The following is a 57,671-nucleotide window of genomic DNA, read 5'->3' on the forward strand; positions in this document are numbered from 1 at the left end:
TAAGCTATCCGGTGATAACGTGTCAACATGTCGATCGGTGCAGCTGAACCACGTACCCGCAGGATGAGCGCACCGGAACGTCGCGCGTTGGTCCTTGCCGCGGCAACGCGAGCTTTCGCAAAGGGTGGATACTCGGGGACCAGTACGGACGCCGTCGCCAAGGAAGCCGGTGTCTCGCAGCCCTACGTCGTGCGTATGTTCGGAACCAAGGCAGATTTGTTCCACGCAGTGTTCACGCGCGCGCTCGACGAAATCGTCCGCACCTTCAACGACAAATTGGATACGGTCACGATCGATCCGAGCAATCCGCAGTTCTGGGCCGAACTCGGATCCGCCTACGGCGAGCTGGTTCTCGACCGAGATCTACTGCTTGTCATGTTGCACGGCTTCGCCACCAGCACCGATGATGTCGCCGCCGTCTCCTCGGAACGCCATGTCCGGCATCTACACCTTGCTGCGCGAGCGCACCGGTTGCACACCCGAGCAAGCGCGTTTGTTCATCGCGAACGGGATGCTGATCAACAATCTGCTCGCAATGATGGCGCCCGAACACGCCGAAGAAGATCCAGCCCTCGGCGAGCTCTGGGGCAGCGTCTTCAGCGACTCGACTGCGATCACGCTCACCGGCGACGAATCCTCGAGCGAAACCGACACCGATTCCTGACCGGTCACTGGGAAAAACTACACACATGTGACTGAGGACACCCTACAGTCGATCCGACATGTCTCCGGGAAACCCAGACGAAAAGGACCGACGTTGGATCTCGCACAACGCCTCGACGCGCTCGAACAGATCGAGGAAATCAAGAAGCTCAAGCACGGCTACTGGCGAGCATGTGATGCCAAGGATCCAGTTGGGTTCCGCAACAGCTTCATCCGTTCCGGAGCGTCGATCGACTACGGCCGCCTCGGCGCCTTCGACGACGCGGGGCCGATGGCGGACATCTTCGAGAAGATCGCTCTTCGCAAGGTCGACGGCCGGTACGCGGTCCTCGACATGCATCACGGATTGCATCCCGACATCACACTGACCTCGGAGACGTCGGCGGTGGGGCGATGGGCTCTGCAGTTCCGCCAGATCGACACCGTCGGGCGCACCGAGAAGTTGATGACCGGCGAATACGACGACAAGTACGTGATCGAGGACGGTATGTGGAAAATGAGTCAATGCCATTTCACGGAGACGTGGTCGATCACCACTCCCCTTTCCCCGGACGCTGACATCGCCGAGGGTTCGTTGGGTGGGCCGCGATGACGACGAACGGAAAAGTTGCGCTCGTAACCGGTGCCAGCCGGAGCGTCGGCAAGGGCATTGCCCTCGCGCTGGGAAGCGACGGATGGACGGTGTACGTGACGGCCCGAGGAACCGTCGGCGACGACGGCCCACTCGATCGCACCGCAGCCGAGATCACCGAGCGCGGTGGTCACGGCATTGCCGTGCAGTGCGATCACGCCGACGATCAACAGATCGTCGACCTGTTTGCACGCATCGCCGAGGAACAGTCAGGCCGCCTCGATCTTCTGGTCAACAACGTCTGGGCAAACCCGGCGGGTTATGCAGGCTTCGCCGATCCGTTCTGGAAGAGGCCGATCGACGATTGGGATTCGCTGATCGGAATCGGACTGCGCGCCCACTACGTTGCTTCGGTGGAAGCGGCGAAGTTGATGGTTCCCCGGGGCAGTGGAGTGATCGGCAACATCTCGTCGTTCGGCACCCGCGGGTACCTGCACTCTGTGCTGTACGGGATGTCGAAGGCAGGTTTGGACAAGATGGCCGCGGACATGGCTGTCGAATTGAAGGGGACCGGCGTCACCGCACTTTCCTTCTGGCTCGGGTTGATCCGCAACGAGCGGATGGAGGCGAGTGGGATCGAGAGCTTCGAAGGCTTCTCACTGGCCGAGGCCGAAACCCCGGAATTCGTCGGCCAAGTCATCACTGCATTGGCCAACGATCCAGAAGTGAACGCGCGCAGCGGTCACACACTGATCACCGCCGAGACGGCCGTCGAGTACGGAATCACCGACGCCAACGGGAAACAACCGGCGTCACACCGCAGTGCCTTCGGTGGCGGCCCGCTTTTCTGATTCATCAGTAGCAGTGGTCGCGTCGCGTGCCGGCACAGCACGCGGCGCTGCCACTCGCGCCTTCAGGGCAAGCCAGGCACACCCGATGACGACGACACCGCCGGCCACGATCGAGGGTGACAACGTCTCACCGAGTATCAGCGCCGACCAGGCAATGCTGAGCACCGGTTGAACCAACTGTGTTTGGCTCACAGTGGAAATGGGACCGATCGCCAGACCCCGGTACCAAGGAAAGAACCCGAGAAACATACTCACGCATCCCAGGTAGGCAAACGAAAGCCACGAATTCACATCGGCAGAGACCGGAGCCTGGGCCATGGACGCCACCGTCAACGCAATCGTGACCGGCAGTCCGAGAATCAATGCCCAGGCAATCGTCTGCCACGACCCGATCTCGCGGGCCAGCAACGCACCTTCCGAATATGCCAGCGCTGCACACACCACCGCGGCGAACAGAAGAAGATCAGCGAGATGAAACGAGCCGAGTCCGCCGTTTGCAATCGCCACGAACCCTACGACCGATACCGCGCCGGCGGCGCTTGCCCACCAGAATCCCTTACTGGGACGCTCTTTTCCTCGGACGACGGCAAATACCGCGGTCGCAGCGGGGAGTAGCCCGATCACGACTGCCGCGTGACTCGCCGGCGATGTCTGCAACGCAAACGTGGTGAACAGTGAAAACCCCAGTACCGCACCAACAGTCACGAGTGCGATGCGAAACCACTGCCGAAGCGTCGGAAGCGTCGCGCGAGTAACCGACAGCATCACAATCGCAAGGGCCCCGGCAACGACAGCGCGGCCCGCACCGACGAACAGGGGGTCGAGATCCGCGACGGCGACCCTCGTGAGCGGAACGGTGAACGAGAACGCCAGCACACCGAGCAAGCCCCACCACAAACCGGATCGAGACGATGGCATCGGTAGCGGTTCCTGCGGCGCGACGATAGCGCTACTCTTCATACTCATGTTTTACGATAGCAGTAGCACGCCAACCAGCGAAACTGGTATTTCAGATGCGCACCCGTGTGCAGGAGATCGAAATTGCTCCGAGCAGTCCGACGAGCGCGAAAGCGTAGAAGCCCCACGGCACGGCGTAACCCGCACCCAGGAGGACTCCGCCCAGGATCGGGCCACAGATCGCACCGACCCGGCCGACACCTGCCGACCATCCGAGCGCGGTCGCGCGAATCTGAGGTGGGTGATTGGCGCTCGTGAAGGCGTAGACCAGTACCTGCGCACTGAATACGAAGCATCCGGCGAGGAAGACCATCACGTAGATTCCGAACGACACCTTCACACTCAGAAGCGCCAGGAACAGTGCAGCTCCGGCGAACCACACGATGGCTGCAGTCCGCGGGCCGATCTTGTTCGCGACGCCCCCGGCGATCAACAGCCCGACGACGGCGCCGGCATTGAGGATCAGAAGGAACGTCAACGACGCCCCGAGGTTGTAACCGGCCTCACGCATGATCGTCGGAAGCCACGTGTTCAATCCGTAGACGAGCAGCAAGCCCATGAAACTGGTGATCCAGATGGCGATGCTGTTGCGCAGGAACTTCGAAGAGAACAGTGCGCGAACGGGATTGGCGGCTTCGGCGCGCTCAACTTCGGACGTGGGCGCAATCTCGAGTTCGACTCCGTAACGGGCAGCGATTTCCTCGGCTTCGGCACGCTTTCCGTGAGCGAGAAGGTACGACGGGGATTCCGGCAGATACCGCAACATGAGTGGAATCAGGGCGACGGCAGGAAGTGCGCCGACAACGAACATCGCTCGCCAACCGAAAGGTTCGATCACGACGAGCGCCAGCGCTGCGGTGGCAACGGCGCCGACGTGGTAGCCGGTCATCAGCATGGTCGACGCAGATCCACCGCCTTGTTTCTTCGAGAATTCGTTGACCAGAGCCAATGCCGTCGGTAGGGCGCCACCCAGCCCCACACCGGCAAAGAAGCGCAGCAGCCCGAAGATGAACGGATTGGGCGCAATTGCGCACAACAGAGTCAGAATCGAGAATGCGGCAACGGCGTACAGCAGCGCGCGGCGTCGACCGATGACGTCAGTGAGAGTGCCGATGACGAGGGCGCCGATGGTCATGCCGATGAGCCCGAAGGTCGAGATCATCGTAATCGTGCCGGTACTCAAACCCCACGCGTCGTAGTCGAGAAGCGAAGGAATGACCGCGCCGAGTACGACCAGGTCGAATCCGTCCAGAAGCACAGCGATCCAACACAACGGTGCTACCCACATTGCGGCACGCGCCCCAGGCGAACCGGTGATTGAACTCGACTGCGTATGTGCGGTCATCGGATCCTCGACATTCACTGCTTGTGGGCGTTCGCGACCGGTTGGGATCCAGTAGATCGGATCGAAACGTGTTCGCATTGCGAACGCCTGTTCATAATGAGCACATCGATTGTGTACGGAGTCACAACGCCATGTCAAACGTCGCGGTAATCTCGAGGAATGGCACTCTCCGAAAATGAGCGTGAACAGTTCCTGGCCGAACCCCACATCGGGGCGCTGTCCGTGGCGGACGGCACCGAGCGCGGTCCGTTGACCGTCCCGATCTGGTACCTGTACTCACCCGGTGGCAAACCATGGATCCTCACGGGCAAGGATTCGCGAAAGGCACGACTCATCGAGTCGGCCGGGCATTTCTCGTTGATGGCCGAAAGGCTCGATCCGACAATCCGTTACGTCAGCGTCAGCGGATCCGTCGACAAGATCGTTCCGGGCACCGACGAGATGCTGGTCGAAGTCTCGCGGCGTTACCTGGCTCCGGACAAGGTCGACGGGTATCTCGAATTCGCGCGATCGCAGTTGGGCGAACAGGTAGCGATCTACATGAATCCGCAGCACTGGCTGTCTGCGGATCTCGGGGCGATCTGACAATTCTCAGAAAAGCGAAGGCTCGGCGCGCCGGAGTGGCGCGCCGAGCCTGACCTGCATGTGGAGGGCTCTATGTCAGCTCTCGGTGAAGAAACGCACCCGATTGAGTCGATGACCGCTCGCCTCGAAGCCGAACAATGCGATGGCCGGTTCCCCGCACACGATGACGCTCGCCGTCACGGTGCGACCGGCAACCAGCATCTTGCTCTTCGTCACGCCGGTGAGCAGAGCGTTGACATCAGCGTTGGACAACTGCGTCCCCGCCGGAAGCTCGACGGGTACCGGCGGCGTTCGGCCGACAGCGGCCGCATCGAGGAACCGCGACGCTGCCTTCTTGCCTTTGTCTCCGACGCCGAAGATGCCGCGCGAGAACCCGAGCGCCCCGCCGATCCCCTGGTTCGAGAGCAACTGCGGCGTCAACTTCGCGGCCGCCTTCACCCCCGCCACACCAGCAGTCGCGAGCTGGCTCAACATCGTCGCCAATTCCCAATGCGCGTAGAGGGTTCCGATCCGCAAGGAATCGGGCTCCCCCACCAAGTCGTAGCGCAAGTGCATCGGAACGTCGAGAACGACTCCGGTCGACATCTCGGTAGCGAGGCTCAGATCGCGCCACACCGTCCGGCCGCACACGATGTCGCGCTCGACATGGAAGGTGATCGAATTGGGGGCGATGAACGTGTCGTAGAAACTCTCGATCGCCGCCTGACCGTTGTGCGGACGTGAACCTACAGGGTCGTTGACCTGTCCGTCGCCGGCAAACAGGGCCACCCAGGTCGAGCGGTCATGCGCGCCGACGGCTTTCGGGGATCCCTCCACGACGGCCATCAACTGCTCGCGCGTCACCGGCGCGGTCATGCGCGCATCTCGTATGCACCGTCGTACGCCTTGACCTGCTGCCACACCCGGTCGAAGCGTTCACTGTCGACAACAGGCTTCCGCACCGCGGCCAGGGCCCACTTCTGCTGCTCGGGTGTCGACGACGGCTTTCCGTGCAGCGCGATCGCGTATCCCGAGAAGTCACGAATCTGGAAGTCGAAGATCTGATCGACAACGTCGGCGTCGAGCCCGCTGATCTCGGCCTGTTCGAGAATCAGATGACCGTAGACGACGAGAGAGAACAGGTGCCCGACGTTGAGCATGAAATCGAGATCCTTCTGCTGCTGCGCGTCCGGCGCTGCAGCAGTGAGCAATTCGGTGAGCGCGATCGCCTGCTCGTAAAAACGGGCGACGTTCGGAATCGAAGAGTGCTTCTCGTAGACGGGCTTCCACTCGTGGAACTGAATCTTCGCAGCGCCGCGGGTAGGCCCCTGGTTCCAGAAGAACTCGTCGTCGGCGGCGTCGTCGCGCGTGACGATCTCCGGGAACTGCGCCGAGTTGAACAGATAGTTCGGCAAGAACTTGAGAATCAGGCCGACGTTGACGTGGACGGTGCCCTCGAGCTTGGGCAGCGTGCCGATCATCTGCGCTGCCTCGCGGAAGTACGTTGACTTCTCGTATCCCTTGGCTGCGATCACATCGTGCAGCAACCCGACCACCTTCTCACCTTCGGAGGTGACCTTGGCCTTGGTCATGGGATTGAACAGCAGGTAGCGACGGTCCTCGAGGCTGGCGCTGCGGAAGTAGTCGACCGCCCGCGCACTGAACTGCTTCATCGCGATCAGACGTGAGTACGCGTCGACGAAGGCGGCGCGAACGTGGGCAAAATCCGTGACGGGATTGCCGTACAGAATTCGATTCTGCGCGTGAGTTATTGCCTCGAAGAACGCATGCTCGGTGATGCCGATGGAGCCGGTGCAGAGGTTGAACTTTCCGACGTTGACCGTGTTGAGCGCGGCCTCGAATGCGGCGACGCCGGTGTGCAGAATGTCTTCCTCGCGCACCGGGTAATCGTCGAGGCGGAAATTGCTGACATACATCTGCCCGCGCAGGACGTTGTCCACGAGCTGATAGTTCGGATGTGCACTGTCGGCGACAAAGAACACGTAGCCTTCGGGGCCCTCGACGTCGGTACGACGCCCGAACACAGACACCATTCCGGCTACGTTGCCGTTTCCGATGTAGTACTTCTCGCCGCTCGCGCGGAAGGCGACGTCGCCGTCGGTGGGAGTGAGGAGCATGTCGGTGGAGTACACGTCGGCGCCGTGGTCGCGCTCGGACAGCCCGAACGCCATGACACCACCGTCGGCAAGTTCCTGCGCTGCACGCTTCTTCGCAGCGTCGTTGTCACTCATCCAGATCGGTCCGAGTCCGAGGATCGTGACCTGCCAGGCGTACCAGTAAGCGAGTCCGTAAAAACCGAAGATCTCACTCAAGGCCGCGTTGCGGGCACCGTCCCAACGACGGTTCTCGTCACCGTCGGCGAATGCCGCCGGAGTCTGGAACGTCGCGAACAACTTCTCCTTGCCGACGAATTCGAGAAAGTCGGAGACCCACACGGCGTCGAGGTCGTCCTGAAGCAGTTGCTTCTTACCGCGGCTCTCGAACCATTCGATGGTGGCTCGCAGCAAACGGCGGGTCTCCGGATCGAACTGAGCGGGGTCGTAAGTATGGGGGTTGAAGAGCAATCCATCGGTGCCAGACACGTCATTACCTTTCGTCGATGACGCTAAACTACCAGCGGGTAACTTTCCGCGGTGCGATTCATGGAAGACCTGCGATTCTTCGCGAATGCCACAGGTCCATCGGATTCCACGTGCCCGCCCGAGCACGCGTGATCGGGTAGCACGCCAACCCGAGCAACAACGCAGACATGTGGCCGATGGCGGTGAAATTGGTGGCGAAAATCAGAGGTACACCATAGAAGAGCAGCAACCCCGCGAGATAGACGTATCGCCACGGATCGACGATGCGGTACACCAGAATCCCCATGATGCCGGCCAGACCGTAGCTCACACCCACGTCGAGAGTGTTGACCGCCGACTCCGCCACGTATCCGTGCCGAATACCTTCGTACAGAACACCTTCGCTGATGTACGTGGCTCCGACGTGGGCGATGACGACAACACACAGCCACCGCCACGTCCCGAGCCAACGCTCAGCCGTTGCATGAAAGATGGTGAAGAGAACCAGGTATCCCAACCAACCGCCACCTTCGAGCCAGAAGGCACTCGAGAACAGGACTCGCAGCGGGTCTTCGGCCAGGTGATGCAGATTGGTCGAGCGCTTGCCGAGAAAACGCTCCTCGACATTGTCGGGCAGATGCCGAAGGAAGAGCGTGGTGAACAGCAGGGCCAGCAACCAGACGTAGGTACCGGGAGCACTGCGCACCCATCGCCATGCCGCCTTTGCTGCCCCCAGCATCCTCACCGCTTCGAGTCTGCGCTCACTCGTTCACTACTGCAACGGCAAACCCGTCCCATCCCTTCGAACCCACGGTTTGAATGGCGGTGCCGTCGAGTTTCGGCTCGGCCGCGATCATCTCCAACACCGCTCGACTCGCTTTGACGCGCTCGTCGTCGATATCCGGGTTGGACACATGTCCCCCACGCACCACGTTGTCCACGATGATGACGGTTCCGGGATGCGAAAGGGCCAACGCCCACCGCACGTACTCGGTGTTGTTCTCCTTGTCGGCGTCGATGAAGACCAAGTCGAAAGGTCCCAACTCTTCCTTCGCGATCGACGGGAGGCTGTCGAGCGCGGCCCCGACGCGGATGTCGACACGGTCAGCCAGTTCGGCGCGATCGATATTTGCCCGAGCGACATCCGCATGGGTGGGATCGAATTCCAGCGTGATGACCTGGCCCGAGGGACCGACCGCGCTAGCGAGCCAGATCGTGCTGTATCCGCCGAGCGTTCCGATCTCGAGAACATTGCGCGCCAAGCACATTCGCGCCAGAAGGTTGAGGAGCTTGCCCTGGTTCGGCGCCACGTCGATGGGCGGGAGACCTGCCTCGGAATTGGCGGCGAGTGCCGCGTCGAGAACCGGATCTTCACCTACCAACGTGGAAACGAGATAGCCGTCGACTTCTGCCCAATCCGGTTCGCGTTCCATAGCCACGATTGTGGCAGAAAAGAAGGGCCGCCGCAGACACCTCGGAAGGTGACTGCGGCGGCCCGGACAGCTATTCGAATCAGCCGCGAACTGCGCTGATGATCTCCTCGATCGCCGAGTCGGCGTCGATCTCACGGCTCTCGCCAGTGAAGCGGTCGCGAATTTCGACCTTGCCGTCGGCCCAACCGCGTCCGACGACAACGATCAGCGGAACGCCGATCAGCTCGGAGTCCTTGAACTTCACGCCCGGCGATGCCTTGCGGTCGTCGAGGATTACTTCGAGTCCGGCACGGTCGAGTTGCGCGGCGAGGCCTTCGGCGCCTTCGCGCGCGGTCTCGTCCTTGTTCGCGATGACGAGGTAGACGTCGGCCGGTGAAACCTCGGCAGGCCAGCGCAGGCCCTTTTCGTCGTGATGCTGCTCGGCAATGACGGCCACCAGACGCGAGACGCCGACGCCGTACGACCCCATGGTCGGGCGGACGGGCTTGCCGTTCTCGGCGAGGACATCGACGGTGAAGACGTCGGTGTACTTACGGCCGAGCTGGAAGACGTGCCCGATCTCGATACCGCGAGCCGAGACCAGCGTGCCGGCTCCATCCGGAGAGGCGTCACCGTCACGAACCTCGGCGGCTTCGATGGTTCCGTCGGGGGTGAAGTCCCGACCGGCAACGAGGCCGACCACGTGCTTGCCGTCTTCGTCGGCGCCGGTGATCCAGCTGGTGCCGTCGACGACACGCGGGTCGACAAGGTAGCGAACGCCGTTGGCCTGCAGCGCCTTCGGGCCGATATAACCCTTGGCCAGGAACGGGTTGTTCTTGAAGTCGGTCTCGGTGATCATCACGAACTCGGCCGGCTCCAGCGAAGCCTCGAGGCGCTTTTCGTCGACCTCACGGTCGCCGGGGATGCCGATACCGAGCAGTTCCCACTCGCCGCCGGGCAGGCGGGTCTTGACCATGATGTTCTTGAGAGTGTCGGCGGCGGTGACGGTACGGCCGAGATCAGCGCGGTTCGCCCAGTCCACCAGGGTGTCGATGGTGGGTGTGTTCGCGGTGTCGTACACCTTGGCTTCGGGCAGCCCGTCGAACGGAATCGAATCGGGAACAACAGTCTTGACGGCCTCGACGTTGGCGGCGTAGCCGGATTCGAGGCAGCGGACGTAGGTGTCTTCGCCGATCTCGCTCTCGGCAAGGAACTCCTCGGACGCGCTGCCGCCCATCGCACCGGAGGTGGCCGAGACGATGACGTACTTGACGCCCAGACGCGTGAAGATCTTCTCGTAGGCGCCGCGATGCGCCTGGTACGACTCCGTCAGGCCTTCGTCGGTCAGGTCGAAGGAGTAGGAATCCTTCATGAGGAACTCGCGGCCACGCAGAATGCCGGCACGCGGACGCTCTTCGTCGCGGTACTTGGTCTGCACCTGGTACAGGGTGACCGGGAAGTCCTTGTAGGAGTTGTACTCACCCTTGACCGTCAGAGCAAAGAGCTCCTCGTGGGTCGGGCCGAGCATGTAGTCGTTGCCCTTGCGGTCCTTGAGGCGGAACAGGTTGGGGCCGTACTCGGTCCAGCGGTTCGACGCTTCGTAGGGATCGCGCGGGAGCAGCGCAGGCAGCAGGATTTCCTGTCCGCCAATTGCATTCATTTCTTCACGAACGACACGCTCTACCTCGCGCAGCACCCGCAATCCCAGCGGCAACCACGAGTAGACGCCTGGAGCGATACGACGCACGTAGCCGGCACGAACCAGCAGTTTGTGGCTGGCAACTTCGGCGTCCGAGGGATCGTCACGCAGGGTACGCAGGAACAGGTGGGACAGACGGGTAATCACGAGGTGTAAGGATAGTCGCCGCAGTCGGCCGAGCGGGCCTCGGTACGGTTACAGCGTGCTTGTACTGCTGCCTCCCTCAGAAACCAAGTCCGACGGCGGCAAGGATGCGCCCCTCGATCTGGCCGAACTGTCGATGCCCCAGTTGACCGAAACGCGCGAATTGCTGGTTCAGACGCTGGTCGATCTGGCCGCTGACGTCGAGGCGTCATGCGAAGCGCTCGGGCTCGGCCCGACGCAAGCAGACGAAGTGGAGCGCAATGCCAAGCTGTGGGTGTCCGCGACGCGGCCCGCACTGCAGCGCTACACCGGCGTGCTCTTCGACGCCCTCGACGCAAAGTCGTTCACCCGCGCCCAGAAGGCCAAGGCTCTCGATCGGATCGCGATCGGCTCCGCTCTGTTCGGTGCAGTCCGTGCGGGAGATCTGATCCCCGCCTACCGCCTTTCCGGCGGGTCCAAGCTGCCCGGGATGGGCACGCTCCGCTCACTGTGGAAGCCGGAGTTGCCGAAGGCCTTGGCGGCCGAAGCCGACGGCCTTGTCATCGATCTACGGTCCGGCACCTACCAAGACCTCGGACCGGTTCCAGACGCACTGATCGCAACGGTCCTCACCGAGAAGCCGGACGGCACCCGCACTGTCGTCAGTCACTTCAACAAGCACCACAAGGGTCTGCTCGCCCGTGCGCTGGTGGTCTCGCGTGCCGAACCGACCGACATCAAGGGTGTCGCGCGGGTGGCGTCGAAGGCCGGCCTGCGGGTGGAAATCGCGTCGGAGCGTGAACTGATCATCCTGACGGATTGATGGCTTCGTCTGTCAAGTGCCGCAGAAGGTTTGGAACGTCTCGCTGAAAGACCGCGGAGCCGCCTCGGTGTAGTCAGCCCACTCGTCGCGTCGGTCGAATGGATGCGTGACAACCTCCAGCAGCTTCTCGAATGGAGCGAGGTCGCCGTCGGTCGCGGCGCGCAGGGCAGCGTCGAGCCGATGATTACGCGGAATGTACAGCGGGTTGACGCGATCCATCGCGCTCGCGGTCTCCGCGGCCCCTTGTCCGTTTTCGGTCAGGGCTCCCTGCCACCGCTGCAACCAGGGCGCGATGTGCTCCCGTGGCACGAGTTGGTCGAGAGGCGCCGAATTTCCGCGCAATTCGTCTGCGAGTGCGCGGAAACTGCCTGTCCAATCAGCTCCGTGTTCCGCCAACAACGTCAGCAGATCGTCGACGAGCGCCCGATCGACAAACGGCTGGGCCAGACCGATCTTTGCCGCGAGACCGGCCGCATAGTGTCCCTCGTAGCGCTCGTCGAAGGTCTCGAGAACTGCCGACGCCGCGGAAATCGCATTGTCGGGTGCGGAATCGATCAGCGGCAACAGTGTTTCTGCCAAGCGCGCCAGATTCCACTTCAGTACAGCGGGCTGATTGCCGAACGCATAGCGGCCCCCGTGGTCGATCGAGCTGAACACTGCCGCCGGATCGAATGCGTCGAGGAAGGCGCACGGACCGTAATCGATGGTCTCTCCCGAAATTGTGGTGTTGTCGGTGTTCATGACCCCGTGCACGAAACCGATGAGCATCCACCTCGCCACCAGTGACGCCTGCGCCTCGACGACCGCCTCGAGGAACCTCAGATAGCGATTGTGTGTACCCGTTGACGGAAGTTCGGTCAGCTCCGGGTAGTGCCGGGCGATCGCGTAGTCGGTGAGCGGCTGCAAGACCTCGCCCTGCCGGGCCGCGAACTCGAAGGTCCCAACGCGTAGGTGACTCGACGCGATCCGTGCAAGCACGGCACCGGGTTCTGCGCCGTTGCGGCGAACGTCTCGGCCCGTCGCCACCACCGACAGCGCGCGCGTAGTGGGTACACCGAGGGCATTCATCGCCTCGCTGACGAGATATTCGCGCAGCATCGGCCCTATGACCGCATACCCGTCGCCGCCCCGAGAGAACGGTGTGCGCCCGGAGCCTTTCAGATGCAAGTCCACTCGCTGCCCGGCACTGCTGACGAGTTCGCCGAGTAACAACGCCCGACCGTCTCCGAGAATTGGTGCATACCCACCGAACTGATGACCCGCATACGCCATCGCCACCGGTGTGGCCCCGACCGGCACCGTCGACCCGGACAGGACGCCGATCCCGTCCACACTTCGCAGCGCTGCTACGTCCAATCTCAACGACGCAGCCAGCTGCTCGTTCACCACGAGCAACTGCGGGTCAGGGGCGGCAGCACCTTGCCACGGCACCGTCAGAGCGCCGAGTTCGTCGGCGAACGTGCTCTCGAGGCCGGCCACGATGGTGACCGTGTCTGCTGTGGATTCCTGGAATGCGGCCATCACACGAGAGTAGTCACCGTGCGACAACCTATCGATCAGCCCTGATCGATGTACGACTCGAGCTGATCGCGTTCGCTCTTGAGCTCGTCGATGCGGCTCTTCACCACGTCACCGATACTGACGATGCCGAGGAGGTTGCCGTCCTCGATCACCGGCAGATGCCGGATTCGACGCTCGGTCATGATCGCGGCAATGCTGTCCACTGCGTCTGCCGGAACGCACGTGTACATCAGAGCGGTCATGACCTCGGAAACCTGGATCCCGAGAAGGTCCGGGCCACGCTCGTGCAGGCGTCGAACGACATCGCGTTCGGAAATGATGCCGACCACCGCATCGTCGTCGACCACCACCATGGCTCCGATGTTGTGGCGGGCAAGATCGCACAGCAGCCCGTTGACCGTCGTGTGGGCGTCGATCGTGACGATGCTGTTGCCCTTGTTTCGCAATATGTCCGCGATCCGCATCACGGCACCCCGATCCGTCGAGACTCTCGGCACGTCCTGCAACGATCGTATCGGCTAGCGAAGCGGAAAAACAGGACTGATCAGGCGATTCCCTGAGCTGCCTTCTCCGCAGCCTGAGCCTGGGCTACCTGAGAAGGTGTGAACCTGATGCACAGCGCCGCGATACCGGCGAACACGGCGCAGACCGCGCAGCCCACAAGTGCGAAGGTGTACCCCTCTCCGAGTGCGATCAATTGCGCCGGATTCATGTCCGCTGCCTTGCCCGAAGTGCCGCCGAGCGAGAGCGTCTTGGACGTCGCCATTGCACCGATCACCGACAGCGCCAATGGTCCACCGAGCGTCTGGGCAACTTGGGAGATTGCGGTCAGCGGGCCGATCTCGGTCTCCGGGACACCGGCGATCGCGCACAGTGGCAAGGGCACCATCGCGAGGCCGATACCGAATCCGATCCCGATCACGGGCACGAACAAGTTGGCCAGGTAGGTGGAGTCGGAATCGAGAGTAGAGCCGTAGAGGAGTCCGACGATCATGATCACGACGCCGGTGAGGACCAGCCAGCGGGGTTGAACCTTCACGGCGAGCTTGGAAGCAACCGACGCGGCGGCGCCCAATCCGAACGCGAACGGAATGAACGCGATACCGGCACGCAACGGCGAATACTGCATGATGTCCTGCACGAACAGTGCGACGAAGGCCGTCATGCTGAACATCGCGCCACCGACGAAGAAGATGGCGAGGAACGTCGCGACACGGTTGCGATCGGCGAACAACGAGAAGGGCAAGAGCGGGTTGTCTGCAGTTCGCTCGACAAAGAGGAAGGCGGCGAGGGCGACCAATCCGGCCGCCAATGCACCGATGACGGCGATGCTCCCCCATCCCATTTCCGGGCCTTCGGTGAGAGCAAAAACAACACCGGTACAACCGAGGGTCGCGAGGATCGCGCCGGGGACATCCAAAGCCAGACGCGTCTGATTCGTCTCGCGAAGGGCGCGGAACGCCATGCCGACGAGCGCGATGCCGATCGGGACGTTGATGAGGAAGATCAGACGCCACGACACCTCGGTCAATGCGCCGCCGATGATCAGACCGGCGATCGATCCGACGCCCGTCATGGCGGCAAAAATTGCGATGGCCTGATTACGAGCCGGACCCGCGGCGAAAGTCGTGGCAACAAGGGCGAAGGCAGTGGGCGACGCCACGGCTGCGCCGACACCTTGAAGCGCCCGCGCTGCGATCAACATGCCCTCGTTCAGGGCGAGTCCACAGAGCAACGACGCCACCGTGAACAGCGAGACTCCCGCGATGAACATCTTCTTGCGTCCGAACGCGTCGCCGAGCCGACCACCGAGGAGCATGAGCCCACCAAACGCAAGCGCGTAGGAGGTCAACACCCAGTTGCGGCCGCTGTCGCTCAGCCCGAGGTCGGCCTGCAATGGCGCCAGAGCGAGGTTCGCGACAGTACCGTCGAGCACCACCATCATCTGCAAACCACTCAGGACGATGATGGCAAGCCCGATGACTCGAGTCGCTACCGGGGCATTCGCCGAAGCGGTTTCAGATGTTGGGGAGTCAGACACAAGACTTCACGTTACCCAGCGTCGACGGAAAAGCCCGCGACCGGCCCGATCACGATGATCGCCGGAGGCTTGATCTCCTCGTCCTTGACGCGCTGAGCAACGGTCGCCAGATCGGCCCGAAGTTCACGCTGAGTGCGCAGCGTGCCCTCTTGGATGACGGTGACCGGCGTGGTTGCCGGGCGTCCACCGTCGACGAGTGCCTTCGCGAACTGATCGATGCGCTCGACCGCCATGAGCAGCACGATCGTGCCGCGCAACTTGGCCAGCGCCGACCAGTCGACCAGCGAATCCGGATGATCCGGAGCCACGTGCCCACTGACGACGACGAACTCGTGGGTGACGCCGCGGTGGGTGACCGGGATGCCTGCGGCCGACGGGACCGAGATCGCGCTCGTGATTCCGGGCACTACGGTCACCGGAACGCCGGCAGCGGCACACGCTTCGAGTTCTTCGTATCCCCGTCCGAAGACGTACGGGTCCCCGCCCTTGAGGCGGACCACGAACTTGCCTGCCTTCGCGTTGTCGATCAGCGCGGCGTTGATGGCCTCCTGAGCCATGGCACGGCCGTACGGGATCTTCGCGGCGTCGATCACCTCTACGTCCGGACCCAGTTCGGCGAGCAACTCCGGCGGAGCCAATCGGTCGGCCACGACGACGTCGGCGCGGGCGAGCAAACGGCGTCCGCGCACGGTGATCAGATCGGGATCACCGGGGCCACCACCGACGAGAGCAACACCCGCAGCGGCAGGCTCGGCCGTATCGGCGAGCACGCCCGACTGAAGACCTTCGACGACGGCGGTGCGGACCGCTGCCGAACGACGGTGATCGCCGCCCGCCAGAATTCCGATGCTCATACCGTCGTACTCGGCGCTCGCGGGAGTGACGGCGGTGCCGTGCTTCGCGTTGTCGGCGCGCACGCAGAAGATGTGGCGACGCTCCGCTTCGGCGACGATCGCCGCATTGGTTTCCGGCTCGTCGGTCGAGGCGATGGCGTACCACGCACCTTCGAGGTCGCCGTCGGCGTACGGGCGCTCTTCGACCGTGATCTGACCGGCAGTGGCCATACCTTCGACGGCTGGAGTGAACGCGCGACTGATGACGTGAACGCGGGCACCAGAGGCGACCAGCAGTCCGAGTCGGCGCTGAGCCACAGTGCCGCCACCGAACACGACCACGCGTCGATCGGTCAGGTTGAGGCCGACCAGGTAGTTGGTCTCGTCTGCGGTGGACTCGCTCACTCGCACTCCGTTTCGTTGTCAGAATTGGTCAAGCTGGAGGGAACTTTACGGGCCGCGGCCACGGTCACTCCATCCCTGGCAGTCTTGGCCAGCACAAGTCGGCCGCCCCCGGACGCGAGGATCGCAGCCGCTTCCGCGACGCTTGCCGTTCCGACGGCGTTCTCGACGCGAGGCGATGGTGACGGAACTTGAACTCGCGCAAGTACGTCCGGGGCGAAACTCACAATCGGGACGTTCAGTTCATGGGCCGCTGTCAGAAGAGCCGAAGACTCAGCTTTTGCCGCCACAGTGGCGAGTACCACGATCTTCCCTTGCGCCGCGGGCACAGCCTTCACCGCAGCGACGATGTTCTTCGCGGTGACACTCGTCGTGAATCCCACGCCTATACAGAGGTCATCCCCGTGCGGCATCGACGAACTTCGCGATCGATTCGGGCTGCCCCACCGGATGAGTGTGGAGATACGACGCGTGGACGCCGCCGCGAACAAATCCTTCGCGGACACTGCCGCCGTCCCAGGGCCGCCACCCCCACGCACTTCCGCAACCGTCCGCGTCTGCCGAGACGAGAGACGTTCGGTGGAACTCGTGACCGGTGACGCGGGAGCCTGCTTCGAAGAGGCTGGAGTCGCTGATCGCCACTGCTTCGCGGTACCCGAGGGTCAGGCGTTTCCCGAACGTCGCATCCACTCCGACCACACCGGCCATGCTGTGACCGTCCAAGCTGCGAGCGAGGTAGAGCAGACCGGCACACTCGGCGTGGATCGGTGCGCCGCCGTCCGCCAGGTCACGAACCTGCTGCAGCAGAACGGTATTGGCCGCGAGGTCCACCGCATGCTCTTCCGGGAACCCGCCAGGAAGGACAAGAGCAGCAGTTCCCGCGGGAAGCTCGTCCCGCAACGGGTCGAACACCTGCACGTCCGCGCCGGCAGCAGTCAACAGCTCCCGGTGCTCGGCGTAGCCGAAGGTGAAGGCCGGGCCACCCGCCATGGCAACCACAGGCCGAGACTCTGCGTGTGCGCCGACCTCGGCAACCGGATCCCATGCAGCTGCACTCACGTTCGAGGCGGCCAATGCGCGAACAGCACCCAGATCGACGTGCGAGGCAATCAAATCGGACATCGCGTCCACTGCGGCCACAGCGGCGGCGCCGTGCTCGGCCGCCGGAATCAGGCCGAGGTGCCGGGAGGGAACTTCGAGTTCCGTCAACCGTGGCACAACTCCGAGCACTGCGACGCCGACCTTGTCGCACGCATGACGCAACACCTGCTCGTGACGAGCGCTCCCGACGCGATTGAGAATGACGCCGCCGATGCGCACACCTGCGTCGTAGGTCGCGAAGCCGTGGAGTACGGCGGCCAGACTCTGACTGTGCCCACGGGCGTCGATCACGAGCACTACCGGCGAACCGAGGATCGACGCGACCTGCGCCGTCGATCCCTCCGCCGACGGCTGCGAGTTTGCCTCGTCGATCTTCCCGTCGAACAGACCCATGACGCCTTCGACCACGGCGATGTCGCAACCAGCGGTTCCATGCCGGTAGAGCGGTCCGATGCGATCCGGGCCCACCAGAACAGTGTCGAGGTTGCGTCCGGGCCGCCCTGCCGCGAGTCCGTGATAACCCGGGTCGATGTAGTCCGGCCCCACCTTGAAGGGTGCAACGCTGCTACCGGACCGTCGCAGCGCGCCGATCAATCCCGTTGCCACCGTGGTCTTTCCGCTACCCGAGGCAGGAGCGGCGATCACCACGGCCGGAGTGGAAGGACTTACCATTCGATGCCCCGTTGGCCCTTTCGGCCGGCATCCATCGGGTGCTTGATCTTGGTCATCTCGGTCACGAGGTCGGCGGCGTCGATCAACGCCTGCGGGGCGTCGCGTCCCGTGATGACAACGTGCTGGTTGCCCGGACGATCGCGCAGTGTCTGCACGACCTCGTCGACGTCGACCCAGCCCCACTTGAGCGGATAGGTGAACTCGTCGAGGACATAGAATCGATGTTCCTCGCTCGCAAGCCTTCTCGCGATCTCCTGCCAACCCTCCGCAGCGGCAGCAGCATGATCTTCCTCGCTACCGGCCTTGCGTGTCCATGACCAACCTTCGCCCATCTTGTGCCACTGCACCGGCCCACCGACGCCGGTTTCGTCGTGCAGGTTTCCGAGCGCGCGGAACGCGGCTTCCTCTCCGACCTTCCACTTGGCACTCTTCACGAACTGGAACACGCCGATGTCGAACCCCTGATTCCAGGCACGCAGCGCCATGCCGAAAGCGGCGGTGGACTTACCCTTTCCCGGGCCGGTGTGCACGGCAAGTACCGGCGCGTTACGACGCTGACGCGTGGTCAGACCGTCGTCGGGAACTGTCTCGGGAACACCCTTGGGCATCGTGAACTCCTGAGCTGGGATCTAGGCTGCGGCGCGGACGACACCCGCGACCTGCTGCGCTGACAATTCGGCGAGGCGGACGTATCCGCCACGTAGTTCTCGCGCCAACTCGGCCGCCAGCCCCAGACGCACGAGGCCGGTCTCGCAGTCGACGACGATGGACGCGACGGACGCGTCGGCGAGAAGATGCGCGGCGACGCGGGCGCGGTGCAGCGCGTCCTTGCCGCCGGTAGCCCGGCCGTCGGTGAGTGTGACGACGAGGGCGCGACGCTGCGGGTCACGAAGTCGTTCACGCAGAACCACTTCGCGAGCACGCAGGAATCCCTCTGCGAGTGGGGATTTGCCGCCGGTACGCATCGACTGCAAGCGACGGACAGCGATGTCCACCGAAGATGTCGGCGGCAGTACGAGCTCCGCTTCACGACCACGGACGGTGATGACGGCGACCTTGTCGCGGCGCTGATAGGCGTCGCGGAGCAACGAGACAACCGCACCGGTGACCGCGGAGAGGCGGTCGCGTGCTGCCATCGACCCCGACGCGTCGACAACGAAGACGATCAGATTGCCTTCTCGCCCTTCACGTATCGCGCCGCGGAGGTCAGCCGGTGCCAGCCGCAACCGTCCAGCAGTGCGACCACGGGCAACTTGAGACTCGGCTGCGGCAAAGACCGTGCTCGTCAGATGCAATCCGTGCCCACGCTCCCGCGTGGAACGCACAACTCGTCCACGGGACGACATGGACCGCGAGCGTCGTCCCGGCGCACCTTCACCGACTCCCGGAACTTCGAGGAGCTTGGCCTTGAATTCGCCGGCCGGTGGAGCCGAGGGACGATCGGTGGCGCGCACTCCCCCACCAGGTCCGTCAGGGTCGTCCGGGCCGTCGTCGTCCGGGCCGTCGTCGTCCGGCCCTTCGTCTCCGGGACCGCCGTCATCGGAGCCGCCATCTTCCGGGCCACGGTCTTCGTGATTTTCGGGAGGTTCGGGCTCTCCGTCGCGCGCGTCGTCCTCTACCTGCGACTGAGCATCCTGATCGGCCTGCTCGAGCGCATCGTCCAACTGCTGCTGATCCAAGCCGGGCTCGTCGAACGGATCGCGGCGGCGGCGATGCGGCAGCGTCAGTTCCGCCGCTACTCGTACGTCCTCCGCAGTGACTTCACTGTCGCCACGCCAGGCAGCGTGGGCCGTCGCGGTGCGCGCCAGCACCAAGTCCGCGCGCATACCGTCGACGTCGAACGACGCACACAGCGAGGCGATACGACGCAGTTCGCGGTTGCTCAGCTCGACCGAGTCCAATTTCTCACGCGCCGTGAGGATTTCGGACGCCAACTCCTCATCGGCGGATACGTACCGAGCGACAAATGCATCGGGGTCACGCTCGTAGTCGAGTCGGCGACGCACCACTTCCATGCGAATGTCGACGTCGCGGGAAGCGGCGACGTCGACAGCCAGACCGAAACGGTCCAGAAGTTGCGGACGCAGTTCTCCCTCTTCGGGATTCATCGTGCCGACGAGTACGAACTTGGCCGGATGCGAATGGGAGATGCCGTCACGCTCGATGTGAACCCGACCCATCGCCGCGGCGTCGAGAAGCACGTCTACCAGGTGGTCGTGAAGCAGATTCACCTCGTCGACGTACAGAACACCCTGGTGAGCGGCGGCGAGCAGTCCAGGTTGGAATGCGCGCTCACCGTCACGCAGAACCTTCTCCAAGTCGATCGAACCGATCACCCGGTCTTCGGTGGCGCCCACGGGCAGTTCGACCAAGCGGGCCGGTCGTGTCGTTCCGGCGTCGTCGACCGCGGGCAGCAGCGCAGTCAGCGCGCGCACGACCGTCGACTTGGCAGTTCCCTTCTCACCGCGGACCAAGACCCCGCCGATCCCTGGATGCACCGCACACAGGATCAGCGCCAATCGCAATTGATCCTGGCCGACCACAGCACTGAACGGGAAGCCCGCCACTGGTCGATCTTCTTCACTTCGCACGTCGATATCCCTCCACCTCTCGGTTTCCTCGCCGAGAATTTGGCTGCACTCGAATGTCGCGGCAACCTGGCTGAGATCTCCCGGTTTATCGGTAGAGGAGAGATCTTTCACAGTGGCGGGACCGCGCCTGGATCGAACAGGACTTCCCCGCGAACATTCGGTATCGAAAAAACCCTAGTCGGCTCGCTTTCCCACGAGCCGACCAGGGTCAATTCTCCGACAAACTAGCTGACGGCCACGAAAGGCTCTCCCCCACCACGACGCATCGGGGTGTGCGGGATGCCGTCTTCGATGAACTCTTCGCCGTCAGCCTTGAATCCGTGCTTGGCGTACATCTCGACCAAGTAGGTCTGGGCGTTGATCCGACACGGCGCTTCGCCGACCTCGGCCAGTGCGGCCTGCAGGAGGCGGGTCGTGTGGCCCTGGCCGCGAGCCTGACGCGACGTGCACAGGCGTCCGATTCGGAAGCTCTTGTTTCCGTCGTCGTGCTCTTCGAGCAGCCGGAGCGTGCACACCACCTGGCCGTCCTGCTCGAGCCAGAAGTGGCGTGTTTCCGTCAGCAGGTCCCGCCCGTCCAACTCGGGATACGGGCAAGCCTGCTCGACGACAAAGACCTCCACTCGAAGCTTCAACAACTCGTAGAACGTCTTGTTGTCGAGATCGAGTGCCCATGAACGCTTCAAAGCTGCTGTTGCCGTCATGGGTTGGACTATCACACAGTCGCGGCGGTATCCGCGACCGGAGCCGATTCGGAAGCACCGGCGGAATCGAGCTCGAGAACCTTCGAGGACCAATCCCAGACCTGGTTGAACAGGCCTTCGTTGTCGGTGAGCTTGACGCCGATGGACGGAACCATCTCGCGGAGCTTGCCCTTCCAACCCTGGAACTCGGTCGGGAAGCAGCGCTCGAGTACGTCCAGCATCGCCGGGACGGCCGTGGACGCACCGGGCGAAGCACCGAGCAGGCCGGCGATGGAACCGTCCTCAGCGGCGACCACAGCGGTACCGAATTCGAGGACACCACCCTTGCCCTTGGCACGGCGGATCACCTGGACGCGCTGGCCCGCGGTGATGAGTTCCCAGTCCTGGGCCTGCGCCTTGGGCGCGAACTCACGCAGATCCCAGATGCGACCGGCTTCGTTCTTGGCAAGCTCGCTGACCAGGTACTTGACCAGGCCGAGCTCGCTGACACCGACACCGAGCATCGAGAGGATGTTGTTCGGCTTGACCGAGCCGGGCAGGTCGGTGACGCGACCCTGCTTGAGGAACTTCGGCGACCAACCAGCGTAGGGACCGAACAGCAGACCCGGCTTGTTGCCGATGACACGGGTGTCCAGGTGAGGCACCGACATGGGCGGGGCGCCGACGGCAGCCTTGCCGTAGACCTTGGCGCTGTGCTGGTCGATGAGTTCGGGGTTGGTGCATCGCAGGAAGGCACCGCTGACCGGGAAGCCTCCGAAGCCCTTGGCTTCCTTGATGCCCGACTTCTGCAGCAGGTGCAGGGCGCCGCCACCGGCACCGACGAACACGAAGCGCGAGCGAACGGTGCGCTTTTCACCGGTGCGACGGTTGGTGACCTTGACGGTCCAGGACTTGTCCGAGTTCTGGGTCAGGTTGGTGACCTCGTGGCCGAAGTACATCTTGCCGCCGGTCTTGCCGATGTAGCCGATGAGCTGCTTGGTGAGCGCTCCGAAATCGACGTCGGTGCCGTCCTGGCTCCAGTTCAGGGCGATGGGATCGGAGAAGTCGCGTCCCTTGGCCATGAGCGGCAAACGCTTGCTGAACTCGGCCGGATCGTCGATGTACTCCATACCGCGGAAGAGCGTGTGGCCGGCAAGTGCGTCGTAACGAGCACGGAGGTACTTGGCGTTGGCCTCACCGTGAACGAAGCTCACGTGCGCGATGGGGTTGATGAATTCCTTGGGCTGCGTCAGGACGCCCTGCTCTACCGCGTGTGCCCAGAACTGGCGTGACACCTGGAACTGTTCGTTGACGTTGACGGCCTTCTTGATGTCGACCGTGCCGTCCGAGTTCTCAGGTGTGTAATTGAGCTCACACAGGGCTGAGTGACCGGTTCCCGCGTTGTTCCAGGGGTCGCTGCTCTCGGCTGCGACGGCATCGAGCCGCTCGAAGGTCGAGATCGACCAATCGGGCTGCAGCTGGCGCAGCAATGCACCCAGCGTGGCGCTCATGATGCCTGCGCCCACGAGCACTACATCCGTCTTCGTCTCTACCGCGTTCTGATTCGACACTGGAGAATCGACTTCCTTGTCATTAGCCGTGCGCGCATCCGCCTGCTGTGTTACGCCGAATAGGTTACCCGTGCGTACACGCGCGGTTCACCACCCCCAATTGTGCTCTACAACGCGCACTCGAAACGACGATTAGATTGTGATTTGTGACTACTTGGGTTCCAGACGTCCTCGGTGACGGATATCAGCAGCTGACGATCCCGCTCGGAACGGATCCGGACGGCGAAGGCGAGGTGGACGCAACACTGGTCCGCTACCAACCGCAGAAGGAGGCGGTGAAGACACACCGTGCCGTTTTGTACGTGCACGGCTTCACCGATTACTTCTTCCAGAAGCACCTCGCCGAGCACTTTGCCGAGCAGGGTTACGCCTTCTTCGCACTCGACCTGCGTAAGTGCGGCCGCTCCCTCAAACCGGGGCACACAGCTCATTACGTCTCCGACCTTGCGCTCTACGACGCCGAACTGAACGAAGCGCTGCGCATCGTCCGCAGCGAGACCGAGGGCAGCGAGGTGCTGCTCATGGCGCACTCCACCGGCGGTCTGATCGTTCCGCTCTGGCTGAACCGTTTGCAGCGCAAGCCCGGTGGCAGCGACGGCGCCGGAATCTGCGGGCTGGTACTCAACAGCCCCTGGTTCGACCTTCAGGGTCCCTCAGTGGTGCGCAACGTCGGTACTACGGCGATCGATGCGCTCGGACGGGTATCGGCGAAGACGGTGATCCCGGGAACTGGATTACCGACTTACGGTTCCAGTCTTCATGTTTCGGCCAACGGCGTCTGGGATTACAACCTCGACTGGAAGCCACTGGCCGGCTGCCCCGTTACCTTCGGCTGGATGCGGGCCGTCCGAGCGGGTCACGCAAAACTTCACCGCGGCCTCGACATCGGAGTGCCCGCGCTGATTCTGCGCTCGAAGAAGTCACAGTTCGCGAAGGCGTACAACCCGAGCGTCGACCTCGCCGATTCCGTGCTCGACGTCAAGCAGATCGCACGTTGGGCCGGTTGCCTCGGCGATCGCACCACCATAGTCCCGATCGACGGCGCCCGTCACGACGTGTTCCTTTCGACCGAGAAGCCCTTGGCCACAGCCTTTTCCGAACTCGACCTGTGGTTGGAGTGGCTCGACGGCCACCTCACGCCGGCCGCAGAAAATTCGGCAAGCACAGCAAGCAACACACAGGAGATCGCGCAGTGACGCACTACGACCTTGCAATCATCGGCAGCGGATCCGGAAACTCGCTGCCAGACGAGCGGTTCGACGGCAAGAAGATCGCAATCCTCGAAGAGGGCACCTTCGGCGGAACGTGCCTCAATGTCGGGTGTATCCCGACCAAGATGTTCGTCTACGCCGCCGAGGTGGCACGCACCGTCACCACTGCCGAGAAGTACGGCGTCGACGCCACGCTCGACGGCGTTCGTTGGTCCGACATCGTCAAGCGCGTCTTCGGCCGCATCGATCCCATTTCTGCAGGTGGTGAGCGGTACCGCAGCGAAGACAGTCCCAACACCACCGTCTACCGCGGCCACGCCACGTTCACCGGCGACAAGACGATCGACACCGGAACCGGCGAGACGATCACCGCTGACCAGGTGGTCATCGCAGCCGGTTCGCGTCCGATCATCCCGGACGAGATCGCGTCGAGTGGTGTGAAGTACTACACCAACGAAGACATCATGCGACTGCCCGAACTTCCCGAGCACCTCGTGATCGTCGGCTCCGGATTCATCGCCACCGAGTTCGCACACGTGTTCTCCGCGTTGGGTTCTCGCGTGTCGATCATCGGTCGCAGCCAGCGACTGCTGCGGCACCTCGACGACGAGATCTCCGAGCGCTTCACCGAGTTGGCCGAACAGAAGTGGGACGTCCATCTGGGCTCCCCCCTCACGTCGGTACGCGGCGACGGCGACAACATCGCCGTCGAACTGGCAAACGGCACAGTCGTTTCCGGTGACGTTCTCCTCGTCGCGGTCGGTCGTCAGCCGAACGGTGACCTACTCGGTCTCGACAAGGCCGGCGTCGAACTCGACGACAAGGGCTCGATCGTGGTCGACGAATACCAACGCACCACCGCCGAGGGCGTCTTCGCACTCGGTGACGTCTCCTCGCCGTACCAGCTCAAGCACGTCGCCAACCATGAAGCGCGCGTTGTTCAACACAACCTGCTCCAGGACGCGTGGAAGGACACGTCCGGGCTTCGCAGCACCGATCACCGCTTCGTACCGGCAGCCGTGTTCACCGACCCGCAGATCGCCGACGTCGGAATGACGGAGAAGCAGGCTCGCGACACCGGACTCGACATCACCGTCAAGGTGCAGGCTTACGGCGACGTCGCGTACGGCTGGGCGATGGAGGATCAGGAGGGCATCTGCAAGGTGATCGCCGAGCGCGGCACCGGACGCATCCTCGGCGCCCACGTCATGGGTACGCAGGCTCCGACCGTCATCCAGCCGCTCATCCAGGCGATGAGCTTCGGTTTGTCAGCTCAGGACATGGCGCGCGGCCAGTACTGGATCCACCCGGCCCTGGCCGAAGTGGTCGAGAACGCGCTGCTCGGCCTCGACATCTGAGCCCCGCAGCCCTTATGACGCCGAAAAAGCGGGCACTCCTCGCAATGGGAGCGCCCGCCTTTTCGTAGGTCAGAGTTTCACCAGGGGCTGGTACGCAGCACGATCTCGGTTGCGAGTTCGGCCGGTGCCGACTTGACGACGTCGTCGACACCCGGAAGTTCCGTCACGCGGAAGTCGGAGTACACGAAACGACCGCTGGCGTCGGCGATGGCCCGACCTCCACTGCCCACGACTACGGTGGTCGGAACCTCGACCGGCGGTACGCCGGCAATATCGCTGGCCGACGGATGTCCACGGTCCACGGCGATCAAACTCGCGAAGCGGCCGAACTGACGTGCAGCCAACAGCCACGCGAGATCGGCGCCCTCCCGGTGACCGACCAGATTCACCCAGGCGATGTTCAACTCGTCCAGAAGTACCACTGCCGAGGTCTCGTCGAGATTCTCGATCGATTCCACCGCGACGGTCCGCAGATCCGAATGGTGCAGTCGCTCGCACACATCGTCGTACAAGTCGACGGGGTCGCCCTTGCCGGGAAGCAGGAGTACCGCATGCTTGCTGACCGGCCCGTCGATCCGAACGGTGCACGAACCACTGCCCACCGCTACTCGAGTCAATTCCATGTCTGGAAACGGTACGCGATCCACACAGTGGAGGACCCTGGAGTCGACAGAAGTATGACCACTCATACACTCTCACCACCGGCGGCGAGTCCGATTTGTTCGCTCTGTACCGCCTCCACTCGGAGCGAAAGTGGCTTTCGGCGCATCTGAGGCGACGGACGTACCGTTCGCTCGAAAGTGGGGGTGGGCCGAACTCCAGTGGGGCGCGGCTCTAGGTACCGGACGGCTTGGGGAGCCTCGTCATTCCGTAGACGTGATCAGCGCGCACCGTGAGGATCTGTCGACGCTCTGCCACCATCGCTTCGCGGTACTCCTCCCAATCGGGATGCTCCTGGCCGCTGATGTCCCGGTACAGCTCGACCAGGGCGTCCGACACTTCGTCGTGAGGATCGGCCGCTGCGGGTGTCACCACAGCAAGCCCTTCGATCACGCCGTAGCTCCAGAAGTCGGGCGCGCTGACGTGGAGGGAAACCCGCGGATCACGGATCGCATTTTTACTCTTGGCGCGATCGGCTGTGATGGACACGGAAGCCGTCTTCGACTCGTCATCCCAGCGGTAAATGATGTTGGACAACTGTGGGCGGCCGTCACGCTTGACGGTTGCCAGCACACCTTGTTTTCCCTCGGCCACGAGTGCGAACAACGCGTCGTCGGTGTCTGTGTCATTGCTCATGTCTGCACCAACGACGCCGTGCGGCCGGTTTGTTCCGGAGGCAGTCCAGTTCGAAGATCGCGGACCGCAATCGCGCGATGTCTCTTCCCCCGATGGACGACAGCGGACAAAGATGGTCGACATGGCAACTTCTCGCGACATCCTCCGGCTGACTGCGTTCAGTTCGGATCCGGCCGGCGGTAATCCGGCCGGCGTAGTGCTCGACGCGCGTGGACTCGACGACTCCGAATTACAATCTGTTGCAGCCGAAGTCGGGTATGCCGAGACGGCGTTCCTCATCGAACCGGTACTCGGAGGCAACCCGCGCCACAGCCGGATCCGGTACTTCTCCCCTATCGCCGAAGTACCGTTCTGCGGTCATGCCACTATTGCGACGGCCATCGCTCTCACCGAGCGAGACGGTGACGGAACCTTCACATTCGAAACACCGATCGGACCGGTATCCATCGACACGGCGACCGACGAGGACGGAACGTCCACCGCGACCTTCACCAGCGTCGAACCATCGGTCTCGCCGATCGATCATGCTGTACTGACAGCACTGCTCGGGCTCATCGGCGTCGATTCGTCTGCGCTCGACGCGCGGTATCCCGCAATGCTCTCGTACGCCGGCAACACGCACCCGATTGTCGTACTTCGTGATCAGGCGGCCTTCGACGAGTTCACCTTCGATCCATCCGCAATGCGAACTCTGATGGACGCGCAGGGGTGGGCGGGCACGGTGACGATCCTGCATCCCCTCGACGACAACACCTTCGAAGCTCGAAATCTGTTTCCGGTGGGAAACATCGTCGAGGATCCCGCGACCGGGTCCGCAGCGGCGTCGACCGGCGGTTACCTGCGCAAACTCGAACCCGCGGCCACTCCGCGGCGGATCACCATCCACCAGGGCCGACACGTCGGGCGACCCAGCGTTCTCGCGGTCGAGATCCCGGTCGACGGCGGTATCGCGGTCACCGGCACCGCCGTGCCGACAGACGACCCCCGGTAACCACCAGCGATGAGTTTCTCCCGGCCGGCGGGTCTATTCACCAGAGCGACGTCACAAGAGCATCGCATCGAGCCGGGAGAACATCATGTCTGCAATCGCTTCAATCGCACACAACCTCCACCTCACCAAGCCGCGTGCCGTACTCGGGGCCACGGTCATCGCCCTCGTCGCCAACCTGATCCTGTGGCTGATCGGCCTGGCATCGGGCGGATCGTTCGAGATGACAGATCAAGGAAAGGTGGCGAGCGTAGCTCCCGGCGGGGTCATCACACTTACGGTAGTGCCGTTGCTGGTCGGTTTGTCGCTCGCAATGTTGATCTCAATGAAGTGGGAGCCGATCATCCGCATCGCTCAGGTCGTGGGTGCAGTGTTTGCGCTCGGCACCATCGCCCTGACGATCGCCGCGGACTTCGACGCCGCCAGCACGGTCACGCTCGCGCTGATGCACGTGGTTGTCGCCGCGAGCGTGGTCGTCGCGCTCGAGGCCGTACGTCGGTCTCCGTCGAACTAGACCGCGGTAGGCGGCGCGGAATACGTCTCGACGATCTCGGCTGCCACGTCACGCAACTTGGTGTTCGTGGTCTGAGACTGCCTGCGCAGCATGTGAAATGCGGTGTCGGCGTCGATCCGATGGATGGCCATCAGCATGCCTTTGGCCTGTTCTATCGGCGCCCGAGTCTCGAGCGCGCGTTGCAAGGCGTCAGCTACCGCCTTGGCAGATTTGAAGCGGGAGAAGTCTCCGATCGCGCGTGAGACTGTTGTCGTGAGAATCTCCATGACTTCCGCGTCGACGCTGTCGAAGGCCGCTGGGGCACGTCCGTACAGGTTGAACGAACCGAGTCGCTGATCCGGCGTGAAGAGCGGCGCCGCGAGAAAGGACTTGATCCCTTCGTCCTTCGCGGCAGCCGCGAACCGCGGCCAGCGTTCTGCGCTGGTCTCGGCATCAACGACTACGGTTTCACCGGTTCGAGCCGCATGCAGACATGGTCCGTCGCCGGCGTCGTATTGCTCGATGTCGACGCGTAGGGTCCGCGAATCGGTGTGAACGGCGGTGTAGGTCTGCCCGGCAAGATCGATGGTGACGCCGATGCTGTCGGCGCCGTCGATGGCGTCGTTCGCGATTTCGACGGCGCGTTGGAGTAGAACCACGAGTTCGTCCTCGTCGCCGATACTTCCCCCGAGCGCTGCCAGCAACTCTCTGACCGCACGTGCCGTCAGCCGAGTTTCCGCAGCCTCGACGGCGACGTCAGCACCCGATGCCGTCGCATCGTCCGGCAGTACCGACTGCACCGAATCCTCGGTTCTCGGGTCGAAGCCTCTGGGGTCGAAAGCGGTATCCACGACGAAGCATTCTTCCAGTTTCACGGGCACCAAGGAGAGTGAGTTCGGTGACAGAACCCGGCAAACCGCCGAGTCGTCATCGCCATCGATCGAGTGCGACACCGAGATTCCGCCTCGCCCGAGTGTGCTGGCCACGAACCGCGTCCGGACTCAGCTCCAGGACAACAGCGATCTGCGGATACGTCATGCCCTCCACTTCTCGCAAGACCCAGGCAGCACGCTGACGCAGTGGCAGGCGATCGAGTTCGGATTCCAGGGCATCGAGAAATGCTGTGCCGCAGACTTCTTCGCTCGGATCACGCAAACGGGGATCAGCTTCTTCCCGGAGTTCGTCCATATCGGCGGCGCAGGAGCCGACTTTTCGATAGAAATCCGAGATCTTGCGAGAACAGATCGCGAACAACCAGGTCTTGGTGCTCGAGCGCCGCTGAAACCCCGGAAGTTGGCGCCACGCAGCGACGCAGGTTTCCTGGACGATGTCGTCGACGTCACTCTCGCTCGCGAGCAGTCGACGGGCAAATCGATACAAGTGCGGGCCGTATCGGCGGACGATGACGTCGAAGGCCGCGTGATCGCCGAGCATTGCCGAGTCGACCAGCACCTCGTCACTGAAGTCGGTCAGCAAGCCGTCGAATTGATCTGTCACCGCGCACACTCCTACTAGGGAGCCGTCGCGGGAGTGAGGCCTGGCTATTCTACCGCGTCCACGTCGACACCCGCGGGAGCGCTCTCAGGCTTCGAGTGCGGAAGCAATGACGGGGAGCCCGATAGGCGCCCCACCGTTGATCAGTTTCTCGAGTAGATCCTGATCGAGGTGCTGCTCGACGAGATCAGCGAGAAGGTCGAGTTGTTGTTCTCGCACCGCGGCAACCGCGGTGTCGGGTGCAGCAACAAAACCGGGAACCGCGAGCTCACGCAGCAGGCTGCGCCGAAAGTCGTCACTTTCCAGGAGACCGTGCCAGTGTGTCCCTCGAACAGGCCCTCGCACACTGCCTTCCGGCATACCGCTCGAGTCCGCCAGCAATGGGCGGTCCCCGTTGCGCACGACGCGTCCGTGATGAATCTCGTACCCGGACACCGAGATACCGTCTGCCGTACCGGTCATCTGCGCCAGCACCTTGTCCGGAGCGAACTCGACATCGAGGTCCAGCAGACCCAGTCCCGCGGTGGTCCCTGATCCTGATTCGACGTCGTCGACGATGGAATTACCCAGCATCTGGTAACCGCCGCAGATTCCCAGGACTGCTTGCCCGCGACCTGCTCGCGCGACGATCTCGTCGGCCAGGCCGGTACTTCGCAACCACTCGAGGTCACTCACGGTGGACTTACTACCGGGGATCACCACGAGGTCCGCGTCGCGAATCCGCGACGGATCGGTCACCCACGAAACTGCCACGCCCGGTTCACATGCCAGTGCCTCGACGTCCGTGGAGTTGGAGATGCGCGGGAGCCGAACCGCAGCAACGGTGAGCCAGGCCGAACCGACGGGTGGGCCCGGGCGCCCTACCGGGGCATTGCCGGTGACGCCAAGCGAATCCTCGGCGTCGAGCCAAAGATCGTCGGCAAACGGGATCACTCCGAGAGTGGGTCGACCGGTGAGGCTGCGCAGTTGTTCCAGTCCGGGTTCCAACAGTGCAACGTCACCGCGGAATTTGTTGATCACAAATCCCGCGATCAATGCCTGGTCGCTCGGCGAGAGCACAGCAACGGTCCCGAACAGATGGGCCAGGACGCCGCCGCGATCGATGTCACCGACGACGACGACCGGAATCCGCGCAGCCTCAGCCAATCCCATGTTGGCAAGATCCGTTGCGCGCAAGTTGATTTCGGCCGGTGAACCGGCGCCTTCACAGATCACGACGTCGAACTCGGATCGAAGCGATTCGAGATCTTCGGCCACGACGGCGCGAAGCCACTGCCGATGCTGCATGTAGTCGCGAGCACCCACTGTGGTCATCGCCTTGCCCCGAACAACCAATTGCGACGTGCGGTCACTTCCAGGCTTGAGCAGCACCGGATTGAATCGAACACTCGGCTCCAGACCGCATGCACGCGCCTGAAGTGCCTGCGCACGGCCGATCTCTCCGCCGTCCAGCGTGACCACGGAGTTGTTCGACATGTTCTGCGCCTTGAACGGCGCCACTCGGACGCCTCGACGCGCCAACATGCGACACAATCCGGCCACAAGAACGCTCTTGCCCGCATCGGAAGTAGTGCCGGCTACCAGCAGAGCGCCGCGCATCTCCGAACTCAAGGCAGGGTGAGAATCTCTGCACCGGTCTCGGTGACCACCAAGGTGTGCTCGAACTGCGCCGTCCACTTACGGTCCTTGGTGACGACGGTCCAACCGTCCTCCCAGATCTCGTAGTCGATACCACCGAGGTTGATCATCGGTTCGATCGTGAAGACCATGCCCGGTTCGATGATCGTCTCGACCGCGGGCTCGTCGTAGTGCAGGATCACGAGGCCGTTGTGGAAGGTCTCGCCGATTCCGTGTCCGGTGAAGTCCCGGACGACGCCGTACCCGAACCGATGGGCGTAGGACTCGATGACACGTCCGATCACGTTGAGCGCGCGGCCGGGCTTGACGGCTTTGATGGCCCGCATCGTTGCCTCGTGTGTGCGCTCGACGAGCAAGCGGTTCTCTTCGGACACGTCACCGGCGAGGAATGTCGCATTGGTGTCGCCGTGTACCCCGTTGATGTACGCGGTGACGTCGATATTGACGATGTCGCCGTCCTGGATCACAGTCGAGTCGGGGATTCCGTGGCAGATCACCTCGTTGAGAGACGTGCAGCACGACTTGGGAAAGCTCTTGTAGCCCAACGTCGACGGGTATGCACCGTGGTCGAGCATGAACTCGTGTGCGATGCGGTCGAGTTCGTCGGTCGTGACACCGGGAGCGACAGCCTTGCCGGCTTCCTGCAGCGCGCCTGCAGCGATCTTGCTGGCGATGCGCATCGCCTCGATCGTTTCCGGCGTCTGAACCCAGGGCTCGTTGCCCTCTTTGGCGGTCGGCTTCCACGCGTACTCGGGCCGTTCGATCTTCGAGGGCACAGCGAGGACGGGAGAGACGGTTCCAGGGACCAATGGGGTACGCACAGACATGCAGAACAGCCTAGACCTCGCGTCGCGCGTCAGCCGGATGCACTCCAGTTCCGGAAAACCGGGTCGACGAGAATTCTGACGAGGGTCGACATCGTCTGTCCGAATTCCTCGAAGAGCACGTCGCGAGATTCGAAGGTGCCCAGATCGCGGTCGACGAATTCGGAGAAGTCCAAGCAATCACACGAAACAGACTTGCCCCAACTGATCGGAGCGCGTCCGATCGCGTCGAACAGTGTCTCCTCGCCGGTATTCGTGAACGGTTCGAGCGCTGAGACCACCGCAGGTGAAACGATCTCGGAGACGTCCTGCCAGCGTCCGTCGACCAGAAATTCCGGCCACGCCAGCAGCACTGACTTCGGAATCACCGCATGTAGACGCCGAAATCTTGGGTACCAGAACTCCCCACGAAGTACGAGACCGCGAACTCGGGTGGCGATACCTCGGCGGCGAGCCAACGCTTCGACGATAGCCAGTCTCTGACTGCAGGATCCGCGCTCTCGACTCAATGTCACCGAGACGGGTTGCCGGTCGTCGAGGCCGTACACCGGCCGAATATTTGCAGCGACGCTGCGATGCGCCGACACCAGGAACTCCTGCGCCGACTGGATCGCACCTTCTGCAATGTCCTCGTAGAGGCGGGCCACGTCGTCGTGGCCCCAGTCGAGAATCGGCGTCGCGGTTATATCGCCAACAGACACATCGTGGCGGATGTCACCTTCGCGGATTCCGCCGAGCAGCACGCACGTCATGTCTCGACCGTAGTGCGCGACCGGAATCGGTGGAGCCTGACAGAATCCGAACCGTGAAGAAATGGCTGCTGTTGATCACCGCGATCCTGACCGAGGTGTCTGCGACTCTGTCTCTGCGCGCGGCCCTCGATCACCCCGCCTGGTACGTCGTGGTCGTCGGCGGATATCTCGCAGCATTCACCGCGTTGTCGTTCGTCCTGCGGGAGGGCATGGGACTCGGTGTTGCATACGGAATCTGGGGCGCAACCGGAGTTGTCCTGACCGCGGTGTTCGCGACTTCCCTTTTCGGCGACCCCCTGACAGCCACCATGGGCGTCGGCATTGCCCTGGTCATCGGCGGAGTGCTGTGCGTTGAACTCGGTTCCCAGGTTGCTGCCGACAGCGGGCCGGTGGACCCGGCATGACCTTCGTATTTCTGATCGCTGCAATTATTTCCGAGGTCACCGCGACGTTGTCACTACGGATGGCGTCGCAGGACGGCAGCGACAAACGATGGCTCGCGGTTGTCACCGTGGGGTACCTCGCGGCTTTCGCTTTCCTCACGCTCGCGCTCGACGCGGGCCTTACCATCGGCGTCGCCTACGGAATCTGGACTGCATGCGGAGTGGCGTTGACGGCAATCGCATCTCGCATTCTCTTTCGCGAACCGCTGACCAGGCTCATGATGGTCGGGATCGGCCTCATCGCGGCAGGCGTGCTTCTCATCGAACTCGGTGCGAGTCACTGATCGCTGCACACATCAGTGTAAGGTTTACCTAACTTTGCTCTGGAGGTAGTCCACGGTGCTGATCCCTGCCCTTCGTGAAATCGACGACGGTCCACAGCTGGACGACGATTCCCACTTACGGGAATCCGACCGCCACACCCCGATGGCGCGCGCCGTCCCGGCGCCATTCAAACTCACGACGTACATCGTCGAGACCGATCACATCACCCGGTGGCCACAACACGCTCACGTCGAGCACGAACTGATCTGGTCCGACCGCGGCGTCGTCAACATGATCATCGACAATCAACTCTGGACCGTCACGCCTGGCGTCGGCCTGTGGATCCCTCGCGGGATCCTCCACGAGGGTCAGGCCAATCCCCACGTTGCATTCCGCGCCACTCTATTCACCCCCGAGTTGTGGACTCCCGCCTGGCACGAACCGTGCATCGTGACGCTGAGTGAGGCGGCGCGAGTTCTGCTCATACACCTCGCCCATACCGGAATGCCTGCAGAACAACGCCTTCGGGCACAGCAGGTCTGTGTCGATCTCCTCACCCCGGCATCGGCACCTCACTTCGACGTGCCGATCCCCCGAGATCCGCGACTACGGATGCTCGTCGACAAAGTGCTGTCGGATCCCGCCGACGATCGATCACTCGATCAGTGGGCTCACGTTCTCAATCTCAGCCGACGTACGGTGACCCGGATTTTTGCCGCGGAACTCGCCTTGAGCTTTGCGCAGTGGCGCACTCTGGTTCGTATGAGCACGGCCCTTGGCATGCTCGGGACCGGAATGAGTGTGAATGCCGTCAGCCGCCGTGTCGGTTACGGGACGTCGAGTTCCTTCATCGCCGCTTTTCGCAAGACGGTCGGTTACACCCCCGGCAATGCGCTCGCCGCTGTCAACTGACTCGAGCCTGACCTGTTGTCGACATCGGCTGGCCCCTTCGCTACACGCACGCGCCCTACATTCACTTAGGTAAGCCTGCTCTCATGTGCGTACCGCGCTGAGTCGTGCAAGCACTTCCCTGATTAATACCGAGGAGTTTCGCGTGTTCAGATCTGCCCGTCAGAGAATTCGTCCCCAGCGGAGGCGACGAATCGTTGTTGCGCTCATGCTGGCGGCGGCACTGCCTCTGACCGCCTGCACACAGTCGTCATCGGACGCCCAGGAAAACAGTTCATCGGCATCCGCCGTCGAGGACGGCGCCTATCCCGTGACGATCAAGCACGCTTTCGGCGGGACCACCATCGACAAGGAGCCGACACGGATCCTGACCCTCGATTCCGCAGCGGCAGACACGGTCATCGCCCTGGGTGTCACTCCGATCGCGATGCAGAAGGACTCTTGGGCCGGCGACGCCGACGGGTTCCTGCCGTGGACCCGCGCCGAACTCGAAAAGTCGGGCCAGACGCTGCCCACGCCTGCGCCGTACTACTCCGACAGCGGTGAGCTCCTGTTCGAGCAGATTCTCAATGCCGCGCCCGATCTGATTCTTGCCCCGTACTCGGGCTTCTCCGAGCAGGATTACCAGCGCCTGAGCTCGATCGCCCCTACCCTCCCGTACGACACCAAGCCGTATCAGCCCAGCTCGTGGCAAAACCTCGCCACCGATGTCGGCAAGGCACTCGGGCGTCCCGCTCAGACCGCGGCGCTGATCAAATCGGTTGAGGAATCGGTCCAGGAATCGAAGGCGAGTCATCCCGAATTCAACGGAGTCACTTTCGCCTTCGGTTCCTACATCCGTGAAGGAGAAACCGAAACCGCCATCTACGGTCCGGACGATCCGCGCGTCAAGTTTGTCGAAAACCTCGGGCTCACAGTCGCTCCCGACGTGGTGAACGGCGCCAAGAACTTTGCCGGCGACTCGTTCCTTTTCGGCATCAGTATGGAAAAGCTCGACACGATCAACACCGACGTGTATCTCGGTTGGGCAAGCGATCAGTCGGAAGTCGACAGCACATTGGCCAACACTCTGTTCTCGCGGTGGCCGGTCATCGCCAACGGCAAGGACCTGTGGATCACCGACAATCGCCTGACTGCAGCAACAATGTACGTCAGCCTTCTGAGTGTTCCGTGGGCGACCGACGAACTCGTGCCACAGTTGACCGAACTGGTCGCAAAATAGCAGCCCGCTCGGTCTGATCAAGCAACTGAAGGCCACTCACCGCGAAGTGTCGCGAAAACCACGGTGTCGGTCCACTCGTTCTTGATCCACGCGTTCTGCCGAAAATGTCCCTCTCGCCTCATACCGATCCGCTGCGCGAGTCGCGCCGAGGATTCGTTTCTCGAATCCATTCGCGCGACCACGCGGCGCAATCGGGGTGTCGCGAACGCGAGGTCGATCAGAGCGGTCACTGCTTCCGTCGCGAATCCTCGGCCGCCGAACTCGGGCGAAAATGCCCACCCGAGTTCGGCGGTGTGCTCGACTTCGGCTGTGCAATCAGATTCTTCGACTCGCCAAGCACTCACGCTTCCGACAACCCGGCCCCCGTACTCGACAACAAGTGCCACCGCGCCCGATGCCAGGTCGCGGCGAGACATTCTGGTCTGCACGGCCTCTCGAGCCTCCGCGAGACTCCAGGGTTCGTTGAGCAAATACCGGCATACGTCGCTGCGCCCGTAGAAGGTGAGAAGATCCCGGTGATCGCCTGGGCGGTAGGTACGGAGCACCAGCCGGTCCGTCCGGATCACACCCGGTGCAGGCCTCATCGCCACACCTACGTCCGCCATATCCATGCCGTCACGGTAGGTTCTTTCGAATTCGTAGGCGAATGAATATCGCAATGCTGTGCAGCGCTCAATGTTTGATTTGCCCTCCGACGGGCTACTTCACCACCGTAAAAGGTCGGGACAGGGAAATATGCCAGGCTATTTCGCGCTTGAAATCTAGGGGCGGTCATGTCCGAGGATTCACTGGTAAAGCAGGGTGTGGCAAAAGGAAGCGCGCTGGGCGGAGCCGTTCTCCTCATCACAGTCGGCGTGCTCGAAATCCTCCAAGGCATCTCGGCGATATCGGAGGACGACGTGACAGTCGTCGGCCCGGAATACGCGTACCAATTCGACCTCACCTCCTGGGGATGGATTCACCTCGTACTCGGTGTGCTCGTCACCGCTGTCGGAATCATGCTCTTCACCGGCGCGACGTGGGCACGGGTAGGCGCGATAGTCATCTGTTCTCTGTCGATCCTCGCGAATTTCCTGTGGCTACCCCACTCGCCGTGGTGGTCGATCATCATCATCGCGCTCGACGTATTCGTCATCTGGGCCGTCGCGACCTGGAATCCCGAGGTCATCTGAGGTCACCCGCCGAATCATCTTCGCAGTTCAGCATTTCAACTGTGCGCCAGTAGTTTCCGTCCCGGGAGGACCATCATGGCAAACGGCACGAGCGACGGACCACTCCAGGAGGACGAACGTGCCGAACTAGCCCGGTTGCGCGAAGAGGTAGCAACACTTCGCGAGCAGACTCCCAGCGCCCGCGAAACGACCGTCGAGAAAGTCTCCCGACCACCTCGACATGGGCTGCGGTGGACCGCGGTGACAATCCTGCTGGTGCTGGTCGCACTGCTCGCAGTCTTGTCGGTAACCACCCGCTTCGTACGTAGTCAGATCCTCGACACGGACCGCTACGTCAGCACGGTAGCGCCACTGGGTGAGAATCCAGCCGTGCAAGCGGAGATCACGAATCAAGTCACGGACGAGATCTTCGATCGCGTCGACGTCGAAGGGCTCACCACCGAGGCACTCACGGCATTGACGGATGTGTCGAATCTCGAAGCCAACGCGCCTCGCGTGGACCAGGCGTTGGTGGGTTTGGCACCGGTGATCGCCGGCCAGGCGAAGAGTTTCGTCCACGACACAGTGGCCTCGCTCGTTCGGACGCAGCAGTTCGAAGACCTTTGGATTCAGGCGAACCGAGCGGCGCACAACTCCCTCGTCGCCGTCATGACCGGAAACTACGGACCCGACTCGGTCGAGGTCGACCAGAGCGGAACGGTCAGCATTTCACTGAGCACGATCATCGACCGGGTGAAAACGGCGCTGACCGACCGCGGCTTCGCTTTCGCAGACAAAATCCCGTCCGTGGACAAGGAGTTTGTTCTCTTCCAGTCCCCCGAGCTGGTGAAGGCGCAGCGAGCCGTCTCGGCACTCGACAAGGTCTCGGCGGTGCTGCCGTGGTTGGGAATTGCTTGCGCAGCAGCCGCTGTCGCCGTTGCGCCAACCGGTCGCAGGCTTCGTACGCTGTCCCTGGTCGGACTGTCGATTGCGTTGGGAATGCTTGTTCTTGCGATCGGAATTCTGATCGGGCGCGCAATCTACCTCGACAGTGTCCCTACCGATATCCTCTCGCCAGACGCCGCCACCGCTGTCATCGACACAGTTCTGGTTCCGCTTCGGACGAGCCTTCGCGCGGTTGCGGTCCTCGGTGTGGTGGTGGGGCTCGGCGCCTACCTGATCGGTGGGTCGTCGTCGGCGATCGCCGTTCGTCGAGGCTACGGGCAGGCGTTGGACTTCGTCCGGCATTCTGCAAGCGGCCGAACGCCGAATCAGGTGGAGCGGTGGGCCAATCAGCTTCGTGTCCCACTGCGCTGTGCCATCATCGGCATCGCCGCCCTGTTGCTGCTCTTCTGGCGCTACCCCACCGGATTGGTCGTTGGTTGGATCGTCGTCATTGCGCTCGTTGCTCTCGTCGCACTGGAAGTATTGGTTCGTCCCGCACGCGCCGCCGCGCAGGACGCCGGGCCTGACGACGGCGGAACCGACGACGCCAGGCCCGGGGCAGAAGATACGAAAACTACGCCAGCGCCTTTGCCTTGATGGCCTGGAATTCCTCTTCGTTGATCGCGCCTGAGTCGAGAAGCTCTCTGGCGTCGGCGATCTGCTGAGTCGGCGATTTCCCGGCGACCTTTCGAATGTAATCACTCTGCGCGTGTATGTGCTCTTGAGCGGCTTCCATCGACCGCCTCGTCATTCCGTCATTCTTGACGACCACGTAGATCATCGCGGACAGGAATGGAATGACGAAGAGGAATATCATCCACAACGCCTTGGCCCAGCCCGAAGTCTCGTGATCACGGAACAAGTCGGTGATGATCGAGAACAACACGCTCAAGTACGCCACAAAGGCAAAGCAGACGAAGATGAACCAGAAGAATTCCCAGAAGCCTTCCATGTCAACGCTCCCTGTACTCGGTTTTACACATCAGGAGTTCGGGAGGCTGACGTTCCGCGCCTGAGCTCCTGCATTCGGCCAGAACTCCCTGGTCCAAGGTCATTTCAGTATGCGCCGACGATCCCCGTTCCGGCTACAGCTCGAGAGAGTTCAGACTCGCCGACCGCTCATCCATTATCGGAATCACGATTCTCCGATCCGAGATCTCTTGTCTGGCCGCTTTTTCGACCAGAAGAGGCACGAAGTCGCGGATCCGACATCCCGCAAAACGCTGGTGAATTGTTCGCACTCTGTTTTCGATCTCCGGTGGAGGAACGGCGGGATAGCGGGAAATGAGGCGAGTGATCACCCGCTCGACGTGGAGCAACTCTTCGTCGCCAGTCATCCATTAATGGTCGTCCGTCCAGCCGAGCACGTCAAGACTCGGAAAGGGTTCGAAAACAACACGATTCGGGTCTCGATTGCGAAGAGAATAGGTTCACCGAATATGGGGCATACACATAAGGGCGGACGGTTCCCCGCGCGCTCGCGTTGCGCTCATGATGCCAGGGAGTGGAAGTGGGAAAGAACGCTCGGATTCTTCACGACGACACCCCGTCGACCCTTACCGACGACGCGCCGCCCGTGGCAGAAAAGCCGATGAAGAACAAGGTGTACCGCCGCAAACTCAAGCCGTTGCACGGCGAACTCGTGGCTTTGCAGGAGTGGGTCAAATCGTCTGGAGCCAAGGTCTGCATCGTATTCGAAGGTCGAGATACCGCGGGGAAGGGCGGTGTCATCAAAGCCATCACCGAGCGAGTGAGTCCGCGAGTGTTCCGGGTCGTTGCGTTACCCGCCCCGACCGAGCGAGAGCATTCGCAGATGTATGTCCAGCGCTACGTCCCGCATCTTCCGGCTGGCGGTGAGATCGTCATCTTCGACCGAAGTTGGTACAACCGTGCCGGTGTAGAACGAGTAATGGGCTTTTGCACCGAAGAACAAGCACATCAATTTCTCCAGCTCATTCCGACCGTCGAACGCGCGATCGTCGAATCGGGAGTCATTCTGCTCAAGTACTGGCTCGAGGTCAGCGAAGAACAGCAGCTCTTACGTCTGCAGAGCCGGATCGACGACCCTCGAAAGATCTGGAAGCTGTCGAATCTCGATCTGAAGTCGTTCAGTCATTGGTACGACTACTCGCGTGCCCGCGACGAGATGTTTCGCTTCACCGACACCGGCTGGGCGCCATGGTATGTCGCAAACAACAATGACAAGAAACGCGGACGACTCAACATCATCAGCCACATTCTGAGTCAGATCCCCTACGAGCCCGTGCAATCCACGGACATCACCCTGCCGAAACGGCAGAAGGCTCACGGCTACCAGACGCCCAAACAACCGCTGCACTGGATTCCGACCCGGTATTGACGATCGCCAAGGAAAGGATGTGCGGTCATGAGCCCCACGCCGTGGCATGCGCAGAGTGGCGAATCAGTCGTGTCCGTACTGCAGTCGGACCCGGAGCGCGGACTGCAGTCGGATGAGGCCGACCAACGGCGACGACGCTACGGGTCGAACGAAATCACCTCGACGCCACCGCCGTCGACGTGGTCGATCGCGCTGTTGCAGCTGAAAGATCCGATGAACTTGATGCTCGTCGCCGTGGCCGCGGTCAGCATCGCCATCGGTGAAGTGCCGACAGCAATCGTGGTGGCGGTGCTCGTCGTGCTCAACATCGTCCTCGGAACTCGACAGGAGTTGAAGGCACGGGCCAGCGTCGACGCCCTCGCCAAGATGCAGACGCCCCAAGCACGGGTCATTCGTGACGGGAACCTGATTCAACTCGACGCTACCGAACTGGTGCCGGGTGACATCGTCCAAGTCGAGGCAGGAGACATCATCGCTGCCGACGGACGGTTGCTCGCCACCACCACCCTGGAGACGCAGGAAGCCGCATTGACCGGGGAAAGCGCGCCGATACCGAAGGACCCGAATACGCTGAACAACGAGGATATTCCGCTCGGAGACCGCAGCAATCTGGTCTTCCAGAACACCTCGGTCACCCGCGGCACGGCGACCATGGTGGTCACCGAGACCGGGATGCAGACGCAGATAGGCCGGATCGCGTCGATGTTGTCGGCGGTCGCCCCTGGCAAGTCGCCACTTCAACGTGAATTGGACTCTCTCACCAAACTTCTCGGAATCATCGCGTGGACGGCAGTGATCGTCATCGTCGTCATCGGGCTCCTTCGTGGGCAGGACCTGACTACGCTTCTGCTCCTTGGTATCGCAATGGGAGTGTCCGCGATTCCGACCGGCCTGCCAACATTCGTCCAGGCGATGCTGGCCTACGGTGCCCGTCAACTGGCCGACGCCAAGGCCGTCGTGAAGAACCTGACCGACGTCGAAACACTCGGCGCGACCAGTGCAATCAACTCGGACAAGACCGGCACGCTGACCATGAACCAGATGACCGTCCGATCGCTGTACGTCCACGGCCGTTGGTACACGGTCGAGGGCGAAGGCTATGCCAAAGCGGGAAGGATAACGCAGGTTGCCGGCGAGGCGCCGCCCGACTTCACCCTTCTCGCATACGGACTGTGTCTCGACAGCGATGCAACGGTTTCCGATTCCGGGGAAGTTGTCGGCGACCCGACCGAGGCCGCGCTCGTGGTGCTCGCGGCAAAGATCGGTGCCGACGCCCCACTCACCAGACGGACCTACCCGCGGGTGGCGACGGTTCCGTTCGATTCCGCGTACAAGTTCATGGCCACGTACCACCATCTCGAAGTCGACGGCGTAAGTCAGTTCGTCGGATTGGTCAAGGGCGGACCCGATGTCGTCCTCGCTCGGTGTTCTTCGGCCTTTCTCCCCGGCCGTCGGCAGGTCCCGATCGAGGAAGTCCGAGACGAACTCACGGCAGCAAATCAGTCCATGTCCGAAAAGGGTCTTCGGGTGCTGGCATTCGCGGTCAGACGCCTCGACGGACGGGAAGACGCTGTCGTGGCCGACCCCATGTCCTTTGTCGAGGACCTGACGTTTGTCGGTATGGCAGGCATCATCGACCCGCTGCGTCCGGAGGCGGTCGATTCGGTGCGAACCGCACACCGGGCCGGCATCGAGGTCCGCATGATCACCGGCGACCATGCCATCACCGCCGCAGCGATCGGTGCCGAACTCGGACTCGGCCCGGGCTCGGTGGGCGGAGGCGAGTTGCAAGCGATGACCGATGAAGAACTGTCGACCGCGTTGCCGAACCTGCACGTGTTCGGCCGCGTCACTCCGCAGGACAAACTTCGCTTGGTCGATGTCATGCAGAGCGGTGGCGCCGTCGTCGCGATGACCGGAGACGCGGTCAACGACGCCGCCGCGTTGAAGAAGGCAGACATCGGCGTCGCCATGGGCTCGGGCAGTGAGGTGACCAAACAGGCGGGCAAGATGGTGCTCACCGACGACAACTTCGGCACCCTCATCACCGCGATCACGCTGGGCCGCAACATCTACGGAAAAATCGTCTCGTACATCCGCTACCAGATGTCGAAACTCTTCTCCTTGGTTCTCCTCTTCCTCGCTGCGAGCATCTTCAACATCAACGAGGGTGTGGCACTGACGCCACTGATGGTGCTGTTCCAGCACTTCTTCATCACACTGTTCCCCGTCGCCGTGATCATGCTCGACCCGCCGCCACCGGATCTGATGAACAAGCCTCCGCGCGATCCCAAGATGCCGATCGCACATCGAAGCGCAGTCGCTCAGTGGCTCGCGTACGGTGTCCTGCAATTTGCCGTGACACTCGCGGCGATGCTTCTCGCACCCGGTGAAATGAGTACTTCCGATGCGAATGTTCCCATGACCACAGCATTCGTAGTGCTCTCTCTCGGTTCGATTCTCGCGGGGCTTACCATGCGGCGTGATCCCGAGTCCGGCGTGGTTCCACCGGTTCTCGGTGCCATCAAGATCTTGACGATCCCCACGGTCGTGACCGTATTCGCCGTCGAGGCGGGCGTCCTCCAGGACCTCCTCATGACAACCTCACTGACCGGCGCCCAGTGGCTCGCCTGCCTGGGTTGGTCGCTGATCATCCCGGTTGTCGTCGAGTTGGACAAGGCAATTCGACGCCGCCGCCTCGCACAGGCACCTGCGCCCCTCCCTGCGACCACCGCGGTTGCCCCCGAGCGCGCCCGTTCGCTCCACTGAGGGAGGACAATCAAACGATGATGTGGGCGGAGAGTCTAGGTCGGCTACCGGGCGTCGCGACTGCCCGTGGGTATCGCCGCGAGTGGTTGCGAACAGACGTCACTGCCGGACTCGTCTTGACTGCCCTGCTCATCCCGGCAGGCATGGGCTACGCCGAGGCCGCCGGGTTGCCTGCGTACGCCGGGCTGTACGCCACCATCGTGCCTTTGCTCGCCTACGCGGTAGTCGGGCCCTCGAAAATCCTTGTACTCGGACCTGATTCGTCACTGGCGCCGCTGATTGCCGCCGCGGTCATACCGCTGGCAGTGGTCGGCGATTCGGAGAATGCGCTTGCACTAGCCGGTGTTCTCGCCATTCTTGTCGGACTCATCCTCGTGATCGGCGGATTCCTTCGTCTCGGCTTCGTGACCGAACTCCTCTCGAAACCGATCCGCCTCGGCTACCTCAATGCCATTGCACTCGTCGTCGTAGTTGGTCAGATTCCCAAGCTGCTCGGATTCTCCGTCGACGCGTCCGGTCTACTCGGTGAAATCGGCGGGATCTCAAAGGCCCTGGTGGGTGGCGACGTCGACCCCCTCGCTGCCGCCATCGGTGTCGGTTCGCTAGTCGTCATAGTCGCCTTCCGGCTCTGGGTACCTGTTGTTCCCGGCGTTCTGGTGGCCGTTGTCGCGGCCATAGTCTTGTCCGCTGCCGCCGGTCTCACCGATGACATCGGCATGGTCGGCGCACTGCCGGAAGGACTCCCCCTCCCTTCCGTCGGTGGAGTCACGTGGCAGGACGTCGGCCATCTGATCGGGCCCGCCGCCGGTATCGCATTGATTGCCTTCGCCGACACCGGCGTTCTCTCGCGCACCTTCGCCGCCCGCCACGGCGAGGACGTGAACGGCAGTACCGAAATGAAGGCGATCGGTGTCGCGAACGTGGCCGGCGGGCTGTTCGGCGGGTTCCCGATCTCGGCGAGCGGGTCACGAACTCCGGTAGCCGAACAGAGTGGGGCGCACACACAATTGGCCGGCGTCGTCGGGGCGCTCGCGGTCCTGGTGTTCGTCCTCGTCGCTCCCGGACTCACGGCATATCTGCCCGATGCAACACTGGCCGCCGTCGTCATCGTCGCCGCGTGTGCACTGATCGACGTGGGCGGCATGGTCCGCATGTGGCGCATGAGCACCGTGGAATTCGGCCTCGCCGTCGCGGCGTTTCTGGGCGTCGCCCTGGTCGGTGTGCTACAAGGCATCCTTGTTGCGATCGGACTGTCCTTCGCAGCGGTCATCGCGCAGGTATGGCAGCCACATCGAACCGAACTCGTCGAGACGGGCGATCCCACCGGATTCCACGACATCGAACGCCATCCAGATGGGCATCGCATCCCCGGCCTGGTGTTGGTGAGGTTTGACGCGCCACTGTTTTTCGCGAACGGCGAGATCTTCGACGAGTACGTTCGCTCCGTCGTCGCCAAGGCGCCAGATCCGGTCGACTGGGTGGTTATAGCCGCCGAACCGATCACCGGACTCGATACAACGGCAGTCGACGAACTCGTCGATCTGGATACATTCCTCGAAGGCAAAGGAATTCGGTTGGCATTCGCAGAGATGAAAGGTCCGATCAAGGATCGACTCATCCGATTCGGAGTCGGGGATCGATTCGATTCGACGCACTTCTACCCGACCGTCGAAGCCGCCGTGAACGCATTCCGCACCCGAACCGGCGACTGACAAACGCCAGGCAGTCGGGAGCCGTGGCTGCATTGGGTACCGTTTGGTATGGGATTCACGACGGACAATGTTCCGGCACGCCGTATCGCTCAGGTCGCCGGCGTGGGCGGTATCGCCGTCGGCGTTGTCGCGCTGATCGCGTTGTACTCCACCAAGCCGATCAACCCGTTGATCGCCGTGGCCTCCTTCGTCCCGATACTGCTTGCGGTCACACTCGCAGCGTCCCTGATATGCCTGGTCTTTCGCCGCTGGATCCTGCTGGCGATCTCGGTGGTACTGATTGCGGTGGGCGCGTCGGTGATCAGTCCACTGTATGTGGCAAACAGTTCCGAAATCGACGGGCCGACTCTGCGCGTAATGCAAGCAAATCTTCTCTTCGGGCAGGCAGATCCCGCCAGTTTGACTGCGACGGTGCGCGAGAAGGCAGTCGACGTCCTGACGGTTCAGGAACTGACCACATCACTCGAAGGCTCTCTCAGAGATCAAGGACTCGAGCAACTGCTGCCGCATCACTACTTGGTACCGGACGAGGCCGGCGGGGGTGGCGCCGGTATTTACAGCCGTTATCCGCTGACGGACACTCGGGAATTGAACGGATTCGGACCGACCAATCTTGTTGCCGAAGTGGGCTTCTCAACTTCGTTCACCCTTCTGGCGGTTCACCCCGGACCGGCGTACGTGACCCCGCCCGACGTGTGGACTGCCGAGCTGAGCACTTTGCGAAACGCGCTCGACGCTGCTGCCGCCGAGGAAACCGTCATCGTCAGTGGCGACTTCAACACCACATTCACGCACAAGCAATTCCGTGACCTCCTCGATGTCGGCTACTCCGATGCCGCAGACCAATTGGGAGTAGGCATCGTGCGCACCTATCCGGCGGACAAGAAATTTCCCGCGATCGTCGGCATCGACCATGTACTTCTGCGGGGCGGTCAGGCGAAGTCACTCGAGCGGATCGAGATCGAAGGTTCCGATCACTTCGGCTTGATCGTCGACGTGGCGATCCCCAACTAGTCGGAGAGCACCCGACCCGCGCGAACGAGTTGCGGATCACCCGTGCTTCGGCATGCTTCGACCCGACACATCGATCGTCCGATGCAGGTGATGCGGCGTACGCAGGACGATCGACCGGTCCACCACGGATACGCCCGGAAACTGCTCGGCGAGATAACCTTCCAGACGCTGCACGTCGTCGATCGAGCGCAGCCACACCGCCAATGCGATGTCGTAGCTGCCGATCGTAGAAGCAACAAGCCTCGCCTCACGCAGGTGCGAAAGACGCTGAGCAATTGCCTCCTTTCGCCCGTCGAGACGTAAGAAGTACCAGGCGTAGACCGGCCAGCCGGAGTAGGGCCGAGCAATCTCCGTGCGGACGACCAGTCGCCCCGTCGACAGCTCGTGAGAAAGGAGCGCCCCAGCGCGAGCCGGCGTGACTCCGAGGGCCGCAGCGAGTGCCGAGACGGTGACACGTGGTTCGCGAGAAAGAATGTCGAACAGCTGCGACTGTTCCTCTTCGCCGGCGCGTACACCACGAATCTTTCCCGCCGGGGCCGACTCGAGCGCGGCAATTTCTTCCGCATCGAGAGCACGTAGACGCCAGTTCCTCGCGTCGGAGTTCGCCGAGGACACGATCTGAGTTCGCATCGCGGTGATCATCGGCAGGGATTGTGTTCGCTCCAACACGTACCTGGACAATTGATCGAGGTCAGTGCAGGTGAGCGTGACGAGCAGATCCCGATTGCCGGTTGTGAGATCGACTGTGAGAACTTCGGGATCGTGCGCGATCTGTTCGGCAACGCTCATGGTCTGTGCCGGTGCGCATTCGATCTCGAGAAGTGCGGTCGCCGACACGATGGGTCCACCACGGTACGCAGCGATCCACGCTATTCCTTGCGAGTGCAGACGCTCCCAACGCCTGGTCAGGGTGACCGGGTCGGAACCGATCGCGCGTGAAAGCTCGGACCACGACGCTCGCGGCCTGATCTGCAGTGCGTTCAACAGCCGAAGATCGTCGTCCTTGAGCATCTGATCCTGCACCGAGGACCTCACTTTCAAAAGAATGCTGCACCGAAACAGGATCGAAACGCGTCGATCCTAACTTCATCACATCAATAGTCCACCAAATCCTGAGCCTCGAGAACGCTTACATCTTGCGTTCGTTCGCCCCCTCGAGAAAGACACCGACATGACCGAAGCATTCCCTGTCTCGCATGACGATTCTCCGGTCAGCGATCAAACCGCGACGCAAAAAGTCGTTTTCGCCATGCGGTCGCCACGCCTGTGGATCGTGGTGACTCTGCTCCTCGCGCTTGCGGCAGGCGCGCAACTGATCGGCCCCGCAGTGATTCCCGTCGGCGCTGCCGCCATCACGATCCTGCCCATGGTGTGGGGACTGATTGCCGGCGGTGTCGTCTCGAGCCAGAAGTGGAAACCACTCGGCCTCGACCTTCAGGCTGCAGCCTCGGCAATCATGGGCCTGGCTGTTCTCTTGCTTTGTGCAAGGTTGTCTTTCACCATCGGCCCGAACATCCAATTGTTGTTCGAGGCGGGCCCCGCACTGCTACTGCAGGAATTGGGGCACTTGTTCGGCACTATCGCTCTCGCACTCCCGCTGGCGGTACTCCTTCGGATGGGGCCGGCCACCGTCGGAGCAACCTTCTCCATCGACCGCGAGGGTTCCTTCGCGATGGTCAGCGAACGCTACGGCCCCGATTCCGACCAGTACCGTGGAGTCCTGTCGATGTACGTCTTCGGCACTCTGTTCGGTGCCGTGCTGATCAGCCTGATTGCGTCACTGGCTACATCCTTCAACATCTTCGACCCCCTCGCGTTGGCGATGGGTGCCGGCGTCGGATCCGGCTCGATGATGGCTGCCGCTGCCGCCAGCGTCGTTTCGGCGCACCCCGAGATGGCCGACCAGGTACTCGCCGTGGCGGCCACATCCAACATCATCACCGGCCTCCTCGGCGTGTATGTCGGCATGTATGTCGCACTCCCCCTTGCTGATCGAATCTACGGCGCACTCACCAAGCGCTCGAAGACGACCAGCGAACGGAAAGCCGACACTGCCCCACGAGCGGTTGCGCCGAGCGTCACCGTGCCGCTGACCACGATCGTTCCGATTCTGTTCGTCGGTGGGGTCATCGTCTCCTCGATCGCAGCGGGTGGCGTATCTCGATCGATCATCGTCGGTTACTTGATCCTCACCGGATTGTTGCTCCTGGGCGTCGGCGTGGCCCGCCTGACCCGCGGCAAGATCGCGGCGATGATCGCAATCATCACCATCGGCGCCTTGGCGACAACACCGTGGTCCCCCATCGGTGATTTCGTCTCGAGCACCGTCGGGACTGTCGACTTTCTCTCGATCTGCACCCTCACCTTGACTGTCGCAGGTCTCAGCCTCGGCAAGGACCTTCCCTTGCTCAAGACGATCGGCTGGAAGATCGTGCCCGTCGGAATCGTCGCGATCCTCGCCTCTTACCTACTTTCCGTGGTCGTCGCGGAGTTCGCGCTGGGCCTCTGGCACTAGAACTGCACCCGAAGACGCTGAGAACCGAAGACACCGCGATCCGAAGACACAGAGAACCAAAGATGTTGAAAGGAAGCAATACCCATGTCCATCGCTGACACCCGCACCCTCACAGACACGGTTTCGAGCACGATCGAGAAGTGGGCATCACGCCTCATCGATGTCAGCCACACGATCCATGCTCACCCAGAGCTGGCATTCGAAGAGCATCGGGCATCCGCCCTCTTGGCGGACGCCGCACAGGAAGCCGGCTTCACGGTTACTCGCGCCGCCTACGGCCTCGAGACGGCATTCGAAGCGGTGCGGGGCTCCGGCCCCTTCCGCGTCGTCGTCTGCGCCGAGTACGACGCCCTTCCCGACATCGGTCATGCGTGTGGACACAATGTCATCGCCGCTGCCGGACTGGGAGCAGCGATCGCGCTCGGAGAGGTCGCGGAGGAACACGGCCTGACCGTCGTCCTTCTCGGTACGCCGGCCGAAGAACATGGCGGCGGGAAAGTCTTGCTGCTCGAACGTGGCGCATGGGAGGGCGCGGCGATGTCGATCATGGTCCACGGCGCTGCAGGTGAAGACGTCAGCTGCACCGTCACCGGAACGCAGGCAGTCGACCGGTTCGACGTGACCTACACCGGACGAGCCGCACACGCGGCCGCTGCGCCACACAAGGGCATCAACGCAGGCGACGCCGCCACGATCGCCTTGGTCGCCATCGGACTCCTCCGTCAACAACTTCCTTCCGACGTCAGGCTCAACGCCTATGTCGAGCACGGCGGCGAAGCAACAAACATCATTCCGGCCTCGACATTGGTGCGAGCGGAAGTTCGGGCCGCAGAACTCGACGTGCTGTTGGACGCCAAGCGTCGTATGCTCGCCTGCTTCGAGGGCGCAGCTGTGGCCAGCGACTGCTCCTGGTCGACCGAACGCGCCGAACCGCGCTACGAGGAGCTTGTTCAACATCGCGTGCTGGCGACGATCTGGGACGAGGAGATCGCGAGCCTGGGCCGCACCGCGGCCGCCCGAACTCCCCTGACCGGCGGCTCGACAGACATGGGCAACGTGTCGAAGGTGGTTCCCTCGATCCACCCGATGATCGCGTTACGCGGCGTTACCGGAGTTCCTCACACGATCGAGTTTGCCGCTGATGCCCGCTCCGCAGCGGGCGACGAAGCTGTTCTGCACGGAGCAATTGCAATGGCGCGCACTGTGATCCGAGCCGCCACCGGAGACTCGCGCTCCAACCTCCTGACGATTGCGGCCCAGCGCGAGTCAGGAGCGACTACCGTCACGAGCGCCGAATGAGCACCACCGGCGTCTATGTTTCCGCGCTCGAATTCTTCTCCATCGGCATCGGGCCCTCCAGTTCACACACGGTCGGTCCGATGCGAGCCGCCCGCACTTTTGTCGGCGAGCTCTCCGACGCCGGCTTGACCGCGTCGGTCGACCGAATTCGCTGCAATCTGCACGGCTCTCTCGCCGCCACCGGAATAGGGCACTGCACTCCCGACGCGGTGATCGCGGGACTTCGTGGGTTGGATCCTGAAACGTGCGAGCCGAACGACGTTCACGGGCGTTGGGCCGAGCTCTCGGATGGCGGATCGGTGAAGCTCGTCGGCGGCTCACTCGGGCACGTTGTGTTCGCTCACGAGGACATGGTGTTCGAGCCGCTCGTTCGCCGTCACGGGCACCCCAACTCGATGACACTGACCGCCTTCAGCGGTCGCGAAATCGTCTGTACGAGTACATATCTGTCGATCGGTGGCGGATTCGTACTGCGTGCCGGAACGGAGACGCAAGCAAGCGCGCATTCGATCAACTCACGCTATCGAACCGCGAAAGAGCTACTGGCGGAGTGCGGCTCCAGAACTATCGCCGAACTGGCACTGTCGGACGAAATCGCGATACACGGCCAGGATCGGGCATTCACCGGCATCGACGCGATCTGGTCCGCGATGCGCGACTGCATCGAACGCGGCACCCAGACCGAAGGTGTATTGCCCGGGCGTCTCGGAGTTCGCCGAAGAGCACGGTCTGCGAACATTCAACTGGAACAACGTAACTGCGCACCCTCCTCACGCGAGTGGCTGACCGTCTACGCCATGGCGGTCAACGAAGAAAATGCAGCAGGTGGCCGCGTGGTAACGGCTCCGACGAACGGTGCCGCAGGCATCGTGCCGGCAGTGCTATACCACCACATACGTGCGGCGGGCGCCGGTGTTCACGACGTTCGAACCTTTCTCCTCACCGCTGCCGCAATCGGATCGATCATCAAGGCGAATGCCTCGATCTCGGGCGCGGAGGCGGGGTGCCAGGGTGAAGTCGGAGCTGCCTGCGCGATGGCGGCAGCCGGCTTGTGCGCTGTCATGGGCGGATCGCCACGACAAATCGAGAATGCAGCTGAGATTGCCATGGAACACCATCTGGGGCTGACCTGCGATCCGGTTGGTGGCCTGGTCCAAATCCCATGCATCGAACGAAATGCCGTAGCCGCCTCGACTGCAGTCACCGCAGCTCAGCTCGCATACCTCGGTGACGGGACGCATGTGGTGAGCCTCGATACCGTCATCGAAACCATGCGCCAAACCGGAAACGACATGTCCGTGCGTTACAAGGAAACCAGTGAAGGCGGGCTCGCCGTCAATGTCGTCGAGTGCTGAGGGGGATGTCGGCGGCAGCGGCGAGGGCGGGCGGACGCCGTCGCAGGAAATATCATCCTCTCGAACGATGAAGTCCGGTGTACCGATTTCTACACTCGGTGACATGACTTTGTGGACGGTGACCAGATGATCGCTCATCACGCTGGAGGAATCCCACTGCACAATTCTTCACGGCACAACACTGCGGGGCCGTCGCGCTCGACGCAGTCCTCAGGTCGCAAGATCGCTGCGTTGATCGCGTTGGTCGCCGGTTTCTCCGCTGCCTTCGTTCTCGCCCCGGGCATGCTGACGAGTAGGCCGGGTGATGGGTACGCAGACCAGGGAGAACTCGTCGAGACGGTCCGCGCCGCGTTCGTCGAATACTGGAGTTCCGGTGTCCAAGCCTTCTCGCCGAGCTTGGAGTCCGCTGTCGACTACTGGCTGCGGTACCACGTGGCCAAGGCCGTGATCGCGGTAATCCTGCTGACGGTTCTGCTCGCACTCGGCAGGATGCTCAAGGCGTCGTTCGTGAACGCCGGCCCCCTGACGGCTGGAAAGAAACTCGCATTCGTCTCGGCGGGAGGGCTGGTCACGCTCCTCGCGATGTTTTCCTCGGTACTCGTGATGGCAAATATCCAAGGTGTCGTTGCACCCTTCTCTTCGCTGATCTCGATGTTGCCCGTGGCCCAGACGGATGGGGCACTCTCCGAAACTGTCGGGCAGGTCCGCCAACAGCTCGCTCAGTCGACGGGCACCGGAAATCAGCAAAGTCCCGCCCTCGAACTGATGATCAGCGACTTCGCGCGGTATCACTTGGCCATGGCGGTGATCGCGCTGATCGCGGCAGCAATATCACTGGCCGTGACTGTGGTCGTGTGGGCACGCTTCGCGAGAACGGCACGATCCGAGCGACGGACGAGATTCATGTCGGGGTCGATAGGTCTTCTCACTGCACTGTTCACGCTGGGATTGATCGTTGTCGGCGTAGCAAATATGGGCACCGCGGCAGACCCCGCGCTGGCCCTGGCGGCGTTCTTCGACGGCGGGCTCTGACCCAAGTCAAGGGTTCAGGCCAGGGTTCCGTAGTCCCCCGGTACCGGTTGAGGAGGTACCTGGGGACTGCGTCTGCCGTACCCGGGGTCGATGTGTGAGTGCCCTCGGACAGGCAGAGTTCGACTCATGAAAACCGGAGCAAGACGCATCCTGCTTGTCGGCCTGTGCAGCGCCATGGTTGTCGGAGCTGTAATCAGCTGCAGCACGGACAAATCCACAGACACATCCGACAAGATCATGGACTCGACCATCACCGACCAGCTCGATTCGATCGTCGACGCAGCGGTGAATTCGACCGGGATTCCCGGTGCGATGGTGGGCATTTGGGGGCCCGACGGCAACTACGTCAAGGTTGCAGGAGTCTCGGATACGGCAACCAAAGCGCCGATGGAAACCGACTTCTACCACCGGATCGGCAGCGTCACCAAAACATTTACCGTGACCGCCCTGCTGCAATTGGTCGACGAGGGAAAGATCGGTCTCGATGATCCGATCTCCAAGTACGTCGACGGCGTCATGGAAGGTGATGCGATCAGCTTGCGTCACCTGGCAGGAATGCGCAGCGGCCTCGTGGACTACACGACGTCCGAACAGTTTGTGATGGAATATCTTTCGGATCCCCGCCGAACTTTCACACCGGAGGAACTCGTCGGGTACGTCAAGGACCTCCCACTCCAACTTCGGCCAGGGACCACCGTCGACTATTCGAACACCAACACTGTTCTGCTGGGCATGGTGATCGAAAAGGTCTCCGGCTCAAAACTGTCGGAAGTCATCGACACCAAGATCACGACACCACTCGGAATGGAGCACACCAGCTTTCCCACCACCAACGCGTTCCCGACACCACACGCTCAGGGGTACACCAACCAAACGCTCGACGAATCCGTGACCGCGGCGACGGACTGGAATCCGTCGTGGGGCGGCGCCGCGGGTGCAATGATCTCGTCGTTGGACGACATGCGCATTTGGGTTCCGGCGCTGGCCAAAGGCGATCTCCTGACCGACGCCACTCAGAAGCAGCGCCTGCAAACCGTGAGCTTGAGCGAAGGGGACGACAGCTCCGGCTACGGACTCGGTTTGTTCAACAGCGGCGGCTGGATCGGTCACAACGGAAGCCTGCCCGGCTACAAGACAGTCTCGGTCTACTTGCCCGAGAAGGACACAACCCTGGTCGTCTTCATCAACACCGACATCGACGGAGAGACCGACCTGACCAGTGCTTTGATGGTGCCGATCACCAAGTTGATCAGCCCGGGCAACGTCTACGGCTGATCACCTCGGGTCCGATCCACAATTCGGACGAAAGTGACATCTCGGGTGTCGATCTGTCGATAGGCTCGACCGTCGACAGATCGACACCCGAAAGAGGCACTCATGGGATCGTTGAACGACTGGCTTCTCGACAGCGACAGCCCGCTCGTGGGGATTGTGGGTGGCATCCTACTGACGATCGCAATGCTCTCCGGCGGTTCAGGCATGTAACCCACCGCTCCCGATATGGCTCCGCACAGCGGTGGACGTTCAGTGCGTGATCCAACGAACATGTTCGTTACGAACATGTTCGTGTACGGTGAAATCATGCCCACTCAGCCAACAAGTCCGTCGAGCCGTCGCAATCGTCCGGCCAAACCCGCTCTGACACGCGAGGGCATCGTCAGTACCGCGGTGGAAATCTTGCGGTCGGAGGGCTTGCAGAAATTGACGATGCGTCGACTCGCCCTCGAACTCGACACCGGGCCGGCATCGATGTACGTGTACGTGCGCAATACCGCCGAATTGCACGCCGCCGTTCTGGACACACTTCTCGGAGTGGTCGACCTCGCCGAAAATACCTCCGGCACTTGGCAAGCACGCCTCGAACGGGTGCTGACGTCCTACACGGCCGTACTGTTCGATCATCCCGGCCTCGCCCAGTCGGCTCTCGTTTCCCGGCCCAGCGGAGTTCACTACGTGCGCCTGCTCGAGCGCCTGCTGGCATTGCTCGACGAAGGCGAAGTCCCTCCAGGTCAGGCCGCGTGGGGCGTGGACTTGCTGCTGCAGTACGCGACGTCCACTGCTGCCGAACACTCGACGCCGAACAATTCCGCCGACGCGGATGCCCGATGGAGCGCGCTGACCGACGCAATCCAGAACGCAAACCCGCAGACGCACCCACTCGTCGCAAGACATGCAACAGCTCTACTTGCCGGTGAACCCACCGCGCGCCTCTCCTGGGGATTCCGCACGCTCATCACGGGCATCGAGAACACCCCACTCACTTCTTAGGAACCCACCATGAACCACTACCCCATCGCAATCATCGGCGCCGGCCTCGGCGGCCTCACCCTCGCCCGAGTCCTCCATCTCCGCGGAATCGATTCGGCGGTATTCGATCTCGAATCCGGACCGACAGCCAGAACTCAAGGCGGGATGCTCGACATCCACGAAGACTCGGGTCAGATCGCGCTTCGTGCCGCCGGCCTCTATGAGGAGTTCCGCGCCCTCGTTCATCAAGGCGGGGAAGAGACACGCGTCCTCGATCGAAATGCCGTCGTGCACCTGAGCGAGCAGGACACCGGAGACGGCGACCGCCCGGAAATCGACCGCGGCCAGCTCCGTGACCTACTGCTCAGCTCAATTCCGAAGGAAACAATCCACTGGGGAGCCAAGGTCCGCAGTGCTCATCCGTTGCCGGATGGTCGACACGAAGTTCACCTCGCGGATGGAACCCACTTCACCACCGATCTCCTGGTCGGCGCCGACGGTGCGTGGTCGAAAATCCGTCCATTGGTTTCAAACGACACTCCTGCGTACACCGGAATATCTTTCGTGGAGTTCGACCTTCACGACGCCGACAACCAGCACGTGGATGCCGCTGAAACCGTCGGCGGCGGAATGATGTTCGCACTCAGTGCCGACAAGGGCTTCCTTGCCCACCGTGAGACCGACAACAGTCTGCACATCTATGCCGCCCTGCGAGTTCCCGAGAGCTGGGCAGCGAGTGTCGACTTCTCCGACGATCACATCGCGAAGAAGGTTCTGCTGGAACACTTCTCGGACTGGGACGAGTCACTGCGTTCACTGATCGTCGAAGCCGACAGCTCGCTGACCCCTCGCCCCATCCATGCCCTTCCCATCGGCCACAGTTGGAGCCGTACTCCCGGGGTCACTCTGCTCGGGGACGCGGCACACGTCATGTCGCCGTTTGCCGGAGAGGGTGCGAACCTGGCAATGCTCGACGGCGCGGAACTCGGCCAGGCGATCGCGTCGCACAGCAGCACGGAGGAAGGGCTAGCTGTCTACGAAGAGCGCCTATTCCCACGCAGCGCCGTATCGGCACAACAGTCCGCTGATGGACTGGACATGTGCTTCGGCGAGAACGCACCCCAGGGGCTCGTGGACATGTTCACCTCACTCCCGTGACCTGACAAACTCGGATCAGGTCGTCACGTCCACGTGGGCAAGCGACGAGGACAAACCGCGATGGGCTTCAACTTGATCGAGTAGTTGGTGGGCTTTCTGCTCAACCACGGTCACTGCATCGGCACCGGCGACCCAACGACGTGGGGGTAGCGGCGAATCGACAAGTGCCACAAGTGCCGCGGCAAGTTTCACCGGATCCCCGCCCTGGGCACCGTTCATACTCTTCCACGCTTCGACGGTCTCGCCGGTCCGAGCGTCGTAATCGTCTATCGACAATTCCGGCCAGACCGACGACGCACCCTCGACAAGCAGTTCGGTCCGGAAGAATCCCGGCTCCACGATCATCGTCCCGATTCCGTACGGTTCGACATCGAATTGCAATGATTCCATCCAACCCTCCAGCGCAAACTTCGACGCCGCGTAGGCTGCGCAAAACTCCTGACCAACCAGGCCCGCAAGCGAGCTGACAGTCACGACACGTCCACTCCGTTGCCTACGCATTACCGGCAACACCGCCCGTGTCACATTGATCGGCCCGAAAAAGTTGGTCTCCATCTGAGCGCGAAGTTGCGCCGGACTGACAACCTCGAAGAACCCGGCGTAGAAGTTTCCGGCGTTGTTCACCAGTACATCGATTCCACCAAATCGTGCAACTGCCGTGTCCACCGCAGCATATGCGGCTTGATCGTCGGTGATGTCCAAGGCAATCACCAACAGGTCGTCATGCGCACCGATCGCTGCAGAAACACGGTCCGCATCACGCCCCGTTGCCACCACCGCGTGCCCGGCGGCAAGAGCCGCCTGAGCAATATCGACTCCCATCCCCCGGCCTGCGCCGGTTACGAACCAGACCTTCTTGTCACCCATGTTCACTGTCCTCCCGTTTGATGGAGTCCAGTACAGAACAGATTCCACGGGCCTGGGAGTGCCTATCGTTCCCGGTAACAGCAGACCCCCTCGACGCCCCTCCTACTCGCGAAGAGTCGTCAAGAAGGCAATACGGTCGCCGCGGTAGAGCGAACGAACGCGCTCGATCGGCACACCGTCCGGGTCGACAGACGTCCGGTGCAATAGAAGCATCGGCATCGAGGTGGTGGACTCGACGAGGGTTGCCTCCCGCGGTGAAGCGAGCACCGTCTCGATCCGTTCGGTTGCGGAGGCAAAGACCACGCCGATGGAACGGATAGCCGCGTACAGCGACGTCGTCGCATCGAAAGCGTCGAGCATCTCACCGAACCTGCTGTCCGGCAGGAACGTTGATTCGAGTCCGATCTTCTCTCCGTCGGCGAAGAGAACACGCTCGAGATGAACGACGCTGTCACCTGGTTCGATACCCAATTCCGTGGCGAGACCGTCGTCGGCCGACATTCGTTCGAAGGTCACAACCTTACGACTGGGTACTCGCCCAGCGCTCAGAGCACCTTCGGTATAGGAACGAATCGATAGCGGCTGAACCAACTTCGGACTCGCGACGACAGTGCCCCGCCCCCGCCGCTCGATTCGCCCTTCGACAAGAAGATCACGAAGCGCTTGACGGACCGTCTCGCGAGCGACTGTGAACCGCGCCGCCAATTCCCGCTCGGACGGGACTGCGTCGCCCTCCTCGAGCCCACTGAGAATGGTCTCGATCTCGGTGCGCACCCGGTAGTACTTCAACTCCGGTTCGATCACGACGCTCGAGGTCCCCGGCCCGGTGGACGTCTGCTGATTCATGGCGCAAGCGTACAAGAATTCGGTCTATACCAATTGTTAACCTGGAGTTCGTCTCGATTCCCCCTATTGGTCTAGACCAAACGTCACTATCTCTACATGCGAATTTTGATTGTGGGCGGAGGGATCCTCGGAACGGCGCACGCCGACGAGGCAATCCGTCGGGGACACGACGTCATCCATCTCGAACGTGAGCCCGAAGCCCGCGGTGCCACGGTACGGAACTTCGGCCTCGTCTGGGTATCCGGGCGAGCCCCGCACGAACTCGAAGCTGCGCTGCGCTCGCGCGAACTGTGGGCAGACCTTGCCGCCCGTGTCCCCGGCGTCGGATACCGCCCAGCCGGCTCCATCACCCTCATGCGCACCGAGGAGGAGGTCGCGGTCGCGCAGGAAGCGTTCTCTCGGCCGGACGCCGACAACCGAGGGTTCGCGCTTCTGGATCCCGACGCCGTTCGCGTCGTCAACCCCGCGCTCCGGGGCAAGTTTCTCGGCGGACTGCACTGCACGCTGG

56 protein-coding genes and 1 pseudogene (1 of these 57 running past the window's edge) are annotated in these 57,671 nt (G+C 62.4%); 27 read left to right on the top strand and 30 right to left on the bottom strand.

Features of this window, described 5'->3' with window-relative positions; genetic code table 11:
- Window positions 1–27 precede the first annotated feature (27 nt).
- From ABIE52_RS09310 to ABIE52_RS09320, 3 genes and pseudogenes are all read left to right on the top strand, one after another.
- Window positions 28–664: pseudogene (locus tag ABIE52_RS09310) on the top strand (TetR/AcrR family transcriptional regulator).
- 93 nt (window positions 665–757) lie between these two features.
- Window positions 758–1,255 (top strand): nuclear transport factor 2 family protein, encoded by a 498-nt coding sequence (locus tag ABIE52_RS09315; protein ID WP_007735030.1) that lies wholly within the window; start codon window positions 758–760, stop codon window positions 1,253–1,255.
- On the top strand, window positions 1,252–2,085 hold the full coding sequence (locus ABIE52_RS09320) for an SDR family NAD(P)-dependent oxidoreductase (RefSeq protein WP_003942723.1): 834 nt from the start codon (window positions 1,252–1,254) through the stop codon (window positions 2,083–2,085). The genes ABIE52_RS09315 and ABIE52_RS09320 overlap by 4 nt, the downstream gene beginning before the upstream one ends.
- Here the strand turns inward: ABIE52_RS09320 and ABIE52_RS09325 are convergent.
- Window positions 2,047–3,003, bottom strand: coding sequence for a DMT family transporter (locus tag ABIE52_RS09325; protein ID WP_030535619.1), 957 nt, complete (start codon window positions 3,001–3,003; stop codon window positions 2,047–2,049). The two genes, ABIE52_RS09320 and ABIE52_RS09325, sit on opposite strands and share 39 nt — an antisense overlap.
- Window positions 3,004–3,094: 91 nt before the next feature.
- Window positions 3,095–4,387: an MFS transporter gene (locus ABIE52_RS09330; RefSeq protein ID WP_030535620.1), complete on the bottom strand. Its 1,293-nt coding sequence runs from the start codon at window positions 4,385–4,387 to the stop codon at window positions 3,095–3,097.
- Between the two features lie 159 nt (window positions 4,388–4,546).
- Between ABIE52_RS09330 and ABIE52_RS09335 the strand changes: the two genes are divergently transcribed.
- Window positions 4,547–4,972 (top strand): pyridoxamine 5'-phosphate oxidase family protein, encoded by a 426-nt coding sequence (locus ABIE52_RS09335; protein WP_003942732.1) that lies wholly within the window; start codon window positions 4,547–4,549, stop codon window positions 4,970–4,972.
- Between the two features lie 75 nt (window positions 4,973–5,047).
- Here ABIE52_RS09335 and ABIE52_RS09340 read toward each other — a convergent pair whose 3' ends face one another.
- From ABIE52_RS09340 to ABIE52_RS09360, 5 genes are all read right to left on the bottom strand, one after another.
- Complete coding sequence (locus tag ABIE52_RS09340; RefSeq protein WP_030535621.1) at window positions 5,048–5,827, bottom strand: nuclear transport factor 2 family protein; 780 nt, start codon at window positions 5,825–5,827, stop codon at window positions 5,048–5,050.
- Window positions 5,824–7,554, bottom strand: a complete 1,731-nt coding sequence (locus ABIE52_RS09345; RefSeq protein ID WP_007735018.1) for an acyl-CoA dehydrogenase family protein — start codon at window positions 7,552–7,554, stop codon at window positions 5,824–5,826. Before ABIE52_RS09345 ends, ABIE52_RS09340 begins: the two co-directional genes overlap by 4 nt.
- A 58-nt stretch (window positions 7,555–7,612) precedes the next feature.
- Complete coding sequence (locus ABIE52_RS09350; protein ID WP_021343988.1) at window positions 7,613–8,272, bottom strand: rhomboid-like protein; 660 nt, start codon at window positions 8,270–8,272, stop codon at window positions 7,613–7,615.
- A 22-nt stretch (window positions 8,273–8,294) separates the two neighbouring features.
- Entirely contained in the window at window positions 8,295–8,966 is a 672-nt protein-coding gene (locus tag ABIE52_RS09355) for an O-methyltransferase (RefSeq protein WP_192712500.1), read from the bottom strand.
- 79 nt (window positions 8,967–9,045) lie between these two features.
- On the bottom strand, window positions 9,046–10,791 hold the full coding sequence (locus tag ABIE52_RS09360) for a proline--tRNA ligase (RefSeq protein ID WP_030535623.1): 1,746 nt from the start codon (window positions 10,789–10,791) through the stop codon (window positions 9,046–9,048).
- Window positions 10,792–10,846: 55 nt separating this feature from the next.
- Here ABIE52_RS09360 and yaaA point away from each other — a divergent pair, with 55 nt between their 5' ends.
- Window positions 10,847–11,590 (top strand): peroxide stress protein YaaA, encoded by a 744-nt coding sequence (gene yaaA / locus ABIE52_RS09365; protein WP_007735009.1) that lies wholly within the window; start codon window positions 10,847–10,849, stop codon window positions 11,588–11,590.
- A 12-nt stretch (window positions 11,591–11,602) separates the two neighbouring features.
- Here the strand turns inward: yaaA and ABIE52_RS09370 are convergent, their stop codons facing one another.
- The 10 genes from ABIE52_RS09370 to mqo form a co-directional block, all read right to left on the bottom strand.
- On the bottom strand, window positions 11,603–13,111 hold the full coding sequence (locus tag ABIE52_RS09370; protein WP_030535624.1) for a protein adenylyltransferase SelO: 1,509 nt from the start codon (window positions 13,109–13,111) through the stop codon (window positions 11,603–11,605).
- A 35-nt stretch (window positions 13,112–13,146) separates the two neighbouring features.
- A complete protein-coding gene (locus ABIE52_RS09375) occupies window positions 13,147–13,575 on the bottom strand; it encodes a CBS domain-containing protein (RefSeq protein WP_007735005.1) in 429 nt (142 codons plus the stop codon).
- Window positions 13,576–13,655: 80 nt separating this feature from the next.
- Entirely contained in the window at window positions 13,656–15,152 is a 1,497-nt protein-coding gene (locus tag ABIE52_RS09380) for an MFS transporter (RefSeq protein WP_003942680.1), read from the bottom strand.
- 11 nt (window positions 15,153–15,163) lie between these two features.
- Window positions 15,164–16,390: a uroporphyrinogen-III C-methyltransferase gene (cobA, locus tag ABIE52_RS09385; protein ID WP_007735001.1), complete on the bottom strand. Its 1,227-nt coding sequence runs from the start codon at window positions 16,388–16,390 to the stop codon at window positions 15,164–15,166.
- A complete protein-coding gene (locus ABIE52_RS09390) occupies window positions 16,387–16,770 on the bottom strand; it encodes a cobalamin biosynthesis protein (RefSeq protein ID WP_007734999.1) in 384 nt (127 codons plus the stop codon). Before ABIE52_RS09390 ends, cobA begins: the two co-directional genes overlap by 4 nt.
- A 13-nt stretch (window positions 16,771–16,783) precedes the next feature.
- Window positions 16,784–18,160 (bottom strand): cobyrinic acid a,c-diamide synthase CobB, encoded by a 1,377-nt coding sequence (locus ABIE52_RS09395; protein ID WP_030535626.1) that lies wholly within the window; start codon window positions 18,158–18,160, stop codon window positions 16,784–16,786.
- Window positions 18,154–18,768, bottom strand: coding sequence for a cob(I)yrinic acid a,c-diamide adenosyltransferase (cobO, locus tag ABIE52_RS09400; RefSeq protein ID WP_003942784.1), 615 nt, complete (start codon window positions 18,766–18,768; stop codon window positions 18,154–18,156). Before cobO ends, ABIE52_RS09395 begins: the two co-directional genes overlap by 7 nt.
- 21 nt (window positions 18,769–18,789) lie before the next feature.
- Complete coding sequence (locus ABIE52_RS09405) at window positions 18,790–20,751, bottom strand: magnesium chelatase subunit D family protein (RefSeq protein ID WP_030535627.1); 1,962 nt, start codon at window positions 20,749–20,751, stop codon at window positions 18,790–18,792.
- A 224-nt stretch (window positions 20,752–20,975) separates the two neighbouring features.
- Window positions 20,976–21,452 (bottom strand): GNAT family N-acetyltransferase, encoded by a 477-nt coding sequence (locus tag ABIE52_RS09410; protein ID WP_003942808.1) that lies wholly within the window; start codon window positions 21,450–21,452, stop codon window positions 20,976–20,978.
- Window positions 21,453–21,463: 11 nt separating this feature from the next.
- On the bottom strand, window positions 21,464–23,002 hold the full coding sequence (gene mqo / locus ABIE52_RS09415; RefSeq protein ID WP_003942820.1) for a malate dehydrogenase (quinone): 1,539 nt from the start codon (window positions 23,000–23,002) through the stop codon (window positions 21,464–21,466).
- 146 nt (window positions 23,003–23,148) lie between these two features.
- On the opposite strand from mqo, the gene ABIE52_RS09420 reads away from it, so the two are divergent.
- Complete coding sequence (locus ABIE52_RS09420; RefSeq protein WP_030535628.1) at window positions 23,149–24,198, top strand: alpha/beta hydrolase; 1,050 nt, start codon at window positions 23,149–23,151, stop codon at window positions 24,196–24,198.
- On the top strand, window positions 24,195–25,571 hold the full coding sequence (gene mtr, locus ABIE52_RS09425) for a mycothione reductase (RefSeq protein WP_007734989.1): 1,377 nt from the start codon (window positions 24,195–24,197) through the stop codon (window positions 25,569–25,571). Before ABIE52_RS09420 ends, mtr begins: the two co-directional genes overlap by 4 nt.
- 77 nt (window positions 25,572–25,648) lie before the next feature.
- Here mtr and ABIE52_RS09430 read toward each other — a convergent pair whose 3' ends face one another.
- Both ABIE52_RS09430 and ABIE52_RS09435 read right to left on the bottom strand, forming a co-directional pair.
- Window positions 25,649–26,194 (bottom strand): alpha/beta fold hydrolase, encoded by a 546-nt coding sequence (locus ABIE52_RS09430; protein ID WP_003942671.1) that lies wholly within the window; start codon window positions 26,192–26,194, stop codon window positions 25,649–25,651.
- A gap of 211 nt (window positions 26,195–26,405) precedes the next feature.
- The gene (locus ABIE52_RS09435) at window positions 26,406–26,867 is read right to left on the bottom strand and encodes a PPOX class F420-dependent oxidoreductase (RefSeq protein WP_192712501.1); all 462 of its coding nucleotides are present in this window, start codon (window positions 26,865–26,867) and stop codon (window positions 26,406–26,408) included.
- Between the two features lie 121 nt (window positions 26,868–26,988).
- Here ABIE52_RS09435 and ABIE52_RS09440 point away from each other — a divergent pair, with 121 nt between their 5' ends.
- The gene (locus ABIE52_RS09440) at window positions 26,989–27,858 is read left to right on the top strand and encodes a PhzF family phenazine biosynthesis protein (protein ID WP_235808388.1); all 870 of its coding nucleotides are present in this window, start codon (window positions 26,989–26,991) and stop codon (window positions 27,856–27,858) included.
- Between the two features lie 85 nt (window positions 27,859–27,943).
- Window positions 27,944–28,369: a DUF6069 family protein gene (locus tag ABIE52_RS09445; protein WP_192712502.1), complete on the top strand. Its 426-nt coding sequence runs from the start codon at window positions 27,944–27,946 to the stop codon at window positions 28,367–28,369.
- On the opposite strand, the gene ABIE52_RS09450 is transcribed toward ABIE52_RS09445, so the two are convergent.
- The 5 genes from ABIE52_RS09450 to ABIE52_RS09470 form a co-directional block, all read right to left on the bottom strand.
- Window positions 28,366–29,199, bottom strand: coding sequence for an ANTAR domain-containing protein (locus ABIE52_RS09450; RefSeq protein ID WP_192712594.1), 834 nt, complete (start codon window positions 29,197–29,199; stop codon window positions 28,366–28,368). The genes ABIE52_RS09445 and ABIE52_RS09450 overlap by 4 nt on opposite strands.
- A gap of 76 nt (window positions 29,200–29,275) precedes the next feature.
- Window positions 29,276–29,845: an RNA polymerase sigma factor gene (locus ABIE52_RS09455; RefSeq protein ID WP_007734974.1), complete on the bottom strand. Its 570-nt coding sequence runs from the start codon at window positions 29,843–29,845 to the stop codon at window positions 29,276–29,278.
- A gap of 84 nt (window positions 29,846–29,929) precedes the next feature.
- Window positions 29,930–31,441, bottom strand: a complete 1,512-nt coding sequence (locus ABIE52_RS09460; protein ID WP_030535634.1) for a cobyric acid synthase — start codon at window positions 31,439–31,441, stop codon at window positions 29,930–29,932.
- An 8-nt stretch (window positions 31,442–31,449) separates the two neighbouring features.
- Complete coding sequence (map, locus tag ABIE52_RS09465; RefSeq protein WP_007734970.1) at window positions 31,450–32,307, bottom strand: type I methionyl aminopeptidase; 858 nt, start codon at window positions 32,305–32,307, stop codon at window positions 31,450–31,452.
- 29 nt (window positions 32,308–32,336) lie between these two features.
- Window positions 32,337–33,056, bottom strand: a complete 720-nt coding sequence (locus tag ABIE52_RS09470) for a transglutaminase domain-containing protein (protein ID WP_192712503.1) — start codon at window positions 33,054–33,056, stop codon at window positions 32,337–32,339.
- A gap of 53 nt (window positions 33,057–33,109) precedes the next feature.
- On the opposite strand from ABIE52_RS09470, the gene ABIE52_RS09475 reads away from it, so the two are divergent.
- The 4 genes from ABIE52_RS09475 (at window position 33,110) to ABIE52_RS09490 (ending at window position 35,894) form a co-directional block, all read left to right on the top strand.
- Window positions 33,110–33,460 (top strand): DMT family transporter, encoded by a 351-nt coding sequence (locus ABIE52_RS09475; protein WP_116058157.1) that lies wholly within the window; start codon window positions 33,110–33,112, stop codon window positions 33,458–33,460.
- Window positions 33,457–33,783 (top strand): DMT family transporter, encoded by a 327-nt coding sequence (locus ABIE52_RS09480; RefSeq protein WP_003942819.1) that lies wholly within the window; start codon window positions 33,457–33,459, stop codon window positions 33,781–33,783. Before ABIE52_RS09475 ends, ABIE52_RS09480 begins: the two co-directional genes overlap by 4 nt.
- A 55-nt stretch (window positions 33,784–33,838) precedes the next feature.
- Window positions 33,839–34,675 carry a helix-turn-helix transcriptional regulator gene (locus tag ABIE52_RS09485; protein ID WP_192712504.1) on the top strand — a complete coding sequence of 279 codons (837 nt, stop codon included), beginning with the start codon at window positions 33,839–33,841 and terminating at the stop codon, window positions 34,673–34,675.
- Window positions 34,676–34,817: 142 nt separating this feature from the next.
- Window positions 34,818–35,894, top strand: a complete 1,077-nt coding sequence (locus ABIE52_RS09490; RefSeq protein WP_275232262.1) for an ABC transporter substrate-binding protein — start codon at window positions 34,818–34,820, stop codon at window positions 35,892–35,894.
- A 17-nt stretch (window positions 35,895–35,911) separates the two neighbouring features.
- Here the strand turns inward: ABIE52_RS09490 and ABIE52_RS09495 are convergent, their stop codons facing one another.
- Entirely contained in the window at window positions 35,912–36,505 is a 594-nt protein-coding gene (locus ABIE52_RS09495) for a GNAT family N-acetyltransferase (protein WP_050656477.1), read from the bottom strand.
- Window positions 36,506–36,667: 162 nt separating this feature from the next.
- On the opposite strand from ABIE52_RS09495, the gene ABIE52_RS09500 reads away from it, so the two are divergent.
- Window positions 36,668–37,066, top strand: coding sequence for a DUF7144 family membrane protein (locus ABIE52_RS09500; protein WP_003942678.1), 399 nt, complete (start codon window positions 36,668–36,670; stop codon window positions 37,064–37,066).
- 75 nt (window positions 37,067–37,141) lie between these two features.
- A complete protein-coding gene (locus ABIE52_RS09505) occupies window positions 37,142–38,587 on the top strand; it encodes a hypothetical protein (RefSeq protein WP_007734950.1) in 1,446 nt (481 codons plus the stop codon).
- Here the strand turns inward: ABIE52_RS09505 and ABIE52_RS09510 are convergent.
- A complete protein-coding gene (locus ABIE52_RS09510; RefSeq protein ID WP_007734948.1) occupies window positions 38,565–38,942 on the bottom strand; it encodes an SHOCT domain-containing protein in 378 nt (125 codons plus the stop codon). The two genes, ABIE52_RS09505 and ABIE52_RS09510, sit on opposite strands and share 23 nt — an antisense overlap.
- Window positions 38,943–39,075: 133 nt before the next feature.
- Complete coding sequence (locus tag ABIE52_RS09515; RefSeq protein WP_007734945.1) at window positions 39,076–39,327, bottom strand: three-helix bundle dimerization domain-containing protein; 252 nt, start codon at window positions 39,325–39,327, stop codon at window positions 39,076–39,078.
- A 191-nt stretch (window positions 39,328–39,518) separates the two neighbouring features.
- Here ABIE52_RS09515 and ppk2 point away from each other — a divergent pair, with 191 nt between their 5' ends.
- Genes ppk2 through ABIE52_RS09535 form a run of 4 tightly spaced genes read left to right on the top strand, consistent with a single transcriptional unit; the run spans window position 39,519 to window position 45,844 of the window.
- Window positions 39,519–40,349, top strand: coding sequence for a polyphosphate kinase 2 (ppk2, locus tag ABIE52_RS09520; protein ID WP_085989950.1), 831 nt, complete (start codon window positions 39,519–39,521; stop codon window positions 40,347–40,349).
- Between the two features lie 27 nt (window positions 40,350–40,376).
- A complete protein-coding gene (locus ABIE52_RS09525) occupies window positions 40,377–43,118 on the top strand; it encodes a cation-translocating P-type ATPase (protein ID WP_054187745.1) in 2,742 nt (913 codons plus the stop codon).
- A 17-nt stretch (window positions 43,119–43,135) separates the two neighbouring features.
- Window positions 43,136–44,830, top strand: a complete 1,695-nt coding sequence (locus ABIE52_RS09530; protein WP_116056848.1) for a SulP family inorganic anion transporter — start codon at window positions 43,136–43,138, stop codon at window positions 44,828–44,830.
- A 48-nt stretch (window positions 44,831–44,878) separates the two neighbouring features.
- Entirely contained in the window at window positions 44,879–45,844 is a 966-nt protein-coding gene (locus tag ABIE52_RS09535; RefSeq protein WP_116056849.1) for an endonuclease/exonuclease/phosphatase family protein, read from the top strand.
- A 36-nt stretch (window positions 45,845–45,880) separates the two neighbouring features.
- On the opposite strand, the gene ABIE52_RS09540 is transcribed toward ABIE52_RS09535, so the two are convergent.
- Window positions 45,881–46,879, bottom strand: coding sequence for an Lrp/AsnC family transcriptional regulator (locus ABIE52_RS09540; RefSeq protein WP_228402203.1), 999 nt, complete (start codon window positions 46,877–46,879; stop codon window positions 45,881–45,883).
- A 136-nt stretch (window positions 46,880–47,015) separates the two neighbouring features.
- Between ABIE52_RS09540 and ABIE52_RS09545 the strand changes: the two genes are divergently transcribed.
- The 7 genes from ABIE52_RS09545 (at window position 47,016) to ABIE52_RS09575 (ending at window position 55,450) form a co-directional block, all read left to right on the top strand.
- Window positions 47,016–48,359 (top strand): DUF3100 domain-containing protein, encoded by a 1,344-nt coding sequence (locus tag ABIE52_RS09545; RefSeq protein ID WP_064688750.1) that lies wholly within the window; start codon window positions 47,016–47,018, stop codon window positions 48,357–48,359.
- Window positions 48,360–48,443: 84 nt separating this feature from the next.
- On the top strand, window positions 48,444–49,658 hold the full coding sequence (locus ABIE52_RS09550) for an amidohydrolase (protein WP_116056851.1): 1,215 nt from the start codon (window positions 48,444–48,446) through the stop codon (window positions 49,656–49,658).
- The gene (locus tag ABIE52_RS09555; protein WP_192712505.1) at window positions 49,655–51,013 is read left to right on the top strand and encodes an L-serine ammonia-lyase; all 1,359 of its coding nucleotides are present in this window, start codon (window positions 49,655–49,657) and stop codon (window positions 51,011–51,013) included. Before ABIE52_RS09550 ends, ABIE52_RS09555 begins: the two co-directional genes overlap by 4 nt.
- Window positions 51,014–51,139: 126 nt before the next feature.
- On the top strand, window positions 51,140–52,045 hold the full coding sequence (locus ABIE52_RS09560; protein ID WP_252194382.1) for a hypothetical protein: 906 nt from the start codon (window positions 51,140–51,142) through the stop codon (window positions 52,043–52,045).
- 126 nt (window positions 52,046–52,171) lie between these two features.
- Window positions 52,172–53,320: a serine hydrolase domain-containing protein gene (locus tag ABIE52_RS09565; protein WP_192712506.1), complete on the top strand. Its 1,149-nt coding sequence runs from the start codon at window positions 52,172–52,174 to the stop codon at window positions 53,318–53,320.
- Between the two features lie 306 nt (window positions 53,321–53,626).
- Complete coding sequence (locus tag ABIE52_RS09570; protein WP_116058159.1) at window positions 53,627–54,313, top strand: TetR/AcrR family transcriptional regulator C-terminal domain-containing protein; 687 nt, start codon at window positions 53,627–53,629, stop codon at window positions 54,311–54,313.
- A 9-nt stretch (window positions 54,314–54,322) separates the two neighbouring features.
- Window positions 54,323–55,450 carry an FAD-dependent oxidoreductase gene (locus ABIE52_RS09575; RefSeq protein WP_116056852.1) on the top strand — a complete coding sequence of 376 codons (1,128 nt, stop codon included), beginning with the start codon at window positions 54,323–54,325 and terminating at the stop codon, window positions 55,448–55,450.
- Between the two features lie 15 nt (window positions 55,451–55,465).
- On the opposite strand, the gene ABIE52_RS09580 is transcribed toward ABIE52_RS09575, so the two are convergent.
- Window positions 55,466–56,317 carry an SDR family oxidoreductase gene (locus ABIE52_RS09580; RefSeq protein ID WP_192712507.1) on the bottom strand — a complete coding sequence of 284 codons (852 nt, stop codon included), beginning with the start codon at window positions 56,315–56,317 and terminating at the stop codon, window positions 55,466–55,468.
- A gap of 102 nt (window positions 56,318–56,419) precedes the next feature.
- Window positions 56,420–57,163, bottom strand: a complete 744-nt coding sequence (locus ABIE52_RS09585; protein WP_007734901.1) for a GntR family transcriptional regulator — start codon at window positions 57,161–57,163, stop codon at window positions 56,420–56,422.
- Between the two features lie 96 nt (window positions 57,164–57,259).
- Here ABIE52_RS09585 and ABIE52_RS09590 point away from each other — a divergent pair, with 96 nt between their 5' ends.
- Window positions 57,260–57,671, top strand: partial view of a TIGR03364 family FAD-dependent oxidoreductase gene (locus tag ABIE52_RS09590; protein WP_007734899.1) — the beginning only. It continues 716 nt past the right edge of the window; 412 of the gene's 1,128 nt are visible here — the first part of the coding sequence; it begins with the start codon at window positions 57,260–57,262; its stop codon lies beyond the right edge, outside the window.

The organism is Rhodococcus sp. OAS809, from assembly GCF_040546695.1.
In the GTDB taxonomy this organism is placed as follows: domain Bacteria; phylum Actinomycetota; class Actinomycetes; order Mycobacteriales; family Mycobacteriaceae; genus Rhodococcus_F; species Rhodococcus_F qingshengii.

Bases quoted from the DNA above. Each gene is read 5' to 3' on its own strand.
- ABIE52_RS09320 (WP_003942723.1), top strand. From the start codon at position 1,252: ATGACGACGAACGGAAAAGTTGCGCTCGTAACCGGTGCCAGCCGGAGC.
- ABIE52_RS09325 (WP_030535619.1), bottom strand. From the start codon at position 3,003: ATGCCATCGTCTCGATCCGGTTTGTGGTGGGGCTTGCTCGGTGTGCTG.
- ABIE52_RS09330 (WP_030535620.1), bottom strand. From the start codon at position 4,387: ATGACCGCACATACGCAGTCGAGTTCAATCACCGGTTCGCCTGGGGCG.
- ABIE52_RS09335 (WP_003942732.1), top strand. From the start codon at position 4,547: ATGGCACTCTCCGAAAATGAGCGTGAACAGTTCCTGGCCGAACCCCAC.
- ABIE52_RS09340 (WP_030535621.1), bottom strand. From the start codon at position 5,827: ATGACCGCGCCGGTGACGCGCGAGCAGTTGATGGCCGTCGTGGAGGGA.
- ABIE52_RS09350 (WP_021343988.1), bottom strand. From the start codon at position 8,272: ATGCTGGGGGCAGCAAAGGCGGCATGGCGATGGGTGCGCAGTGCTCCC.
- ABIE52_RS09355 (WP_192712500.1), bottom strand. From the start codon at position 8,966: ATGGAACGCGAACCGGATTGGGCAGAAGTCGACGGCTATCTCGTTTCC.
- ABIE52_RS09370 (WP_030535624.1), bottom strand. From the start codon at position 13,111: ATGGCCGCATTCCAGGAATCCACAGCAGACACGGTCACCATCGTGGCC.
- ABIE52_RS09375 (WP_007735005.1), bottom strand. From the start codon at position 13,575: ATGCGGATCGCGGACATATTGCGAAACAAGGGCAACAGCATCGTCACG.
- ABIE52_RS09395 (WP_030535626.1), bottom strand. From the start codon at position 18,160: ATGGTAAGTCCTTCCACTCCGGCCGTGGTGATCGCCGCTCCTGCCTCG.
- cobO (WP_003942784.1), bottom strand. From the start codon at position 18,768: ATGCCCAAGGGTGTTCCCGAGACAGTTCCCGACGACGGTCTGACCACG.
- ABIE52_RS09410 (WP_003942808.1), bottom strand. From the start codon at position 21,452: ATGACGGCAACAGCAGCTTTGAAGCGTTCATGGGCACTCGATCTCGAC.
- ABIE52_RS09430 (WP_003942671.1), bottom strand. From the start codon at position 26,194: ATGGAATTGACTCGAGTAGCGGTGGGCAGTGGTTCGTGCACCGTTCGG.
- ABIE52_RS09435 (WP_192712501.1), bottom strand. From the start codon at position 26,867: ATGAGCAATGACACAGACACCGACGACGCGTTGTTCGCACTCGTGGCC.
- ABIE52_RS09440 (WP_235808388.1), top strand. From the start codon at position 26,989: ATGGCAACTTCTCGCGACATCCTCCGGCTGACTGCGTTCAGTTCGGAT.
- ABIE52_RS09445 (WP_192712502.1), top strand. From the start codon at position 27,944: ATGTCTGCAATCGCTTCAATCGCACACAACCTCCACCTCACCAAGCCG.
- ABIE52_RS09460 (WP_030535634.1), bottom strand. From the start codon at position 31,441: ATGCGCGGCGCTCTGCTGGTAGCCGGCACTACTTCCGATGCGGGCAAG.
- map (WP_007734970.1), bottom strand. From the start codon at position 32,307: ATGTCTGTGCGTACCCCATTGGTCCCTGGAACCGTCTCTCCCGTCCTC.
- ABIE52_RS09470 (WP_192712503.1), bottom strand. From the start codon at position 33,056: ATGACGTGCGTGCTGCTCGGCGGAATCCGCGAAGGTGACATCCGCCAC.
- ABIE52_RS09480 (WP_003942819.1), top strand. From the start codon at position 33,457: ATGACCTTCGTATTTCTGATCGCTGCAATTATTTCCGAGGTCACCGCG.
- ABIE52_RS09495 (WP_050656477.1), bottom strand. From the start codon at position 36,505: ATGGATATGGCGGACGTAGGTGTGGCGATGAGGCCTGCACCGGGTGTG.
- ABIE52_RS09500 (WP_003942678.1), top strand. From the start codon at position 36,668: ATGTCCGAGGATTCACTGGTAAAGCAGGGTGTGGCAAAAGGAAGCGCG.
- ABIE52_RS09505 (WP_007734950.1), top strand. From the start codon at position 37,142: ATGGCAAACGGCACGAGCGACGGACCACTCCAGGAGGACGAACGTGCC.
- ABIE52_RS09510 (WP_007734948.1), bottom strand. From the start codon at position 38,942: ATGGAAGGCTTCTGGGAATTCTTCTGGTTCATCTTCGTCTGCTTTGCC.
- ABIE52_RS09515 (WP_007734945.1), bottom strand. From the start codon at position 39,327: ATGACTGGCGACGAAGAGTTGCTCCACGTCGAGCGGGTGATCACTCGC.
- ABIE52_RS09525 (WP_054187745.1), top strand. From the start codon at position 40,377: ATGAGCCCCACGCCGTGGCATGCGCAGAGTGGCGAATCAGTCGTGTCC.
- ABIE52_RS09530 (WP_116056848.1), top strand. From the start codon at position 43,136: ATGATGTGGGCGGAGAGTCTAGGTCGGCTACCGGGCGTCGCGACTGCC.
- ABIE52_RS09535 (WP_116056849.1), top strand. From the start codon at position 44,879: ATGGGATTCACGACGGACAATGTTCCGGCACGCCGTATCGCTCAGGTC.
- ABIE52_RS09545 (WP_064688750.1), top strand. From the start codon at position 47,016: ATGACCGAAGCATTCCCTGTCTCGCATGACGATTCTCCGGTCAGCGAT.
- ABIE52_RS09550 (WP_116056851.1), top strand. From the start codon at position 48,444: ATGTCCATCGCTGACACCCGCACCCTCACAGACACGGTTTCGAGCACG.
- ABIE52_RS09555 (WP_192712505.1), top strand. From the start codon at position 49,655: ATGAGCACCACCGGCGTCTATGTTTCCGCGCTCGAATTCTTCTCCATC.
- ABIE52_RS09560 (WP_252194382.1), top strand. From the start codon at position 51,140: ATGATCGCTCATCACGCTGGAGGAATCCCACTGCACAATTCTTCACGG.
- ABIE52_RS09565 (WP_192712506.1), top strand. From the start codon at position 52,172: ATGAAAACCGGAGCAAGACGCATCCTGCTTGTCGGCCTGTGCAGCGCC.
- ABIE52_RS09570 (WP_116058159.1), top strand. From the start codon at position 53,627: ATGCCCACTCAGCCAACAAGTCCGTCGAGCCGTCGCAATCGTCCGGCC.
- ABIE52_RS09575 (WP_116056852.1), top strand. From the start codon at position 54,323: ATGAACCACTACCCCATCGCAATCATCGGCGCCGGCCTCGGCGGCCTC.
- ABIE52_RS09580 (WP_192712507.1), bottom strand. From the start codon at position 56,317: ATGGGTGACAAGAAGGTCTGGTTCGTAACCGGCGCAGGCCGGGGGATG.
- ABIE52_RS09585 (WP_007734901.1), bottom strand. From the start codon at position 57,163: ATGAATCAGCAGACGTCCACCGGGCCGGGGACCTCGAGCGTCGTGATC.